The sequence below is a fragment of the Streptomyces sp. NRRL B-3229 genome, assembly GCF_000719505.1.
Classification (GTDB): Bacteria; Actinomycetota; Actinomycetes; order Streptomycetales; family Streptomycetaceae; genus Streptomyces; species Streptomyces griseorubiginosus.
The window spans coordinates 1-55,793 of the sequence record NZ_JOGP01000028.1; the positions used below are offsets into that span (position 1 = coordinate 1).

Annotated in this window: 52 protein-coding genes (1 of these 52 running past the window's edge); 33 read left to right on the plus strand and 19 right to left on the minus strand. The window is 72.3% G+C overall.

Annotated features, from left to right (window positions below; all coding sequences use genetic code 11):
* Window positions 1-16: 16 nt before the first annotated feature.
* From IF54_RS0133440 to IF54_RS0133455, 4 genes are all read right to left on the minus strand, one after another.
* The gene (locus tag IF54_RS0133440) at window positions 17-766 is read right to left on the minus strand and encodes a hypothetical protein (RefSeq protein ID WP_030325695.1); all 750 of its coding nucleotides are present in this window, start codon (window positions 764-766) and stop codon (window positions 17-19) included.
* Window positions 767-795: 29 nt separating this feature from the next.
* Window positions 796-5,082, minus strand: coding sequence for an aminotransferase class I/II-fold pyridoxal phosphate-dependent enzyme (locus tag IF54_RS0133445; RefSeq protein WP_030325698.1), 4,287 nt, complete (start codon window positions 5,080-5,082; stop codon window positions 796-798).
* A 133-nt stretch (window positions 5,083-5,215) separates the two neighbouring features.
* Window positions 5,216-5,695, minus strand: coding sequence for a nucleoside deaminase (locus IF54_RS0133450; RefSeq protein WP_030325700.1), 480 nt, complete (start codon window positions 5,693-5,695; stop codon window positions 5,216-5,218).
* A 10-nt stretch (window positions 5,696-5,705) separates the two neighbouring features.
* Window positions 5,706-6,911, minus strand: coding sequence for an MFS transporter (locus tag IF54_RS0133455; protein WP_030325702.1), 1,206 nt, complete (start codon window positions 6,909-6,911; stop codon window positions 5,706-5,708).
* 49 nt (window positions 6,912-6,960) lie between these two features.
* On the opposite strand from IF54_RS0133455, the gene IF54_RS0133460 reads away from it, so the two are divergent.
* The gene (locus IF54_RS0133460; RefSeq protein WP_030325705.1) at window positions 6,961-7,338 is read left to right on the plus strand and encodes a MerR family transcriptional regulator; all 378 of its coding nucleotides are present in this window, start codon (window positions 6,961-6,963) and stop codon (window positions 7,336-7,338) included.
* A gap of 41 nt (window positions 7,339-7,379) precedes the next feature.
* Entirely contained in the window at window positions 7,380-8,162 is a 783-nt protein-coding gene (locus IF54_RS0133465; protein WP_030325707.1) for a GNAT family N-acetyltransferase, read from the plus strand.
* Window positions 8,163-8,220: 58 nt separating this feature from the next.
* Here the strand turns inward: IF54_RS0133465 and IF54_RS0133470 are convergent, their stop codons facing one another.
* Window positions 8,221-9,102, minus strand: coding sequence for a GNAT family N-acetyltransferase (locus tag IF54_RS0133470; protein ID WP_030325710.1), 882 nt, complete (start codon window positions 9,100-9,102; stop codon window positions 8,221-8,223).
* A gap of 279 nt (window positions 9,103-9,381) precedes the next feature.
* On the opposite strand from IF54_RS0133470, the gene IF54_RS0133475 reads away from it, so the two are divergent.
* Both IF54_RS0133475 and IF54_RS0133480 read left to right on the plus strand, forming a co-directional pair.
* A complete protein-coding gene (locus IF54_RS0133475) occupies window positions 9,382-10,830 on the plus strand; it encodes a hypothetical protein (RefSeq protein WP_030325712.1) in 1,449 nt (482 codons plus the stop codon).
* A 142-nt stretch (window positions 10,831-10,972) separates the two neighbouring features.
* On the plus strand, window positions 10,973-11,698 hold the full coding sequence (locus tag IF54_RS0133480) for a phosphotransferase (RefSeq protein ID WP_030325714.1): 726 nt from the start codon (window positions 10,973-10,975) through the stop codon (window positions 11,696-11,698).
* Window positions 11,699-11,822: 124 nt separating this feature from the next.
* Here IF54_RS0133480 and IF54_RS0133485 read toward each other — a convergent pair whose 3' ends face one another.
* Window positions 11,823-12,488 (minus strand): sigma-70 family RNA polymerase sigma factor, encoded by a 666-nt coding sequence (locus IF54_RS0133485; RefSeq protein ID WP_030325716.1) that lies wholly within the window; start codon window positions 12,486-12,488, stop codon window positions 11,823-11,825.
* Window positions 12,489-12,649: 161 nt separating this feature from the next.
* On the opposite strand from IF54_RS0133485, the gene IF54_RS0133490 reads away from it, so the two are divergent.
* Window positions 12,650-13,768, plus strand: coding sequence for a MerR family transcriptional regulator (locus IF54_RS0133490; RefSeq protein ID WP_030325719.1), 1,119 nt, complete (start codon window positions 12,650-12,652; stop codon window positions 13,766-13,768).
* Here IF54_RS0133490 and IF54_RS0133495 read toward each other — a convergent pair.
* Together IF54_RS0133495 and IF54_RS0133500 are read right to left on the minus strand one after the other, a co-directional pair.
* Window positions 13,743-15,116 (minus strand): cryptochrome/photolyase family protein, encoded by a 1,374-nt coding sequence (locus IF54_RS0133495; RefSeq protein ID WP_030325721.1) that lies wholly within the window; start codon window positions 15,114-15,116, stop codon window positions 13,743-13,745. The genes IF54_RS0133490 and IF54_RS0133495 overlap by 26 nt on opposite strands.
* Before the next feature lie 156 nt (window positions 15,117-15,272).
* On the minus strand, window positions 15,273-16,799 hold the full coding sequence (locus tag IF54_RS0133500) for an SDR family oxidoreductase (protein ID WP_030325723.1): 1,527 nt from the start codon (window positions 16,797-16,799) through the stop codon (window positions 15,273-15,275).
* A 107-nt stretch (window positions 16,800-16,906) separates the two neighbouring features.
* Here IF54_RS0133500 and IF54_RS0133505 point away from each other — a divergent pair, with 107 nt between their 5' ends.
* From IF54_RS0133505 to IF54_RS0133515, 3 genes are all read left to right on the plus strand, one after another.
* On the plus strand, window positions 16,907-17,410 hold the full coding sequence (locus tag IF54_RS0133505; protein WP_030325725.1) for a MarR family winged helix-turn-helix transcriptional regulator: 504 nt from the start codon (window positions 16,907-16,909) through the stop codon (window positions 17,408-17,410).
* A 135-nt stretch (window positions 17,411-17,545) separates the two neighbouring features.
* A complete protein-coding gene (locus IF54_RS0133510) occupies window positions 17,546-19,612 on the plus strand; it encodes an MMPL family transporter (protein WP_030325727.1) in 2,067 nt (688 codons plus the stop codon).
* A 54-nt stretch (window positions 19,613-19,666) separates the two neighbouring features.
* The gene (locus IF54_RS0133515) at window positions 19,667-19,855 is read left to right on the plus strand and encodes a hypothetical protein (RefSeq protein WP_030325729.1); all 189 of its coding nucleotides are present in this window, start codon (window positions 19,667-19,669) and stop codon (window positions 19,853-19,855) included.
* A 107-nt stretch (window positions 19,856-19,962) separates the two neighbouring features.
* On the opposite strand, the gene IF54_RS0133520 is transcribed toward IF54_RS0133515, so the two are convergent.
* The gene (locus IF54_RS0133520) at window positions 19,963-20,883 is read right to left on the minus strand and encodes a LysR family transcriptional regulator (RefSeq protein WP_030325731.1); all 921 of its coding nucleotides are present in this window, start codon (window positions 20,881-20,883) and stop codon (window positions 19,963-19,965) included.
* A gap of 144 nt (window positions 20,884-21,027) precedes the next feature.
* Here IF54_RS0133520 and IF54_RS44245 point away from each other — a divergent pair, with 144 nt between their 5' ends.
* The 7 genes from IF54_RS44245 (at window position 21,028) to IF54_RS0133550 (ending at window position 27,501) form a co-directional block, all read left to right on the plus strand.
* The gene (locus IF54_RS44245; protein WP_350786652.1) at window positions 21,028-21,105 is read left to right on the plus strand and encodes a putative leader peptide; all 78 of its coding nucleotides are present in this window, start codon (window positions 21,028-21,030) and stop codon (window positions 21,103-21,105) included.
* A gap of 119 nt (window positions 21,106-21,224) precedes the next feature.
* Window positions 21,225-22,340 (plus strand): dimethylsulfone monooxygenase SfnG, encoded by a 1,116-nt coding sequence (gene sfnG, locus IF54_RS0133525; RefSeq protein WP_030325732.1) that lies wholly within the window; start codon window positions 21,225-21,227, stop codon window positions 22,338-22,340.
* Between the two features lie 13 nt (window positions 22,341-22,353).
* Window positions 22,354-23,571 (plus strand): acyl-CoA dehydrogenase family protein, encoded by a 1,218-nt coding sequence (locus IF54_RS0133530; RefSeq protein ID WP_030325733.1) that lies wholly within the window; start codon window positions 22,354-22,356, stop codon window positions 23,569-23,571.
* 68 nt (window positions 23,572-23,639) lie between these two features.
* Entirely contained in the window at window positions 23,640-24,194 is a 555-nt protein-coding gene (ssuE, locus tag IF54_RS0133535) for an NADPH-dependent FMN reductase (protein WP_030325734.1), read from the plus strand.
* Window positions 24,195-24,199: 5 nt separating this feature from the next.
* The gene (locus tag IF54_RS0133540; protein ID WP_030325735.1) at window positions 24,200-25,384 is read left to right on the plus strand and encodes an SfnB family sulfur acquisition oxidoreductase; all 1,185 of its coding nucleotides are present in this window, start codon (window positions 24,200-24,202) and stop codon (window positions 25,382-25,384) included.
* Window positions 25,385-25,414: 30 nt separating this feature from the next.
* Window positions 25,415-26,557 (plus strand): LLM class flavin-dependent oxidoreductase, encoded by a 1,143-nt coding sequence (locus IF54_RS0133545; RefSeq protein ID WP_030325737.1) that lies wholly within the window; start codon window positions 25,415-25,417, stop codon window positions 26,555-26,557.
* Window positions 26,558-26,646: 89 nt separating this feature from the next.
* Window positions 26,647-27,501 (plus strand): alpha/beta fold hydrolase, encoded by an 855-nt coding sequence (locus IF54_RS0133550; RefSeq protein WP_051735638.1) that lies wholly within the window; start codon window positions 26,647-26,649, stop codon window positions 27,499-27,501.
* 188 nt (window positions 27,502-27,689) lie between these two features.
* Here the strand turns inward: IF54_RS0133550 and IF54_RS0133560 are convergent, their stop codons facing one another.
* Window positions 27,690-28,736: an acyl-CoA dehydrogenase family protein gene (locus IF54_RS0133560; protein ID WP_030325741.1), complete on the minus strand. Its 1,047-nt coding sequence runs from the start codon at window positions 28,734-28,736 to the stop codon at window positions 27,690-27,692.
* Window positions 28,737-28,830: 94 nt separating this feature from the next.
* Between IF54_RS0133560 and IF54_RS0133565 the strand changes: the two genes are divergently transcribed.
* From IF54_RS0133565 to IF54_RS0133575, 3 genes are all read left to right on the plus strand, one after another.
* Entirely contained in the window at window positions 28,831-29,187 is a 357-nt protein-coding gene (locus tag IF54_RS0133565; protein ID WP_030325743.1) for a YciI family protein, read from the plus strand.
* Window positions 29,187-30,374 carry an RNA polymerase sigma factor gene (locus IF54_RS0133570; protein ID WP_030325745.1) on the plus strand — a complete coding sequence of 396 codons (1,188 nt, stop codon included), beginning with the start codon at window positions 29,187-29,189 and terminating at the stop codon, window positions 30,372-30,374. The genes IF54_RS0133565 and IF54_RS0133570 overlap by 1 nt, the downstream gene beginning before the upstream one ends.
* A 101-nt stretch (window positions 30,375-30,475) precedes the next feature.
* On the plus strand, window positions 30,476-31,798 hold the full coding sequence (locus tag IF54_RS0133575; RefSeq protein WP_030325747.1) for an aldehyde dehydrogenase family protein: 1,323 nt from the start codon (window positions 30,476-30,478) through the stop codon (window positions 31,796-31,798).
* Window positions 31,799-31,899: 101 nt separating this feature from the next.
* Here the strand turns inward: IF54_RS0133575 and IF54_RS0133580 are convergent, their stop codons facing one another.
* Complete coding sequence (locus IF54_RS0133580; RefSeq protein WP_030325748.1) at window positions 31,900-32,802, minus strand: amidohydrolase family protein; 903 nt, start codon at window positions 32,800-32,802, stop codon at window positions 31,900-31,902.
* A gap of 183 nt (window positions 32,803-32,985) precedes the next feature.
* Between IF54_RS0133580 and IF54_RS0133585 the strand changes: the two genes are divergently transcribed.
* Together IF54_RS0133585 and IF54_RS0133590 are read left to right on the plus strand one after the other, a co-directional pair.
* Window positions 32,986-33,729 (plus strand): tRNA-dependent cyclodipeptide synthase, encoded by a 744-nt coding sequence (locus IF54_RS0133585; RefSeq protein WP_030325749.1) that lies wholly within the window; start codon window positions 32,986-32,988, stop codon window positions 33,727-33,729.
* A 94-nt stretch (window positions 33,730-33,823) separates the two neighbouring features.
* Window positions 33,824-34,708: an NAD(P)-dependent oxidoreductase gene (locus tag IF54_RS0133590; RefSeq protein WP_030325751.1), complete on the plus strand. Its 885-nt coding sequence runs from the start codon at window positions 33,824-33,826 to the stop codon at window positions 34,706-34,708.
* Between the two features lie 126 nt (window positions 34,709-34,834).
* On the opposite strand, the gene IF54_RS0133595 is transcribed toward IF54_RS0133590, so the two are convergent.
* Window positions 34,835-35,629, minus strand: a complete 795-nt coding sequence (locus IF54_RS0133595) for an IclR family transcriptional regulator (protein ID WP_030325754.1) — start codon at window positions 35,627-35,629, stop codon at window positions 34,835-34,837.
* A 216-nt stretch (window positions 35,630-35,845) separates the two neighbouring features.
* Here IF54_RS0133595 and IF54_RS0133600 point away from each other — a divergent pair, with 216 nt between their 5' ends.
* Window positions 35,846-37,630, plus strand: a complete 1,785-nt coding sequence (locus tag IF54_RS0133600; RefSeq protein ID WP_030325755.1) for a sugar phosphate isomerase/epimerase and 4-hydroxyphenylpyruvate domain-containing protein — start codon at window positions 35,846-35,848, stop codon at window positions 37,628-37,630.
* Between the two features lie 102 nt (window positions 37,631-37,732).
* The gene (locus IF54_RS0133605; protein WP_030325756.1) at window positions 37,733-38,638 is read left to right on the plus strand and encodes an oxidoreductase; all 906 of its coding nucleotides are present in this window, start codon (window positions 37,733-37,735) and stop codon (window positions 38,636-38,638) included.
* 4 nt (window positions 38,639-38,642) lie between these two features.
* Here IF54_RS0133605 and IF54_RS0133610 read toward each other — a convergent pair whose 3' ends face one another.
* Window positions 38,643-39,098, minus strand: coding sequence for a pyridoxamine 5'-phosphate oxidase family protein (locus IF54_RS0133610; RefSeq protein WP_030325757.1), 456 nt, complete (start codon window positions 39,096-39,098; stop codon window positions 38,643-38,645).
* 295 nt (window positions 39,099-39,393) lie between these two features.
* On the opposite strand from IF54_RS0133610, the gene IF54_RS0133615 reads away from it, so the two are divergent.
* Both IF54_RS0133615 and infA read left to right on the plus strand, forming a co-directional pair.
* Complete coding sequence (locus tag IF54_RS0133615; protein ID WP_030325758.1) at window positions 39,394-40,185, plus strand: GNAT family N-acetyltransferase; 792 nt, start codon at window positions 39,394-39,396, stop codon at window positions 40,183-40,185.
* Window positions 40,182-40,406 carry a translation initiation factor IF-1 gene (gene infA / locus IF54_RS0133620; protein ID WP_030325761.1) on the plus strand — a complete coding sequence of 75 codons (225 nt, stop codon included), beginning with the start codon at window positions 40,182-40,184 and terminating at the stop codon, window positions 40,404-40,406. Before IF54_RS0133615 ends, infA begins: the two co-directional genes overlap by 4 nt.
* A gap of 76 nt (window positions 40,407-40,482) precedes the next feature.
* Here the strand turns inward: infA and IF54_RS0133625 are convergent, their stop codons facing one another.
* Window positions 40,483-41,190 carry a dienelactone hydrolase family protein gene (locus tag IF54_RS0133625; protein ID WP_030325763.1) on the minus strand — a complete coding sequence of 236 codons (708 nt, stop codon included), beginning with the start codon at window positions 41,188-41,190 and terminating at the stop codon, window positions 40,483-40,485.
* Window positions 41,191-41,394: 204 nt separating this feature from the next.
* Here IF54_RS0133625 and IF54_RS0133630 point away from each other — a divergent pair, with 204 nt between their 5' ends.
* Together IF54_RS0133630 and IF54_RS0133635 are read left to right on the plus strand one after the other, a co-directional pair.
* The gene (locus IF54_RS0133630; RefSeq protein WP_030325766.1) at window positions 41,395-41,787 is read left to right on the plus strand and encodes a VOC family protein; all 393 of its coding nucleotides are present in this window, start codon (window positions 41,395-41,397) and stop codon (window positions 41,785-41,787) included.
* A gap of 34 nt (window positions 41,788-41,821) precedes the next feature.
* The gene (locus tag IF54_RS0133635; protein ID WP_030325767.1) at window positions 41,822-42,901 is read left to right on the plus strand and encodes an adenosine deaminase; all 1,080 of its coding nucleotides are present in this window, start codon (window positions 41,822-41,824) and stop codon (window positions 42,899-42,901) included.
* On the opposite strand, the gene IF54_RS0133640 is transcribed toward IF54_RS0133635, so the two are convergent.
* The 3 genes from IF54_RS0133640 to IF54_RS0133650 all read right to left on the minus strand — a co-directional run bounded on the left by IF54_RS0133640 (window position 42,883) and on the right by IF54_RS0133650 (window position 46,075).
* A complete protein-coding gene (locus tag IF54_RS0133640; protein WP_030325768.1) occupies window positions 42,883-43,398 on the minus strand; it encodes a mycothiol transferase in 516 nt (171 codons plus the stop codon). The genes IF54_RS0133635 and IF54_RS0133640 overlap by 19 nt on opposite strands.
* 167 nt (window positions 43,399-43,565) lie before the next feature.
* A complete protein-coding gene (locus IF54_RS0133645; RefSeq protein ID WP_234439123.1) occupies window positions 43,566-45,071 on the minus strand; it encodes a carotenoid oxygenase family protein in 1,506 nt (501 codons plus the stop codon).
* Window positions 45,072-45,196: 125 nt separating this feature from the next.
* Window positions 45,197-46,075 carry a LysR family transcriptional regulator gene (locus IF54_RS0133650; RefSeq protein ID WP_020138589.1) on the minus strand — a complete coding sequence of 293 codons (879 nt, stop codon included), beginning with the start codon at window positions 46,073-46,075 and terminating at the stop codon, window positions 45,197-45,199.
* 130 nt (window positions 46,076-46,205) lie between these two features.
* Here IF54_RS0133650 and mgrA point away from each other — a divergent pair, with 130 nt between their 5' ends.
* Window positions 46,206-47,201: an L-glyceraldehyde 3-phosphate reductase gene (gene mgrA, locus IF54_RS0133655; protein ID WP_030325771.1), complete on the plus strand. Its 996-nt coding sequence runs from the start codon at window positions 46,206-46,208 to the stop codon at window positions 47,199-47,201.
* A gap of 84 nt (window positions 47,202-47,285) precedes the next feature.
* Here mgrA and IF54_RS0133660 read toward each other — a convergent pair whose 3' ends face one another.
* Window positions 47,286-47,669 carry a nuclear transport factor 2 family protein gene (locus IF54_RS0133660; protein WP_030325774.1) on the minus strand — a complete coding sequence of 128 codons (384 nt, stop codon included), beginning with the start codon at window positions 47,667-47,669 and terminating at the stop codon, window positions 47,286-47,288.
* Between the two features lie 331 nt (window positions 47,670-48,000).
* Here IF54_RS0133660 and IF54_RS0133665 point away from each other — a divergent pair, with 331 nt between their 5' ends.
* The 4 genes from IF54_RS0133665 to IF54_RS0133680 all read left to right on the plus strand — a co-directional run bounded on the left by IF54_RS0133665 (window position 48,001) and on the right by IF54_RS0133680 (window position 52,708).
* On the plus strand, window positions 48,001-48,411 hold the full coding sequence (locus tag IF54_RS0133665; RefSeq protein WP_030325775.1) for a hypothetical protein: 411 nt from the start codon (window positions 48,001-48,003) through the stop codon (window positions 48,409-48,411).
* 389 nt (window positions 48,412-48,800) lie between these two features.
* A complete protein-coding gene (locus IF54_RS0133670) occupies window positions 48,801-51,134 on the plus strand; it encodes an FHA domain-containing protein (protein ID WP_030325776.1) in 2,334 nt (777 codons plus the stop codon).
* 7 nt (window positions 51,135-51,141) lie between these two features.
* The gene (locus IF54_RS0133675) at window positions 51,142-51,741 is read left to right on the plus strand and encodes a hypothetical protein (RefSeq protein WP_030325778.1); all 600 of its coding nucleotides are present in this window, start codon (window positions 51,142-51,144) and stop codon (window positions 51,739-51,741) included.
* Window positions 51,731-52,708, plus strand: a complete 978-nt coding sequence (locus IF54_RS0133680; RefSeq protein WP_030325781.1) for a serine/threonine-protein kinase — start codon at window positions 51,731-51,733, stop codon at window positions 52,706-52,708. The genes IF54_RS0133675 and IF54_RS0133680 overlap by 11 nt, the downstream gene beginning before the upstream one ends.
* Before the next feature lie 32 nt (window positions 52,709-52,740).
* Here IF54_RS0133680 and IF54_RS0133685 read toward each other — a convergent pair whose 3' ends face one another.
* Window positions 52,741-54,018 carry a streptophobe family protein gene (locus IF54_RS0133685; protein WP_030325783.1) on the minus strand — a complete coding sequence of 426 codons (1,278 nt, stop codon included), beginning with the start codon at window positions 54,016-54,018 and terminating at the stop codon, window positions 52,741-52,743.
* A 170-nt stretch (window positions 54,019-54,188) separates the two neighbouring features.
* Between IF54_RS0133685 and IF54_RS0133690 the strand changes: the two genes are divergently transcribed.
* Together IF54_RS0133690 and IF54_RS0133695 are read left to right on the plus strand one after the other, a co-directional pair.
* Window positions 54,189-55,439 carry a DUF6777 domain-containing protein gene (locus IF54_RS0133690; RefSeq protein WP_030325785.1) on the plus strand — a complete coding sequence of 417 codons (1,251 nt, stop codon included), beginning with the start codon at window positions 54,189-54,191 and terminating at the stop codon, window positions 55,437-55,439.
* Between the two features lie 87 nt (window positions 55,440-55,526).
* On the plus strand, window positions 55,527-55,793 hold the 5' portion of the coding sequence (locus IF54_RS0133695) for an ATP-binding protein (RefSeq protein ID WP_030325787.1). It continues 192 nt past the right edge of the window; only the first 267 of its 459 coding nucleotides appear in the window; its start codon is at window positions 55,527-55,529; its stop codon lies off the right edge, out of view.

The following is a 55,793-nucleotide window of genomic DNA, read 5'->3' on the forward strand; positions in this document are numbered from 1 at the left end:
CCTCACGCCCACCCCCTCACGCCCCCGTCACCCCACCCGCTCTCGCCACCCCCGTCAGCAGCACCATCCCCGAGTCCCCGTAGTCCGGGAGGGTCGGGTCCGGGGGGATGTGGGTGAGTGTGAGGGACTGGGTGAGGGGGGTGAAGACCTCCTCGACGGTCTCCGGGTTCACCGGGCAGCCCGGCCAGGTCGAGGTCGGGCCGATCCGGTAGGTCGGCATGTTCTCCATGAACGCGGCGACCAGGAGACCGCCCGGCTCCGCACAGCGCACGAAGGCCCGGCAGAAGTCGGTGAACTCGGCGAAGTCCTCCGTGGCGCCCTCGGCGACGAAGTGCATCGACGCCAGTCCATAGCCCCCCGGCTCCAGATCCCGTACGTCGGCGTGGACGACCCGCACCTGCGCCAGCGACCCGGCGAGGGTTCTCGGCAGGGCGGGATTGAGCCGACGGCACAGTGCGTGGAAGGGCAGCCAGCTGGCGTCGGGCCCGCAGACGATCTGCCGTTCCAGATAGGCCACGTTGCCCGCACCCGCCTCCACGGCGTCCACCTGGCGGCTCACCGCGGACGCGAGGATCAGCGGATAGAGGTTCGGCCCGGCACCGAACTCCACCGAACGCGCCACACCGCCCGGCGGCAGGCCCCGGTAGAACGCCGAGTGGTGGGCGATGACCTCCGCGTCCGAGGGGTGCACGTCCCGGTAGTTCTCGGCGAGGTAGTCGGCGACCGGCCAGCGGTCCCAGTCCACGTCGTCGTTGTGCGTCAGCATCTCGGTGTCCCCATCCGCGGGTCGCCCCCTCAGTGCCTCGACCGCAGCCGGATCCGCTTCGCCAGCGCGGTCAGCGTGCCGTTCAGATGGTCTATGTCGTCGTCGGAGTTGAGAGCCGTGAGCTGCACCCGGAAGCCGACCCGGTCGCGCGGGACGAGCGGATGCGCGGCGAGCGTCACATAGACGCCCTCCTCCCACAGGAAGGCGCCGACCGCGTCGAGGTCGGCCGGATCCGCCAGCGGGATCTCCACAATGGGCAACCGGTCCGTGTTGAGGGTGTGCACGTCGAGGTCGGCAAGGTGGTCGAGCACCCGCACGGTCTTGCGGTACAGGTCGGCCCGCAGCGCGTCGCCCCGGCGTTCGTTGACATCGAGGCCGGCCAGCGCGGTGGCCAGCGACGCCGTGGGGGAGGGGCCCGAGTACAGATACGGGGCCGCGCTCGTCTTGAGATGGTTCTTCAGTTCGGTGGGCAGCGCGAGGAACGCCAGCAGCGAGGAGTACGCCTTGGAGAAACCGCCCGCCATCACGATCCCGTCGTAGGTCTCCCCGGTGTGCCGCACCACGCCGTTGCCGCGCCGGCCGTACGGACACGGCTCGTCCGGCGCGCGCTCCCCGATCACTCCGAAGCCGTGCGCGTCGTCGACGTACAGCGTGGCTCCGCGGTCCCGGCACAGCGCGGCCAGCACGGGCAGGTCGGGGAGGTTGCCGGTCATGCTGTTCACGCCGTCCAGGCAGACCAGGCGGGTCGTGCGCGCGGGCACCGAGGAGAGCAACGCGTCCAGTTCCTCGGGGCGTTCGGCGTGGAAGCGGTGCAGGGTGGCGCCCTGGCCGCGGGCGACCACGCAGCCGTCGTACACCGTCCGGTGCGCGCTCGCCTCGACGAAGACGTGGCCGCCGTCGGCCAGGACCGGGATCACGGAGGCGTGGATCAGGGTCAGCGTCGGCAGCAGCAGGGTGTCCGGGGCGTCCAGCAACGCGGCGAGCCGTTCCTCCAGCACCGGGTACAGCCGTGGGTTGCCCAGCAGCCGCGACCAGCTGGGATGGGTGCCCCACCGGCGTACCTCGGGGCCGATACGGGCCGCGATCTCCGGGTCCCAGTCGAAGCCGAGGTAGTTGCAGGACGCGAAGTCGGTCAGCCAGTGGCCGCCGCTGCGGATCCGGCGCCCGCGCACCTCGTCGATCACCGCGTCGCTCATCGGACTGGTCCGCCGCAGGTGTTCGAGGCCCGCCGTGCGCCGCTCGGCGGCGGCCGACGGCGGGTCACGGCGGGCGTGCCGCCCGTTCGTGCCGCCGGAACCCGGTGTGAGCAGCCCGCCGCCCTGCCGCAACGTCCGCTCGCTCTCCGCCACCGTCATCGGCCGGGCGAACAGGAAACCCTGCCCGAACCGGCATCCCAGCCGGGCGAGCATGTCCCGCTGCGCCGGTTCCTCGATGCCCTCCGCGATCACCTGGAGGCCCAGGGTGTCGGCGATGCGGACGATGCCCTCCACGAGCGCGACCTGCCGGGCGTCGCGCGTGATGTCGTCGATGAACGTCTTGTCGATCTTCAGTACGTCGATGGGGAAGTCCCGCAGATAGCGCAGCGAGGAGAACCCGGTACCGAAGTCGTCGACCGCGATGTGCACCCCCAGGTCCTTCAGGGACCCGAGCACCGCCTGGATCTGGGCGTCCCGGCGCAGCAGCACCGTCTCGGTGAGCTCCAGCTGAAGCGAACCGGGAGCCAGCCCCGGTGTCCGCAGGGCCCGGCCGACCTGGTCCAGGAACCCGGCGTCACGGAACTGCCGGGCCGACACGTTCACACTGACGTACGGCGGTGCCGCCGTCCCCGACAGCTGCTGAAGGCCGGCGATGTCACCGACGGCGTTCTCCAGCACCCACGAGCCCAGTGGCGCGATGTGCCCCGTCTCCTCGGCGAGCGTGATGAACTGCTGCGGCGACACGGGCCGGTCCGGGGGCCGCGGCCAGCGCACCAGTGCCTCGAACCCGACGACCTGGCCCCCGTCGATGTCCACCACCGGCTGGTAGCGCAGGGCGAACTCCTGCGCGGCGACCGCCCTGGCGAGCCGGCTCTGCAAATCGTGCCGCTCGACCATGCGGGCACGCAGCATCGGCAGGAAGCGCCGCCACTGCCGTTTGCCCGCCGCCTTGGCCGCGTACAGCGCGAGGTCGGCGTGGCCGAGGAGCTCCTCCGCGTCGCTGCTGTCGCGGGCCGTGGCCACGCCCACGCTCGCCGACACACTGACCGACTCGTCGCCCAGCACGAACGGCCTGGTCAGCGTCTCCACCACCTGCGCCGCCAGCAGCTCGGCGTCCAGCGGCTCGCGCGCGTCCTCCATCAGTACGGCGAACTCGTCGCCGCCGAGCCGGGCCGCCGTGTCGGTGCGCCGCAGGGTCCGGGTCAGCCGGTTGCCCACGGCGACGAGCAGCCGGTCGCCGGCCGAGTGCCCCATCGTGTCGTTGACCAGCTTGAAGTCGTCGAGGTCGATGAAGAGCAGACAGGTCAGGGAGGACTCGCGACGGCCCCGCAGCAGCGCGCGCTCGATCCGCTCCAGGAGCAGGGTGCGGTTGGGCAGGCCGGTGAGCGCGTCGTGGAAGGCCCGCTGGGTCAGCTCGTGCTCCAGCCTGCGCTGCTCGGTCACATCGCGCAGGGTCACCACGAGCCCCGCCACGGTCCGTTCGTCCCGGAAGTCGCTGCACCGCACCTCCACCTCGACCCGTCCGGCCCGCTGCCGGACCCACCAGTGGTCGTGGGAGCCCTTCGGCCCGTGATCGCGTACGGCGGTCAGCTCACGGACCGCCCGGGCCCGGTCCCGGGGATCCACCAGGTCCGGCAGGCTGGTGCCGACGAGGTCCGTGGTGCCGAACACGGCTGCCGCGGACGGACTGGAGTACCGGATGGTGTCGTCGTCCTCGAGGATCAGGATGACGTCGGAGGTGTGGCGCACCAGGGTGCGGAAGTAGGCCTCGCTCTCCTGCCGGATCACCTCCTGGCGCAGCAGGACCCGTTCCATGGCGAGCCCGGCGTGGGAGGCGAGGATCTCCAGGGAGCCGTGCGTCTCGGTGAGCGCGGCCGGGGGGCCGGCGACCAGCAGGACTCCGGGGTCCTGGCCGGCCGGGCGGTCCGGTGAGGTCATGGGGCACACCTGGACGGCCGGGAGCCCGTCCAGGTGTGCGGCGATGTCGGCGCCGAGCTCGGCGGGGGCCACCCGACGGGCCTGGTGGGGGAGCAGGGGCGCGGCCTGCCGGGCGGAGAGCACCAGGGTCCGGTGGTCCACCTCCGGTCCCAGGAGCATGTCGACGGCCGTCTCGCAGGACCGTACGACGTCCCGCTGCCGTACCGCCGCAACCAGGGATCCGGCCGCCTGGCGCAGGGCCAGCTCGCGGGCGACGGCTCCCCGGTGCACCACGACCATGCCCGCCAGCCGCAGGATGACCAGCAGGAACAGGGCGGCCGAGAAGGCCGCGATCACCGCCGTGTGGTGGGGGCTGCGGGTGACCGCCTCGTACAGGAGGATCGCGGGCGCGATGAGGGTGGCGGCTCCCAGCATCACCATCCGGTGGGGAGGGGGCAGGGGAGCCTGCTGCTGCGGGACGGCGGCCGTGAGCGATGCCATCGAGGGGTGCAGCGCGGCCAGGCCCCAGGCCGTGTAGAAGACGATCCACCCGGCGTCCAGCACGGTGCCCGCCTGCCACATCGAGTTGAGCTGGAGGATGCCGTAGGCGATGTCGAAGACGAGCAGCGTCGCGGTGCCGACCACCAGCAACTGCACCGACCTGTTGGGTCCGTCGACCGGGCTCGGGGCCAGCAGCCGGGCCAGCAGGGCCAGGACCAGCACGTCACCGAGCGGGTAGGCGATGCTGATGGCCCGCTGCTGCCAGGTCAGACCGTCGACCTCGGTCAGGGGCTGCACCAGGTAGACCCACACGGGCAGCGCGAGGCCCGCCGTCACGATCAGCGCGTCGAGCAGGCTGGGCAGGTCGTGGCCGGCCCAGCGGTAGCGGATGAGGCCCGACAGGCCGATGGCGAAGAGCGGGTAGGTGGTGAGGTAGAGGGCGTCGGAGGGGGAGGGGAAGGGGTTGGAGACGTGGAAGTACTGCTCCATGACGTTGTAGTACGTGTCGCCCGCGATGAAGGTGAGCAGCCCCGCCGCCAGCGTCCACCAGGGCCAGCGGTGGGCGGGCCGGTGCAGCCGGACGCCCACGAGCACGGCGCCGACGCCGGCGAGCCCGATCACCGCCCAGAGAGGGGAGAGCGCAGCGGGGACCGTCATGTAGACGAGCGTGGCGACGGCGACGACGGCGACATGGGCGGCCATCGGCCGATGGGCCGACTGCAAGGGCGAGCGCCTCCCCCCATGGGCCACTGGAGGAGACCGGGTCTTCCACCTGGTCCGGATCTTTTCCGATCCTAGGCACGCGGGTGACGGCCTGCATCCGGGGAGATCGGTGTCAGCCCCGGTGGAACCGGTGGTGCAACTGCCGTACACGCTCCGTGAACTCGGGCACCGGACCCTCCACCGCCACACCGGGGGCGATCTCGTCCACCGGCAGGGTCCGCACCGGTGGCGCCGGCACGCCCAACTCACCCAGCCAATGGGCGAGTTGGCGCGAGGAGGCGACGTACACGATGCGGCCCAGGCCCACCCAGGCGTGCGCGGCCGCGCACATTGGGCAGTGCTCGCCGGAGGTGTAGACGGTCGCCGCCGCCCGCTCCTGGGGCGACAGGTGGGCCGCCGACCAGCGGGCCAGCTCGAACTCGGGGTGCCGGGTGCGGTCACCGGAGGCCACCCGGTTGCGGTCCTCGGCGAGGATCTCGCCGTCGGCGCCCACCAGGACCGAGCCGAACGGCTCGTCCCCGGAGTCCAGCGCCGCCTCGGCCAGCTCGACACAGCGGCGCAGATACGGCAGTTCGGTGTCCTTCACGACCATGACACCGAGCCTAGGAGCCGTGCCGCCCGGACGGAAACGCGTTCCGGCGGTTCAGGGCCACCACCGTGAGGGCCGCCGCGATCAGGGGCAGCGCCGTCCACGGCAGGGCCCCGGCGCCCGGGCCCGACAGCACCACCCCGCCGGTCAGCGAACCCACGGCGATCCCCGCGTTGTACACCGTGGTCTGGAGCGAGGTGGCCACGTCCGCCCGCTCGGGGCCCGAGACGTCGACCAGCGCCGTCTGGATCAGCGTCGGGGCTCCCCCGAAGGCGAGACCCCACAGGGCCACCGAGACCGGCAGCACGCCGGGCACCCCGGCGGCCAGGCCCAGCGTCGGCATCACGGCCGCGCACAAGCCAAGAGCGCCGAGCAGTGCCGCCCGCGGACGCCGGTCCACCAGCACCCCGGTGATCCAGATCCCCACCACCGTGGCCGCACCGAACACCAGCAGCACCAGGCCCGTACGGCCGAACCCGGCATGTGCCGCGAACGGGGCGACGTACGTGTACATCACCTGGTGCCCCACCAGCAGAAACAGCGTCACGGACAGCACGGCGGGGACGCCGGGCAGCACGGCCACCCGGGCGAGGGGCACGCGCCCGTGCGGCGCCTCACCCGGAAACCGCGGCACGCGCGCGTGCGTCCACCCCACCAGCAGTACGGCGACCACGGCCAGCATCCCGAAGGCCGAACGCCAGCCCACCGCCCCGGCCAGCGCCGTCCCGGCCGGGACGCCCAGCGAGAGGGCGAGGGTGATGCCGGCGAGGACCACCGCGATCGCCCGGCCGCGCCGCTCGGGCGGCACCATCCGGGCCGCACAGCCGGCGAGCATCGCCCAGAGCGTCCCGCCCGCGCACCCGGCCACCAGCCGCGCCGCGAACGCGAGGGCGTACGACGAGGACAGCGCGACCACCGCGTTGCTCAGCGCGAACCCGAGCAGGGTGCCGACGAGCACCGGCCGGCGCGGCAGCCCGCGCAGCAGCGCCGTGAGCGGGATCGCGGCGGCGAAGGACGCGACCGCGTACCCGGTGACCAGGAAGCCGATCCGGGCCTCGGAGACACCCAGGGCCGGGGCCATGCGCGGCAGCAGCCCCGCGGGCAGCAGCTCGGTCAGCACGGCGGTGAAGGCGGCCGTCGACAGGGCGAGCAGCCCGGACCACGGCAGGGGCGCGGACGCGGGCAGGGCTGCGCCCTTGACCAGGGAAGTGGTGGACATGCGACCATGCTCGGACCTTCACATCAGTGTGAAGGCAAGGGAGCACATCATGAGGATCGGTGAACTGTCCCGCCGCACCGGAGTCCCCACCAGACTGCTGCGCTACTACGAGGAACAGCACCTGCTCGCCCCCGAGCGCGCCGGCAACGGCTACCGGGACTACGGCGAGGGCACGGTCCGGGACGTCCAGCAGATCCGCGGCCTCCTCGACTCGGGCCTGACCACCGAGATGATCCGCGCGATACTGCCCTACCTGTCGGGGCCCGAGGAGATCCTGCTGCCGCCCGAGCACCTCACCCCGGAGACGGCCGCCCTCCTCCAGGCGCACGTCGACCGCATCCAGGCCCGGATCGACTGCCTGGCCCGCAACCGCGACCGGCTCAGCGCCTACCTGGCGGCGGTGCGCACGGCGGCCGAGCGGCCGTAAACGCCATTGCCGCGCAGGCGTCCGGATGATGGAGTGAGCACATGGATCATGTAGCGGTACTCGCCCTCTTCGACCGGGACATGCGCGAAGGCGCACAGCCGGACGGCCCCGGCGCCCGTGTGGACCGCGACGGCCGGGTGGTCCGCCAGGTCGCCGCCGACCAGGGCTGGAACGGCGTCGTCTGGTCCGACCTGGACGAGTCGAACGCCGACAGGGCGATCGCCGACCAGATCGCGTACTACACCGGCCTGGGCCGCGGGTTCGAGTGGAAGCTGTACGGCCACGACCTGCCCGTCGACCTCGGACGGCGGCTCAGATCGGCCGGGTTCGTCGCCGAGCCCGAGGAGACGCTGATGATCGCCGAGGTCGCCGACCTCTCCCTGGACGTGGCGCCGCCCGAGGGGATCCGGTTCCTCCCGGTCACCGACGAGGCGGGTGTCCACCTCGTGGCGGACGTCCACGAGAAGGCCTTCGGCACCGACAGCTCCCGGCTGCGGCACCAGTTGCTCGCCCGGCTCCGCGACGACCCGGAGACGGTGGTGGCGGTCGTCGCGCTCGCCGGTGACGTGCCGGTCAGCGCGGCCCGCATGGAGCTGGTGCCCGGCACCCGCTTCGCCGGTCTGTGGGGCGGCGGCACCGTCGAGGGCTGGCGTGGCCGCGGCATCTACCGGGCTCTGGTCGCGCACCGGGCCCGCGCCGCCGTGGACCGTGGGTACCGCTACCTCCAGGTCGACGCGCTGCCCACGAGTCGCCCCATCCTGGAACGGCTGGGCTTCGAGCCGCTGACGACGACCCAGCCGTACGTGTACGAGCCCCGGAGCTGACACTCCGCTCGGCCGCCGCGACGGCCCGGCCGCACTGTGGTCAGCGACCACCCGGTGATCACAGGTCGAGCTGGTACTCCAGCGCCTGGTGCGTCGGTACGTACCCGAGGGCGTCGTTGACGGCGAGCATCGGCGCGTTGCTCTGCGCGGTGTCGGTGCGCAACCCGGCGAGCCGTGGATGCCGTGCACGGGCGTGACGGATGGACGCGGCCTTCATCCAGCGGGCGAGTCCGCGGCCCCGGTGCTCGGGCAGCACGGCGGTGCCGTAGTGCTGTCCGTCGCCCGCACCGTCGCCGCCGACGACCAGTTCGGAGAAGCCGACCACACTGCCGTCGGCCTCGTCCACCGCGGCCACGGTGTGCAGCAGCTCTCCGCGCCGCGCGACGGCCTCCGCGGCCGCGACGACCCGCTCCACGTCCCAGACGACCGTCCCGAAGTCCGTGCCCTCCATCGGCATGTCGTCCATCGCGCGCCGCGCCTCGGCGAACGACCGCGCCAGCTCCTGCGGCACCGTGCCCTCCCACGCGGTCAACCGGTAGCCGGGATGCGGGAGTTGAACGAGGGCGTCCAAAGCGTCGTGGTCCACGTCGGCCAGTGCGAGGCGCGCATAGGTGAGCGCCAGGACCTGCCGGAAACCGCGCGCGGCCAGGAACAGATCGGCGGGGGAGCCCTGTACGGCCTGTGCGATGACCGACCGCCGTCGCTCCGCCTTCGCCGCACCCACGGCGGCCTCAAGAAGCCGGGTGCCGACTCCCCGCCGCCGCTCGGCCCCGTGCACCGCCAGGTTCAGTTCGGCCAGGTGCTCCTGTCCCTCCCTGGTGAACAGCCGCAGGAAGGCGGACCCGAGGGGAACGCCGTCCTCGTCCGAGGCCAGCCAGGCCAAGCGGCGGCTGGAGGCGCCGGGTTCGGGATCGGCGAGCGGGGTGAGGCGGAAGGACAAGCGGGTCTCCGTCACGAAAAGGGGCGGGGCGGTGAGCGCTTGAAGCTAGTCGCCGTGGCTTGAGCCCCGCAACGGGATTTGAGGGGACCGTGCGGCGGCCACCGCAGCCCAGGTCCGTCCCAACCGGCGGTCAACACCCGGTCAATCCTCGTCGAGGAGACCGGAACGAACCTTTCCGGACGTCTGTATGACATGTACCGTTCAAATTACCCGGGTATCTATGCGCGTAGTTACTCCCCTCGCCCCCACCCTCCCCAACTCCCCACGGAGGTATGCGGAATGCTCGGACTCACCGGACCCCGTCACAGAGCCGGCGCGCTCCTCGCCGGACTCACCCTGGTCACCGCAGGTGTCGCCGTACAGGCCACCGCCACCCCCGCCGTCGCCGCCACCCCGCACCGGATCCTCTTCGACGACGGTCACGCGGAGGAGGCGGGCAACGCGGACTGGATCATCTCCACCAGCAAGCCCGACCCGCTCGTCCAGGACTCCTCGCCGTCGGCGGAGACGGACTGGACGGGTGCGCTCTCCTCGTGGGGCGTCGCTCTCCAGGAGACCGGGAACTACAGCCTCAAGACCGCGACGAGCGCCCTCACCTACGGCGGCACCTCGGCCACCGACCTGTCGAAGTTCGACACCCTGGTCCTGCCCGAGCCCAACACGCTCTTCACCACCGCCGAGAAGACGGCGATCATGACCTTCGTGAAGAACGGCGGCGGCCTCTTCATGATTTCCGACCACACCGGCTCCGACCGCAACAACGACGGTGAGGACGCGGTCGAGATCCTCAACGACCTGATGACCAACAACAGCGTCGACTCGACGGACCCGTTCGGCTTCTCCATCGACTCGCTGAACATCGGCTCCGACTACCCCTCCGCCATCAGCGACAGCAGCAACCCGGTCCTGCACGGCTCCTTCGGCACCGTCACCAAGAGCCTGATCGCCAACGGCACCACCGTCACCCTCAAGCCCGCCGACAACTCCGCCGTCAAGGGCCTGGTCTACCGCACCGGTTACTCCGGCAACACCGGTGCCTTCTTCGCGACCAGCACCTTCGGCAGCGGACGTATCGCCTTCTGGGGCGACAGCTCACCCGTCGACGACGGCACCGGCCAGTCCGGCAACACGCTCTACGACGGCTGGAACGACTCCGGCGCCACCAACGCGGCCCTCGCCCTCAACGCCACCGAGTGGCTCTCCGGCGCGAGCGGCAGCAGCGGCGGGGGCGGCACCGGCGGCGGCTCCGGCACCTGCACCGCCGCCCAGTTGCTCGGCAACAACGGCTTCGAGTCCGGCAGCACCGCCTGGACCGGCACCAGCGGTGTCATCACCAACTCCAGCAGCGAGTCCGCCCGTACGGGTTCCTACTACGCCTGGCTCGACGGCTACGGCAAGGCCACCACCGACACCCTCGCGCAGACGGTGACCGTCCCGTCCGGCTGCACCACCGCCGCGCTCAGCTTCTACCTGCACGTGGACACCGCGGAGACCAGCACCAGCACGGCCTACGACACGCTCAAGGTCCAGGTGCTCAACAGCTCCGGCACGGTCCTCGGCACCCTGGCGACCTACTCCAACCTCGACGCCGCCTCCGGCTACACCCAGCGCAGCTTCAGCCTGGCGAGCTACGCGGGCCAGACCGTCACCCTGAAATTCACCGGCACGGAGGGCTCCACCCTCCAGACGTCCTTCGTCCTCGACGACACGGCACTGAACGTCAGCTGACCGCCGCGACCCTTGTCGGTCCCGGTCCGCCCGTCGGTCATCACTCGCAGGGTGCCGACGGGCGGACCCGCGTTTGTCCAGGCGCCCAGCGGGAGGCCGTAGCCTGCGAGCCGGTGGGGTGAGGGTGAGGAGGGGCGGTCAGGTGGAGGAGGCGGCACTCGGCGGCGGCGCCGTCAACGAGGTCGTGCGGATCGGTGACACGGTTCGGCGCACGCCCTCGCAACAGTCCGGTTTCGTGCGGGAGTTGCTCAAGCTGTTCGAGCGGGCCGACTGGCCGGGGGCGCCGCGGTTCCTCGGCGTCGACGAGCAGGGCCGGGAGATGTTCGGCTACATCGAGGGCCGGGCCGCCCTGACCCCGCGCGAGCGCACCGCCGCCCGTACGGACGAGGCGCTGGTGGCGGTCGCCCGACTGGTCCGCGCCTTCCACGACCTGACCCACGGCACCGCGCTCGCCGGCGACCAGGACGTGGTCTGCCACAACGACCTCGCACCCAAGAACACCGTCTACACCGCCTGGCGCCCCGTGGCCTTCATCGACTGGGACCTGGCCGCGCCGGGCGAGCGCGTCCACGACCTCGCCCATGTCTGCTGGCAGTACCTGGACCTGGGGCCGGGCGTCACCGACGTACGGGACGCCGCTCGCCGGATCCGGCTGATCTGCGACGCCTACGGTCTGGACGAGCGCGGCGGGCTGCTGGACACCGTGCGGTGGTGGCAGGACCGGTGCCGGCGGGGGATCGAGGCCGGAGCGCAGCGGGGCGAGCCCGCCATGGTCCGGCTGCGGGCGGGCGGGGCCGTGCACGAGGTGCGGGCCGCGGAGGAGTGGGTGGCCCGTCACCGGCACGAACTGGGCGCTTTCCTGGACTGACCAGCCGGATCGCAGGACCCACCCCCGGAGAGCGCCGACTCCCTCCGAGGGTGGGCCGGGAGCACGGGCTCCCGCGCGGCGCGAGGGGTGGCGCCGCGGTCCTTGGTTCTTTCGACGTCGGCGACTAACGCACCGTTTCCGCATCGAAAGCGAATTCGAGGCCCCGTCGCAGCCGATGCATTCCGCGCCGCGCGTGACTCTTCACCGTGCCCAGCGGCCACCCCGTGCGCTCGGCGATCTGGATCTGGCTCAGGTCCTCGTAGAACGTCAGCCGCAGCACCCGCTGCTGGGCCGAGGGGAGTTTGGCGAGCTCGGCGCGCACGACCAGCCCGTCCACGGTCGCCTCCGTCCGGTCCTCGGTGTGCAAGGGAAGGACGACCCGGTCGTCCGCCGAGACGGCGAGGCCGAAGCGGCGGCTGCGGGCCCGGAGGGCGTCGGCGACCTTGCGGCGGGTGATCCCGACGATCCAGCCGGCGAGCGTCCCCCGTTCGGGCCGGTACCCCCGCCGTCCGTGCCACACGCCGATGAAGACCTGCTGGGTGACGTCCTCGGCCTCGTTCGGGTCGCCCAGGGAGCGCCGGGCCAGTGTGTGCACGAGGGGTGACCAGCGGTGGTACGCGACTGTCAGGCACGCCTCGTCGCCCGCCGCCAGTCCGCGCGCCAACTCCTCCTCGCAGGGCGCCGCTTCGGGGAGCTCCCCGGCGGACGGCGATGCGGCCAAGGCCCACCGAGGCTCCCCGGCCGCCGTGCCGGACGGCACCACGGGGAGAGTGCTCGACTGCGCGTCCATGGCGGCGGCTCCTCGCGGTGTACGGCTCCTGCGGACGGGCGGCCCACGAGGCACGGGGATGCCGGGCCCCGCTCGGTCGGAGCGTGTGACGTCGCGGCCATCCTCCGAGCCCCGGGTCGGCGCCCGCAACTTGCATCGGTTCTGCGTCGTATAGTCGGGCCATGCGTGACATTCCGGAGGGCGGGGAACCGTCGGTCCGGCCGGAGCCGGCCTCCCGCGACACCGCGACGAGTCTCACCACCGGCGCCCTGGCCCGCCGGCTGGGCGTCTCGCCGACCACACTGCGCTCCTGGGACCGGCGCTACGGCATCGGCCCCGCCGTCCGCGCCGACGGCCGGCACCGCCGGTGGACCGCGCCGGACGTCGCCGTGCTGGAGACGATGTGCCGGCTCACCTCGGCGGGCGTACCGCCGGCCGAGGCGGCGCGCGCGGCCAAGCGGTCGGCGTCCCCGGAACCGGCGGGCATCCCGCTCGCGGCGGGGCCCGCGGATCCGGCGGACGCCCCCGACCTGGATGCGCCGCCGGAACCGACGCCCCGGTCCCGGGCGGCCGGCACGCTCCCCCTGGGCGATGTGCGGCAGGAGTGCCGGGGCCTGGCCCGGGCCGCCGTCCGCCTCGACGCGCCCGCCGTGCAGGAGCAGCTGGCGGCGGCGGTGGAGACCCACGGTCTCGCGGTGGCCTGGCAGGAGGTGATGGTGCCGACGCTGCACGCGGTGGGCCGCAAGTGGGCCTCGTCCGGGGACCGTTACGTCGAGGTCGAGCACCTGCTGTCCTGGCACATGTCCACCGTGCTGCGCCGCAGCACCCGCCCGCCGGCCCGGCACGCGGACACACCCGGTCCCGGCCCGGTGGTGCTGGCCTGCGTCCCCGGCGAGCAGCACACGCTCGCGCTGGAGGCGCTCAACGCCGCGCTGACCGAACTGCGCCTGCCCGCAAGGATGTTCGGCGCCGCCGTACCCGCGGAGGCGCTGATCGGAGCCGTGGAGCGGCTCGGCCCGGCGGCCGTCGTCCTGTGGTCGCAGGTCCGCTCCACCGCGAGTTTCCCGCTGGCCCGGCACCTGGCCGGCACCGGGTGGGGGGTGAAGGGCGCGCGCAGAAGGCCTCTGGTGGTCCTGGGCGGACCGGGCTGGGCCGGCCGTTCCGGCCAGGGCATGCTGCGGCCCACGTCCTTCCAGGACGCCCTGGACACCCTCGCCGGACTGTACGGGGCCGGATCGCCGCGGCCCGCCGGGTCGCACCGCCCGGAGAGCGGCCTCAGTCGCGGCCCCGGGCGCGCTTGAACCGGGCGAGCCCCTCGTACAGCTCCACGATCGGGTCCGGGTAGTCGAACGCGGCCCGGTCCAGCCCCCGCAGTTTCCACGGCTCGTGCACCGAGGGCCCTTCCAGAGCGGCCAGTTCCGGCACCCAGCGGCGGACATAGGCGCCGTCCGGGTCGTACCGCTTGGCCTGGATGACCGGGTTGAGGACCCGGTTGGGCCGGGTGTCGGTGCCGGTGCCCGCCATCCACTGCCAGTTGAGCTGGTTGTTGGCCACGTCCCCGTCCACCAGCAGGTCCAGGAAGTGCCGGGCGCCGACCCGCCAGTCCACGTACAGCGTCTTGGCGAGGAAGCTCGCGGTCAGGAGACGGCCGCGGTTGTGCATCCACCCCTCGTGCCGCAGCTGGCGCATCGCCGCGTCCACGACCGGGTAGCCGGTCCGGCCCTCCTTCCACGCCTCGACGTCCGCCCGGGCCTCCTTCTCGGGGCGCCAACGGTCGTGCTGGGTGCGGTAGTCGGCACCGGCCGCGGCGGGACGCGCCGCCAGCACCTGACGGTGGAAGTCGCGCCAGGCGAGCTGTCGCACGAAGGCCTCCGCGCCCGGACCGCCCGCCCGGCGCGCCCGGTGGACGAGCTCGACGGGGGACAGGGTGCCGAAGTGGAGGTGCGGGGAGAGCCGGGAGGTCGCGTCGCCGGCCAGGTCGTCGTGCCGGTCCTCGTACGCGGCCACGCCGGAGCGCAGCCAGGTGGCGAGGCTCTTGCGCCCCGCGCTCTCGCCTCCCGTAGCGAGACTCTCCGAGAGCCCGGACAGGTCGGCGCGTGCGGGCAGAGACTCGGACCCCACCCCCTCCGGGACCCGCACCGCCTTCGGCGCCCCGTGCGGCTCCCGCAGCCGCTGCTCCGACCAGCGCCGGAAGTAGGGCGTGAACACGGCGAAGTGGTCCGAGCCCGCCGGGGCCACCGCGCCGGGTGCGACGGCCGTGGACACCGTGTCGTGCACGTGAAGCCGTACGCCCTCACCCTCCAGGGCGCGCCGCAGCCGCCGTTCCCGCCGGTGGGCGTGCGCACTGGCGTCGGCGGCCATGTGCACCTCGTCGGCGTCCGCCTCGGCGGCGACCTTGCACACCTCCTCGACCAGGTCGCCGGAGCGCACCACCAGCCGGCCGCCCCGCTCGCGCAGACCGGCGTCCAGATCGTTCAGGGAGTCGGCGAGGAACGCCAGCCGGTTCGGTACGGCGAACCCGGAGGCGTCCACGCTCCGGTCCCGCACGAACAGGGGCACGACCTCCTCGGTGCCGTCGAGGGCCGCTCGGAGCGGCGGGTGGTCGTGCAGCCGCAGGTCACAGGTGAACAGGACGACCGAGATGCTCATGGGGCGTGCTCCGGGTGGAGAGAGGGCCGGGCGGCTCGTGGCGGGTGAGTGGGGACGTGCTCCGGGAGGCGGAGCGGGAGGTCGGGGACGGCCAAGAAGAGGCGGAAGGGGAGGTACAGGAGGCGGGTAGAGGTCGGAGGGTCGGGGGGCGAAGGATCAGTGGGCGGAGGCGTGCTCCGGTTCATGGGCCGCCGAACTCGCCGCCGTCCGGGCGATGTTGCGGGCCATACCGCCGAACACGACCGCGTGGAAGGGCGAGACGCCCCACCAGTACGCGTGACCGAGCAGGCCGTGCGGATGGAACAGCGCGCGCTGCCGGTACCGGGTGCGGCCGTTCTCGTCGCTGTCCACCGCCATCTCCAGCCAGGCCAGCCCCGGCAGCCGCATCTCGGCGCGCAGCCGCAGCAGCCGGCCCGGCTCGATCTCCTCGACCCGCCAGAAGTCCAGCGAGTCCCCGACCCGCAGCCGGGCCGCGTCCCGGCGCCCCCGGCGCAGTCCGACCCCGCCGACCAGCCGGTCCAGCCGGCCCCGCACCGCCCACGCGAGGGGGAAGGAGTACCAGCCGTTCTCGCCGCCGATGCCCTCCACGACCCGCCACAGCGCCTCGGGGGAGGCGTCGACCTCCAGCTCCCGGTGGTCGCTGTAGAGGCTGCCGCCGGCCCAGTCCGGGTCGGTGGGCAGCGGATCGCTCGGGGCACCGGGCACGGACGCCGACGACCACCGGGTCGTCACCCGCGCCTCCCGCACCCGCTGGAGGGCCAGTCGTACGGCGTCGTCGAAGCCGATCGGAGCGGCGGGCGGCCCGGCGAGGTAACGGGCGATGTCGTTCTCGTGGCAGACCACCTCGTGCCGCAGCGACTCGGTGAGCGGCCGGGCGAGGGAGGCGGGCACCGGCGTGACCAGGCCCACCCAGTGGCTGGAGAGCCGGGGGGTGAGGATCGGTACCGGCAGGATGATCCGGCGCGGCAGGCCGGCGATCGCCGCGTACCGGTTCATCATCTGCCGGTACGTCAGGATGTCGGGGCCGCCGAGGTCGAAGGCCCGGCTGACGTCGGACGGCATGCTCGCGCTGCCGACCAGGGCGCGGAGCACGTCGCGGACCGCCACCGGCTGGATGCGGGTGTGCACCCAGCTCGGGGTGACCATCACGGGCAGCCGCTCGGTGAGGTATCGCAGCATCTCGAAGGAGGCCGAGCCGGAGCCGAGGACGACGGCCGCCCGCAGGATCGCGGTCGGGACGCCGGAATCGAGCAGGATGTGGGCCACCTCGGCGCGGGAGCGCAGATGCGGGGAGAGCTCGCTCTCGGGCACCCCGGCGGGCGTGAGCCCGCTCAGGTGGACGATCCGTCGTACGCCCGCGGTCCGGGCCTGCTCGGCGAAGATCCGTGCGGCCCTGCGGTCCGTCTCCTCGAAGTCCTTGCCGGACCCCATCCCGTGCACCAGGTAGTACGCCACGTCCACGCCGTCGAGGGCGCGCGCCACGGACTCGGGATCGGTCACGTCACCGCCCACCACCTCGGCGCGGTCGATCCAGGGATGGTCGCGCAGCCGGCCGGGGGAGCGGGCCAGGCACCGCACCCGGTAGCCCGCGTCGAGCAGTTCGGGAACCAGGCGACCGCCGATGTAGCCGGTCGCGCCGGTCACCAGACAGCGCGGTCGCGCGCCCGTGTCGTCGTGGTCCATCGCGTCCCTGTCCTTCCTTCCGTCGCCTCGTGATCACTTCCACCGCTCGGGCCGGTTCGGATGCGGCCCCGGCCCGGGAGCGGCCGGCGCTTCTATACGCTGATCACGTGGCCACACCGAACCAGCGGGATCAGGACGCGCGACCGGAGTCCGGCGCGGGCGGGGCGCCGACCGACCTGTACGCCTTCGCCGTACGACTGCGCCGGATGAACGGCGAGATCAACCGGCTCGTCCAGGGTTTCGCAGGTGACCACGGTCTGCACGCCACCGACATCCAGGCACTCGCCGCGATCATGGACGCGGACGGGCCGATGACACCAAGCGGCCTGCGCCGGCACCTCGGGCTGACCTCGGGCGCGGTGACCGCGTGCGTGGACCGGCTGGAGCGGGCGGGGCACATCCGCCGGGTGCGGGAGAGTGCGGACCGCAGGGTCGTCCATCTGCGGTACGAGCCGGACGCCAGGGCGGCCGCACGGTCGTACTTCCGCCCGCTCGCCGAGGCGACCGAGGCCGCCCGCGCCCGGTTCGGCGAGCAGGAGCTGTCCGTGGTGGTGCGCTTCCTGGAGGCGCTGAACGAGGAACTCGCCGAGGCGCGGCCGGGCGGCCGCTGAATCCACTGCCGGTGAGCGCATCCGTCGACCGGCCGATCGCGGAAGCAGGGGCGTCGTCTACGATCACCTAACCGATGTAACTCAATGATTGAGATAGTTTTTCATTGAGGTACATGCCCTCGACCCTGGAGACCGATGTCCCCCGCCGCTCGCCGCACCCGTGTGCTCGTCCCCGTTCTCCTGCTGGCGCTCTGGCTCGTCGCCGGCGGTGCCCTCGGTCCCTTCGCTGGCCGGCTCGGTGAGGTCGCCACCAACGACCAGGCGGCGTTCCTGCCCCGCAGCGCTGAGTCCACCGCGGTCATCGCGGAGCAGAGGGCCTTCAGGCAGCAGGAGACCCTGCCGGTGATCGTCGTCTGGACCGGCACCGCGGTCGCCGACCGGAAGGCGGACGCCGACCGGGTGCTCGGCTCCCTCAACGGCGTCCCCGGAGTCGCCGGCCAGGTGTCGCCCGCGATCCCCTCCGAGGACCGGGAGGCCCTCGAAGGCGTGGTGCCGCTGCGCCCCGATCTCGGGGACGCCCTCCCCGGCACCCTCGACCGGATACGGTCCGCCGCCGAGCGCGTCCCCGGGGCGACCGTGCAACTCGCCGGACCGGCCGCCACCCAGGCCGACCTGTCCGACGCCTTCGCCGGCATCGACGGACTGCTCCTCGCCGTCGCGCTGGCCGTCGTCCTGCTCATCCTGCTGCTCGTCTACCGCAGCGTGCTCCTGCCGCTGGTCATCATCCTCGGGGCGGTCTTCGCCCTGGGCACGGCCTGCGCGGTGGTGTACGCCCTCGCCGACCACGACGTCGTCCGCGTCGACGGACAGGTCCAGGGCATCCTCTCCATCCTCGTGATCGGCGCCGCCACCGACTACGCCCTGCTCCTCACCGCCCGTTGCCGCGAGGAACTCGCCCGCGGCGCCGACCGGTTCACCGCCGCAAGGGCGGCGCTGCGGCGGTCCTGGGCCGCGATCGTCGCCAGCGCGGCGACCGTGGCGCTCGGCCTGCTCGCCCTGCTGCTGAGCGACCTCACCAACAACCGCGCCCTCGGCCCGGTCGGTGCCATCGGCATCGCCTGCGCCGTCCTGACCTCCCTGACCTTCCTGCCCGCCGCCCTCGCCCTGCTGGGCCGCGCCGCCTACTGGCCCGCCCGCCCCCGCCCCGCCGACGAGCGGCGCGAGGGCGTCTGGCACCGGATCGCCGCTCTCGTCGACCGGGCGCCCCGGAAGGTCTGGACGCTCACCCTCGTCGTCCTGCTGGCGGGCGCCGCCTTCGCGCCCGCCCTCACCTCCAGGGGCGTCCCCCTCGACGAGACCTTCGTCGACGACGCCCCCTCGGTCGCCGCCCAGCAGGCCCTGAGCCGGCACTTCCCGGCCGGCTCGGGCAACCCCGCCGTGATCGTCGCGGACGCCGACCGGCTCACCGAGGTCGTCCGGGCCGCCCGGGACACCGAGGGCGTCGCCTCCGCCGCAGCGGTGAGCGCCTCCGGCCGCCCCGGCGGAGCCCCGCTGGTCGTCGACGGCCGGGTGCGTGTCGACGTCACCCTCACCGCCGCCCCCGACAGCGACACCGCCAAGGAGACCGTCGCCCGGCTGCGCACCTCCCTGCACGAGGTGCCGGACGCGGACGCCCTCGTCGGTGGCTACACCGCCCAGCAGTACGACACCCTGCGCACCGCGGAGCACGACCGCACCCTCATCGTCCCGGTGGTCCTCGCGATCATCCTGTTCATCCTGGTCGTGCTGCTCCGCTCGCTGCTGCTGCCCGTGCTGCTGGTCGCCACCGTGGCCCTGAACTTCCTGACCACGCTGGGCGTTTCGGCCCTGGTCTTCCGCCATGTGTTCGGTTTCACCGGCGCCGATCCCTCGGTGCCGCTGTACGGGTTCGTGTTCCTCGTCGCCCTCGGCGTCGACTACAACATCTTCCTGATGTCCCGGGTCCGCGAGGAGTCCCTGCGGCACGGACCACGGCAGGGGATGACACGCGGACTGGTCACCACGGGCGGGGTCATCACCTCCGCGGGCGTGGTGCTGGCCGCCACCTTCGCCGCCCTCGGGGTGATCCCGCTGGCGTTCCTCGCCCAGATCGCCTTCATCGTCGCCTTCGGCGTCCTGCTGGACACGCTGGTGGTCAGGTCCCTGCTCGTGCCTGCGCTGGTGCGCGACATCGGGGCCCGTGTCTGGTGGCCGACGTCCGTCGGCGGAACCGACAAGACGTGAACATGTCCGCCCGGATCCGGGGCAACCGGAACGGTACAAGACGGTTCGTCAGCGATGTTGGAGGTGTCTGCCGCTATGAGCGCGAAGGTGTTGGAGCGGTTTCCAGCGGGAGCTCCGCGCGGATCGTGGCCGGCAGAGGAGTACGCGGCACAGAGGCGGGCGCAGGGTGAGCCCGCGACCGTGGTGATGGACATCCAGTCCGACGCGTTCCTCGTGGTGGTCCCGGGGCGCGACGAGGACTGAACAGGCGGTGCACCCGGGCGGGACGAGAACCTGCCGAGAGGTTCGACCGGGCGGGACGAGGATCGGCCAGGAGGTTCACCGGGCGGGGCGGCACCCGAACGGGCGGTTCACCTGGGCGGGGTGAGCGTCCCGCCCAGCTGTCGGGCCCGGCGCACGAACACCTCGTGCAGGTCGTGCGCGGCGCGCGGCACGGACTCCGCCCTGCGGCGCTGAAGCATCAGCAGCACCCGGGTGGCGTCCCCCTCGATCGGCCGGTGGGTGATCGTGCCCTGCCGCTCCAGCGGATCCCCGACCACGCTGAAGTCGGGGAGCACGGTCACCCCCAGCCCCTCGGCCACCATCAGCTTGCCCATCTCGGCGCCGTCGGTGGAGTACGCGAAGGAAGCGTCACGGCCGTCGAGCAGCCGGTGCACGAAGCGGTGCATGACATACCCCGTACGCATCGCGATCAACGGCTGGGTCAGCAGATCGTCCACCGTCACCCACATGCGCGCGGCCAGCGGGCTGTCCGGGCGAAGACACACCACCGGCCGCCCGCGCAGCAGTTGCGCCGACTCGAAACCGGCCGGTGTGTCGTCGCCGTCGAGGTGGTTGACCAGCCCCAGGTCGAACCCGCCTTCCGACAGCGCCCGGTGGATCTCGGTCTGCTGCGCACCGACCACCTCGACCTGGGTGACCGGGTGCGCGGCCCGGAAGTCCTCGACGGCCGGAATGAGCAGCGGCACGGTCGCCGCGTTCACCGTTCCCACGCGGACCATACGGCTGATGCGGTGCTGCTCGCCCGCTGCCGCCCGCAACCGGTCCACGGCCTCCAGCACGCCGACGATGTGCGGCAGCAGCTCCCGGCCCTCCGCGCTCATCGTCGCTCCGGACCGCTTGCGCTCCAGCAGGTCGACCCCGAGCTCCCGTTCCAGATTTCGCACGGTCTCGCTCAACGCGGGCTGCGAAAGACGCAGTTCCTCCGCGGCCCGGCGCAATGAGCCGAGCCGGGTCACCGCGGCGATGTATTCCAGTTGTTCCGTCCGCATGCCCCGCAGAATGCGGTCCGTTTCCCGGCCGGTTCAAGGGTTTCCCTGTCACACGTTCGTGAAATTCAATGGTCCGCGATACGAGACCGGTCGGGTTTTCCTTGACGCCTCTCCCGGGCGGCTGTCACGATCGACGACATGAAGATGCGACTGGACCTCACGCGGCGACGCCATGTCGACCTCGCGCGCGTCTCCAGCGCCTCCTGTTGCGCCGCGGCCTGATCAACCCTCTCCGATCCGCCGCGCTTTCCTCTTTTTCCCACCCGAATTCAGCCAGCCCTCGTCCGGGCCCCTGCTGTGAATTCGGCGTGCCCGGAAACATTCCGCAACAGGAGTCACGCATGCCTGCCGCGCCCGTGAAATTCGCCTACTGGGTCCCCAACGTCAGCGGGGGACTCGTCACCAGCAAGATCGAGCAGCGCACCGACTGGGGCTACGACTACAACCGCGAACTCGCCGTCCTCGCCGAGAACAACGGCTTCGAGTACGCCCTCAGCCAGGTCCGCTACATGGCCAGCTACGGCGCCGAGTACCAGCACGAGTCGACCAGCTTCAGCCTCGCGCTGCTGCTCGCCACCGAGCGCCTGAAGGTCATCGCCGCCGTCCACCCCGGCCTGTGGCACCCCGGCGTCCTCGCCAAGCTCGGCGCCACCGCCGACCACCTCTCCAAGGGCCGCTTCGCGGTCAACGTCGTGTCCGGCTGGTTCAAGGGCGAGTTCACCGCCCTGGGAGAGCCCTGGCTGGAGCACGACGAACGCTACCGACGCTCCGAGGAGTTCATCACCGCCCTGCGGAGGATCTGGACCGAGGACCACGCCGAACTCGCCGGTGACTTCTACCGGTTGCGCGACTTCTCGCTCAAGCCGAAGCCCCTCAACACCGAGGAGCGCCCGCACCCCGAGATCTTCCAGGGCGGCAACTCCACCGCCGCCCGGCAGATGGCCGGCCGGGTCTCCGACTGGTACTTCTCCAACGGCAAGGACTTCGACGGGGTCACCGAGCAGATCACCGACGTCCGCAAGGCCGCTGCCGAAGTCGGGCGCACCGCACCGAAGTTCGGCCTCAACGGCTTCCTCATAGCCCGCGACACCGAGGCCGAGGCCCGCGACACGCTCAGGGAGATCGTCGCCCAGGCCGACCACGAGGCCGTGGAAGGCTTCGGCGCGGCCGTCAAGCAGGCCGGACAGTCCACCGGCGACAAGAAGGGCATGTGGCAGGACTCCTCCTTCGAGGACCTCGTCCAGTACAACGACGGCTTCCGCACCGGCCTCATCGGCACCCCGGAGCAGGTCGCCGAGCGGATCGTCGCCTACAAGAAGCTCGGCGTCGACCTGCTCCTGCTCGGCTTCCTGCACTACCACGAGGAGGTCGAGTACTTCGGCAGCCGAGTGCTCCCGCTGGTCCGCGAACTCGAAGCCCAGCTGCCCGACCACGAGCCCGTCCCCGCCCAGGTCTGAGGAGGTCACCGAGATGAGCACCGTCACCCGCACCGACTGGCAGAACCGTCCCGCCCCCGAGACCGCCGAGGACTGGATCGCCCGCGCCGCCGAGGTCGCTGCCGTCCTCGCCACCGACGCCGCCGCCCGCGACCGCGCGGGGAACACCCCGTATGCCGAGGTCCAGCTCCTCAAGGACGCCGGGCTCGTCACCCTCCTCGGTCCCGCCGAACACGGGGGCGGAGGCCAGGACTGGCCCACCGCGTACCGGGTTGTCCGCGAGGTCGCCAAGGCCGACGGCTCCATCGGCCAGCTTCTCGGCTACCACTACCTGTGGTTCTGGGCCGCCCGCCTGGTCGGCACCCGTGAGCAGTGGGAGCACGTGGAGGCCGAGGCCTCCCGGAACCGCTGGTTCTTCGGCGGCGCGGTCAACCCGCGCGACCAGGACGTCGTCGTGACCGAGGACGGTGACGACCTCGTCTACACCGGCCGCAAGTCCTTCTCCACCGGCAGCAAGGTCTCCGACGTCACCGTCCTCGAAGGCGTCCTGGAAGGCACCGACCAGCACATCTTCGCCATCGTGCCCTCCGACTCCGAGGGCCTGGCCTTCCACGACGACTGGGACAACATCGGCCAGCGCCTCACCGAGAGCGGCGGCGTCACCCTCGACGGCGTCCGCACCCCCTGGTCGTCGGCCGCCGGATACGTCGACAAGGTGTTCCGGCCGCGCGTCTACAACACCCTCAACGTCCCCACCATCCAGCTGGTCTTCGTCAACTTCTACCTCGGGATCGCGGGTGGCGCGCTGGAGACGGCCGCCACCTACACCCGCGAGAAGTCCCGCTCCTGGCTGCACGGCGGCTTCGAGCGCGCGGTCGACGAGCCGTACGTCATCGACACCTACGGCGACCTCACCGCCAAGCTCTGGGCGGCCGAGGCCCTCGCCGACGCCGTCGCCGCCGAGGGACAGAAGCTGCACGACGACCCCGACGCGGTCACCGAGAAGACCCGCGGCGACTTCGAGGTCCGGGTGGCCGCTGTCAAGGCCCGAGCCACCGACGTGGCCCTGGAGATCGCAGGCCGCATCTTCGAGGTGACGGGCGCCCGCTCCACGGCCACCTCGGAGGGCCTGGACCGGTTCTGGCGCAACGTCCGCACCCACACCCTGCACGACCCCGTCGCCTACAAGCGGCGCGAGGTCGGCCGCTGGGTCCTGGAAGGCGAACTGCCCGAACCCACCTGGTACTCCTGACCGCTTCCCGCAGGGGCGTCCCCTCCTGAACGGGGGGCGCCCCGCCCTCCTCCCCGAAAGAGGACCGCATGGCCACCGTCCTGTCCGTCTCCGGCAGCCCCTCCGCCTCCTCCCGCACCAACCGGCTGCTGCGCCACCTCGACCGGCGCCTCGCCGCCCAGGGCCACGAGGTGATCCCGCTCGACGTGCGCACGATCCCCGCCGAGGCCCTGCTCGGCGCCGACTTCACGCACCCGGCGATCGTCGAGGCCACCGAGCTGTTCGCCCGCGCCGACGGGGTCGTGGTCGGCACCCCCGTCTACAAGGCGTCGTACTCCGGAGTGCTCAAGGCGCTCCTCGACCTGCTCCCGCAGTACGCCCTGGCCGGCAAGACCGTGCTGCCCCTGGCCACCGGCGGTTCCACCGCCCACGTCCTCGCCATCGACTACGCCCTGCGCCCCGTCCTCAGCTCCATGGGCGCGGCCCACATCGTGCAGGGCTGGTTCACCCTCGACAGGGACATCACCGTGCACGACGACGGTTCGCTGACCGTGGCCCCTGTGGCAACCGAGGCCCTCGCCCAGGTCGTCGACCAGTTCTCGACCGCACTGGGCCACCGGCCGGTCCTGGCGGCGGCGAGCTGACGAGCATGTCCGCCCATGTGATCGCCGACGACGCGGAGGCCCTCGCGGCCGCCGCGTCGCTCGCCGCGGAGTTCCGCACCGGCGCCGCCGCCCGGGACGCCGAACGCAGGCTCCCGCGCGCGGAGTTGGACCGTCTCTCCGCCTCGGGGCTGCTCGCCGTCACCGTCCCCGCCGAGCACGGCGGAGCGGACGTGGCCGCGCTGACCCTGGCCGAGATCTTCCGGCTGCTCGCCTCCGCGGACGCGAGCCTGGCCCAGATCCCGCAGAGCCACTTCGCCTACGTCAACGTGATCCGCCGTCAGGGCACCGACGAACAGCGGAAGTTCTTCTTCGCCGAGCTGCTCGCCGGACGCCGGTTCGGCAACGCCCAGTCGGAGGCGGGCACCCAGCACGTCCAGGACATCCGCACCCGCCTGCACCCGCTGCCCGACGGCTCCTACCGCCTCGAAGGCGTCAAGCACTACTCCACCGGCGCCCTGTTCGCCGACTGGATCCCGGTGCTGGCCCGGGCCGGCGACGACAAGCTGCACGTCGCCTACGTGCCCAGGGACGCCCCCGGCGTCACCGTCGTCGACGACTGGGACGGCCTCGGCCAGCGCACGACGGCCAGCGGCACCGTCCGTCTCGACTCCGTGGCGGTCCCGGCCGACCGTGTGCTGCCCCACCACCTCACCTTCAAGGGGCCCCAACTCCACGGTGCCGTGGCGCAGTTGCTGCACGCCGCCATCGACACCGGGATCGCCGGGGGAGCGCTCGCCGAGGCGGCCGAGTTCGTCCGCACCAAGAGCCGCCCGTGGTTCGAGAGCGGTGTCGAGACGGCCGCCGAGGACCCCCTGCTGATCCAGCGCTTCGGTGAACTGGCCCTCCAGGTGCGGTCGTCGGAGGCGCTGCTGCGGGAAGCCGCCCGCGCGGTCGACCGGGCGCAGGCCGACCTGACCGACGACTCGGCGGCCGAGGCGTCCCTCGCGGTCGCCGCGGCCAAGGTGTCCGCGGCCCAGGCCGCGGTGGAGGTGGCGAGCGCCCTCTTCGAGGTCGCCGGCACCCGCTCGGCCCTGAACTCCCTCAATCTGCACCGCCATTGGCGCGACGCCCGCACCCACACCCTGCACGACCCGACCCGCTGGAAGATCCAGCACCTCGGCCGTCACGTGCTCAACGGCACCCGGCCACCCCGCCACGGCCTCCTCTGACGGCACCTTCCAGAGATCGGAGACCCCCACATGTCCCTCACCTTCCACTGGTTCCTGCCCACCAACGGCGACAGCCGCCATGTCGTGGGCGGCGGTCACGGCACACCGGCCACGGTCTCCGGACAGGACCGGCCGCCGACGGTCGCCTATCTGAGCCAGATCGGCCGCGCGGCCGAGGACCTGGGCTTCGTGGGCGCCCTCACCCCCACGGGCGCCTGGTGCGAGGACGCGTGGCTGACGACCGCGATGGTCAGCCAGAACACCGAGCGGCTGAAGTTCCTGGTCGCCTTCCGGCCCGGCTTCGTCTCGCCGACGCTCGCCGCCCAGATGGCGTCCACCTTCCAGCGCCAGTCCGGCGGACGGCTCCTGCTCAACGTGGTCACCGGCGGGGAGAGCCACGAGCAGCGCGCCTACGGGGACTTCCTCGACAAGGACGCGCGCTACCGCCGTACCGGAGAATTCCTGGAGGTGGTCCGGGGGTTGTGGGAAGGCAAGACCGTCGACCTCGACGGCGAGCACCTCCGGGTCGAGGACGCCAAGCTGGCCCGGGTGCCCGACCCGGTGCCCGAGGTCTACTTCGGCGGGTCCTCGCCGATCGCGGGTGAGGTCGCCGCGAAGTACGTCGACGTGTACCTCACCTGGGGAGAGCCGCCCGCGCAGGTCGCCGAGAAGATCGCCTGGATCCGGGGACTCGCGGCGAAGCAGGGCCGCACCCTGCGCTTCGGGATCCGCCTGCACGTCATCACCCGCGACACCTCCGAACAGGCCTGGGCCGAGGCGAACCGGCTCCTCGCGGGCTTCGACGCCGAGACCGTCAGGTCGGTGCAGGCCGGTCTCTCCCGCAGCGAGTCCGAGGGACAGCAGCGGATGCTCGCCCTGCACGGCGGCGACCGCGACCGTCTGGAGATCCACCCCAACCTGTGGGCCGGCATCGGCCTGGTGCGCGGTGGAGCGGGCACCGCGCTGGTCGGCAGCCACGACGAGGTCGCCGAGCGGATCAAGGAGTACCACGCCCTCGGCATCGACGAGTTCGTGCTCTCCGGCTACCCGCACCTGGAGGAGGCGTACTGGTTCGGCGAGGGCGTCCTTCCGCGCCTGGCCGCACAGGGCCTGTGGCAGCACCCGTCCGGCAGGACGGCCGCCCCCGCGGCGCAGGTGCCCTTCGCGAGCTGAAGAGGCCGTACCGTCCGGCAAGGATGTCGCTCGCGATGGGATGAGGCCACCCGTACGCTCACAGGCGGCACCGACGAGAGGAACAGCACGTGAGCGACTGGCAGTTGACCAGGACCTTCCGGAGCAGCTCCGGTGAGGTCCGCTGGGACACCCTCGGGGGCACAGGCCGAGACCCGGTCGTCCTCCTGCACGGCACGCCCTTCTCGTCCTATGTCTGGCGTGACATCGCCCGCGCCCTGTCCCGCCGCCACCACGTCTTCGTCTGGGACATGCCCGGCTACGGCACCTCGGAGATGTCCGACGGCCAGGACGTCTCCCTCGCGGCCCAGGGTCGGGTGTTCACCGAACTGCTCACGCACTGGGGCCTGGCCGAACCCCGTGTCGTGGCCCATGACTTCGGCGGCGCGGTGTCCCTCCGGGCCCATCTCCTGCACGGGGCCCGCTACCGCACGCTCACCCTGGTCGACCCGGTCGCGCTGGCCCCTTGGGGGTCACCGTTCTTCAGGCTCGTCGGCGAGCACTCCGAGGTCTTCGACCGGCTTCCGGCCGCCCTGCACCGGGCGCTGGTCCGTGAGTACGTCAGCTCTGCCAGCAGCCCAGGCCTGCATCCCACGGTTCTCGACAGGCTCGTCGAACCCTGGCTCGGCGAGGTGGGTCAGGCCGCGTTCTACCGCCAGATCGCCCAGGCCGACCAGCGTCACACCGACGAAGTGCAGGACCGCTACGGCGAGATCACGGTTCCGACCCTGGTGTGCTGGGGCGAGGACGACACCTGGATCCCCGCGGAAAAGGGCCGGGACCTCGTGTCCCGCATCCCGGGAGCACACCTCGAACCGATCCCCGGCGCAGGCCATTTGGTCCAGGAGGACGCCCCCGCCGCACTCTTGGCGGCCCTCCTCGACCAGTGCGCGGCGAGGACGATCGCTGGGCCGCGGGGTGGGTGAGGGAGGACGGGACCGCCTGGGACTGAACCGCCCGTACGGAATCGATTTCCTCGTGGGCGAGAGCGGCGGCTGCCTGCACGACGACGGACAGATACGGCCCTGGCTCGCCGAACTGAGGAAACGCCGGTCGATGTGACGCGGCTGCTCGCGCGAGGTGGTCGACACGGCGAACGTCGGCTGACGGGGCACTAGCTCTTCGCCAGTGCTTCCAGATGCGCCCGCCGCACCTCCGCCGTCTGCCCCTGCACCAGCAGGAACATCCCCTCGCGGAAGAGCCGTTGGGCCATGGCGTCGAGGGCCGTGGCGCGGCCGCCGCCGGCCACGACCGCCGCGGTCGTGGCCGCGCGCATCAGGTCGTACGAGCGCGTCTTGAGGGCCAGCCGTTCGGCGATGCGCTCGTGCGGGACGGGATGACCGGCCAGCGCGTACGCCTGCGCGCGCACCTCGTCGAGGCGACCGCGCAGCGCTTTGGCGGTCTCCGGCTCGCCCGCGTCCTCCAGGACCCGGAGCGCCGCGTACGCGACGCCGAAGACGGCGGGGGAGGCGTTGGTGTTGCGGGGCTGGTCGACCAGCGCGAACTTCTTCTGCGGGCTGTGCAGCACCACCGAATCGTCGGGCAGCCACAGACCGTCCAGGGCCAGGGAGACCGTCCGGGACGCCGTGAGCGCCGCGAGCCGCATCGGCTCCGACGCCCGCAGGCCCGCCTGCTCGCGGGCCTCGGTGAAGGCGAACACCACCTCGTCGGCCTCGGTCACCCCGGCCAGCAGCATCACGTCGTTCAGGCCCCAGCCGGTGTACCAGGGCACCGCCCCGTCGAACCGCCAGCCGCCCCGCTCGGCCGTCGCCCGCACCGGCACCCGCGGAAAGGCACGGACGTGCGCGAACGCGATACCGGCCAGCAGTTCCCCCGTCGCCAGCGGCCGCAGCAGCCGCTCCCGCACCGGCAGCCGGGTCTGCGCCAGCATCCGCACCGGCGTGTGGTGCTGGGTCTGCACGAACCAGGTCGAGCAGCAGGCCCCGGCGAGGATCTCCTGGACCTCCCGCGCCACCGCGTCGGGGGCGCCCGCACCGCCGTACTCGACCGGTGCGCTCACCCCGAGCAGCCCCGACCGCCTGATCGCCTCGATGTGGCTCACCGGCACCCCCTCCTGGTCGACCCGTGCCGCCTGCGGGGCGAGGAGACCGTCGGCGAGCGTGCGGGCGGTGGCGAGCAGCGGGTGCGGTGCGGAGGTCATGAGGAAGATTCTCCCGATCCCGTCGCGCGCGGTGTCGATCCGGGGGTGTGGCGTTCGTGTAGGAGGTGAGACAAGCTCACAGAAGGAGAACGCCATGGGGTACTACCTGCTCAACGTCATGCAGCCCGGCTGGGACGAGCTGCCCCCGCCCGAGGTGATGGCCGAGATCGGCAAACGGCTCGACGTCTTCCACCAGGAGCTGCGCGAGGCCGGCGCGTGGGTCTTCGCCGGAGGTCTGCACGGACCCGACGCCTCGACCGTGCTGCGCCCCCGCGACGGCGACGTGCTGATCACCGACGGGCCGTACGCCGAGGGCAAGGAACAGCTCGGCGGCCTGTGCATCGTGAAGGCGCCGGACCTCGACGCGGCCCTGGAGTGGGGGCGCAAGGCGGCTCTGGCGACCACCCTGCCCATCGAGGTGCGGCCCTTCCAGCACCAGTCCGAGGACTGATGACCCTCGACATCGAGGCGGTCTTCCGCGCGGAGTACGGCCGTGCGGTCGCCGTTCTGGTCCGCTTCCTCGGTGACATCGACCTCGCCGAGGAAGCGGTCCAGGACGCCTTCGCCACAGCGGTCCGGCGCTGGCCGGAGACCGGTGTGCCGCCCAGCCCGGCCGGCTGGATCATCACCACCGCCCGCAACCGGGCCGTCGACCGGCTGCGCCGCGAGTCCACCCGGGAGGCCCGGCACACCGAGGCCGCTCTGCTGCACACCCCTGACCCACCGCCCGAGGAGGGCCCCGTGCACGACGAACGGCTCCGCCTCCTCTTCACCTGCTGCCATCCCGCGCTCGCGCCCCAGGCCCGGGTCGCCCTGACCCTGCGGCTGCTCGGCGGTCTCACCACCGCGCAGATCGCCCGCGCCTTCCTGGTCCCCGAACCGACCATGGCCCAGCGCCTGGTCCGCGCCAAGGCCAAGATCCGCGACGCCCGCATCCCGTACCGCGTGCCCCGCGACGCCGACCTGCCGGACCGGCTCGGCGGGGTCCTCGCCGTGGTCTACCTGATCTTCAACGAGGGCTACGGCGGCACGCCCGAGCTGTGCGAGGAGGCCGTACGCCTGGGCCGGCTGCTGACCGAGCTGATGCCGGACGAACCCGAGGCCACCGGCCTGCTCGCGCTGATGCTGCTCATCGAGTCACGCCGAGCCGCCCGCACCGACGGCACCGGCGCCCTCGTCCCCCTGTCCGAGCAGGACCCCACCCGCTGGGACCGGGACCTGATCGCGGAGGGTCAGTCGCTCGAACGGCGGTGTCTGCGCCGGAACCGGCCCGGGCCGTACCAGATCCAGGCGGCCATCCAGGCCGTGCACAGCGAGCCACCGACCGACTGGGACCAGGTCCGCCGGCTGTACGACCAGCTCATGGCCGTGGCTCCCGGTCCGGTGGTGGCCCTCAACCGCGCGGTCGCCGTGGCGGAGACGGACGGGCCGGCCGAGGCGCTCGCCCTCGTCGACGCCCTCGACCTCGACGGCTACCACGTCCTGTACGCCGTCCGGGCCGACCTGCTGCGCCGCCTGGACCGCGGGGCGGAGGCCGCGGACGCCTACGCGAGGGCCGCCGAACTCACCGAGAACCCGGCGGAACGCACGTACCTGGCGGCGCGACGGCAGTCGCTCACGAGCCGTGACGGAAAGTAGTGCCGATCCTCCGGGAATTTCCTTGGCCCCAAAAAGGTTGCAATATACATCTGACCGTCTTGACCCAGGCCGCAAGGCCCGCGCACCCCAGCGAGGCACCCGTGAACCATCCCGCCCCCGAGCAGCCCGCCGACGTCGTCGCCCGACTGCGCGCCACCTTCCGCAGCGGTCGCACCAAGCCCGTCGAATGGCGCACGACCCAGCTGCGCCGCCTGCGCGAGCTGCTCACGGAAAACGGCACCGAGCTGGCCGCCGCGCTCCACGCCGACCTGGGCAAGAGCTCCACCGAGGCCTTCCGTACCGAGATCGACTTCACGATCCGCGAGATCGACCACACCCTGGAGCACCTCACCGACTGGCTGCGCCCCGAGTCCGCGCCGGTCCCGGCGCACCTGGGCGCCGACGCCACCGCGTGGACGCAGTACGACCCGCTCGGAGTGGTCCTCGTCATCGCCCCCTGGAACTACCCGGCCCAGCTGCTGCTCGCCCCGGTGGTCGGTGCCCTCGCCGCGGGCAACGCCGTGGTCGCCAAGCCGAGCGAGCTGGCCCCGGCCACCTCGGCGGCCATCGCCCGGCTGGTCCCCGCCTACCTGGACACCGACGCGGTGGCCGTCGTCGAGGGCGGTGTCCCCGAGACCACAGCCCTGCTCGCCGAGCGCTTCGACCACATCTTCTACACCGGCAACGGCACGGTCGGCCGGATCGTCCTGCGCGCCGCCGCCGAGCACCTCACCCCGGTCACCCTCGAGCTGGGCGGCAAGTCCCCGGCGTTCGTCGACCGCGACGCCGACCTCGCCGTGGTCGCCGACCGGCTGGTCCGCGGCAAGTTCCTCAACGCCGGACAGACCTGTGTCGCCCCCGACTACGTCCTGACCGACCCGGAGACCGCGGCGGCCCTGGAGCCCCTGTTCGTGAAGGCCGTCGAGACGCTCTACGGCGCCGACCCGGCCGCCTCCGGCGAGTACGGCCGCATCATCAACGAACGGCACTTCGACCGCCTCACCGGTCTGCTGGACTCCGGCCGCACGGTCGTGGGCGGCGAGAGCGACCGTACGGCCAAGTACATCGCGCCCACCGTCCTCGCCGACGTCGACCCCGAGGCTCCGGTCATGCGGGAGGAGATCTTCGGCCCGATCCTGCCGATCGTCACCGTCGACGGCCTCGACGCCGCCATCGACTTCATCAACGACCGCGACAAGCCGCTCGCGCTGTACGTCTTCACCGACTCCGACACCACTCGCGGCCGTATCGCCGACGAGACCTCCTCCGGCGGCCTCGGGTACGGTCTGCCGCTCGCCCATCTCACCGTCTCCGACCTGCCGTTCGGCGGGGTGGGCGAGAGCGGCATGGGCAACTACCACGGCCGCTACTCCATCGAGACCTTCAGCCACCGCAAGGCGATCCTGGAGAAGCCGCTCGTCTGACCGCCGGGCGCGCGAGTGGTGTCACGGGCCAAGTCGTCTGAACGCCGGGCGCGGGTGGTGTCTCAGGGGCCGAACCGTCCGACCGGCGAGGGCGGGCGGTGTCACAGGCCGAACAGGGCCGCCGCGTTGTCGTGGCACACCGCCCGCAGCCACGCGTCGCCCAGCCCGAGGCGCTCCAGCGACCGCAGCTGGTGCAGGTAGGCGTAGGGGATGTTGGGGAAGTCGGAGCCCAGCAGAATCCGGTCGCCGAGCGCGGTGAGCCGGGGCAGCTCCGCGGCGGGGAACGGCATGAACGCCTCGGTGAAGTCGGTGAACGCCATCGTCGTGTCCAGCCGCACCTCCTCGTACCGCTCGGCGAGGTCCAGGAACTCCGTGTACTCCGGCATCCCCATGTGCGCGACGATCAGCCGCAGCCTCGGGTGCCTCGCCAGCACCCGCGCGATGTTCTCGGGGCCGGTGTGCTTGCCGGGCGCCGGCCCGGATCCGCAGTGGATCACCACCGGGACACCGGCCTCGGCCAGCACGCCCCACGCCCGCTGGAGAAGTGCGTCGGCCGGGTCGTAGCCGCCCACCTGCACATGGGCCTTGAACACCCGCGCGCCGGCCTCCACGGCCTCCTGGACGTAGGCCTCGACGTCCGGCTCGGGGTAGAGCGTGCAGGTGTGCAGACAGTCCGGGGTGCGGGCGGCGAAGTCGGCGGCCCAGCCGTTCAGCCACCTGGCCATGCCGGGCTTGTGGGGGTACAGCATCGCGGTGAAGGCCCGGACGCCGAACCCCCGCAGGACGGCCGTGCGCTCCGCCTCCGCGGTGCGGTAGGTGATCGGCCACTCCATGCCACCGGTGAGCGGTCCGACGGAGTCGAAGTAGTCCCAGACCTTGTGCAGGACACGCTCGGGCATGAAGTGGGTGTGGACGTCGACCAGCCCCGGCAGGCCGAGGCGCTCCCAGAAGCGCCGGACCTCACCGGCCTCCTCGCTGACGGGCGCCACGCGGTGATCGTTCATGCCGCCCACCCTCCGCCCTGAGCGGCCGACGAGGCGAGACCTTCCGCGGGCGGCGCGGTGAGGCGTCCGTCACATACCGTTCGCCCATCCGCGGGAGTTCCCCGGCGGCGGAGCCGACGCGCCGACCGGCTCTCCTACCCTCGAAGACGACGAGCGCAGCACTGCGGGACACGGGGGGCGACGATGCACGAGTGGGCGATGCCGACGACCTGGACACCCCCGGTCGAGAGCCACCGAGGCGACGGTTTCGTCGCCACCCCGTTCTCCGAGCGCTGCGCGGGCCTCGTCGAGGCCGGGCACCACGTGTTCCTCGGGATCAGCCCCGGCAACGGCTACTTCTCCGAGGACCGGCTCGTCGCGCTGCTGCGCTGGGCCGCAGCCCGCTTCGCCCGGATCGAGATCGCCCACCCCGGCACCGACACCGTCGCCTGCACCTATCTCGGCCGCGGCTACGAACCCCGGCACGCCCGCGCCCGCGCCCACCGCGACGTACGCCAGACGGCCAACCGCGTCGCCCGGGCCGTGGACACCGCGCGACTGGACCCCGACCGCCTCCGCGTCGCGCAGTTCCACGCCTTCCACGACACCCCCGCGTACCGCGCCGCCCGCGAGCGCATCGCCCGCGCCCACCGGGAACAGGCCGCCTTCCACGCCACCTGCACCCGCATGGTCTCCGGCGTCCTGCGCACCACGATGCCGGCCGGCTGGACCCCGACCACCGGCCAACTGACAGCGGGCTCCGAGTACTTGGACAGCGAGCTGCCCTTCCTCCTGGACACCCCGGGCATCCTTGGCGTCCCGGCCTCCGTCTTCGCCTACCGGGCCACCCCGGCCCTCGCGGGCTTCCTCTACGGCCCGGACGCCCTGCTCCCGGCCGCGGACACCCAGGGCTTCGTCACGGTCGAACCGCTCCCGGCGGCGCGCTGACGCCGTACCGGGACCCGGGGTGTGCCGTCCCGCGCCGCTTCCGGCAAGCTCGACACCGGACAGCACCACCGCACCCCCGCAGAGAGTTGACGTCATGACCGACAAACTCACCGTGAGCGTCCTGGGCACCGGCATCATGGGCGCCGCCATGGCCCGCAACCTGGCCCGCGCCGGACACGCCGTCCGCGCCTGGAACCGCAGCCCCGACAAGGCGCGGCCGCTGGCCGAGGACGGCGTCGCGATCGCCGGCAGTCCCACCGAGGCGGTACGGGGCGCCGATGTCGTCCTGACCATGCTGTACGACGGCCCCGCGGCCCTGGACGTGATGCGCCAGGCGGCCGAGGGCCTGCGCCCGGGCATCGCCTGGGTGCAGTCGACCACCGCGGGCGTCGAGGCGATCTCCGACCTGGCCGCCTTCGCCCGCGAGCATCAGCTGGTCTTCTTCGACGCCCCCGTGCTGGGCACCCGCCAGCCCGCCGAGGCCGGTCAGCTGCTCGTCCTCGCGGCCGGACCGGTCGCCGCCCGTGACACGGTCACGCCGGTGTTCGACGCCGTCGGCGCGCGCACGGTGTGGACCGGGGAGGACGGGGCCGAGGGCAGCGCGACCAAGCTGAAACTGGTGGCCAACAGCTGGGTGCTGTCGGTGACCAACGCGGCGGGGGAGGCGCTCGCCCTGGCCAAGGCCCTCGGCGTCGACCCGCAGGGCTTCTTCGACGCCATCGACGGCGGACCGCTCGACATGGGCTACCTGCGCGCGAAGTCGGGGCTGATCCTGGAGGGCCGCTTGTCCCCGGCCCAGTTCGCGGTCTCCACCGCCGCCAAGGACGCCCGTCTCATCGTCGAGGCGGGTGCGGGCGGCGGCGTACGCCTGGACGTGGCCGCCGCGAGCGCGGAACGCTTCGAGCGGGCCGCCGCGCAGGGACATGGCGACGAGGACATGGCGGCCGCGTACTTCGCCAGCTTCGACGAGAAGGCGTGAGCGTGGCGGAGCCTGCATGGAGAGCGGCGGGGCAGGCGTGAGCGTGGCGGGGCAGGCGTGAGCGTGGCGGGGCAGTACGTGAGCGTGGCGGAGCAGGCGTGAACCGGGTGATGAACGCCCCGCGCGTCAGGTCTCGCTGCTCAGCGGGTGACTGAAGCCCTGGTCGGAGATGAGCCGGGCGCCCTGCGCGAGCTCGCCGGCGAACCGCTCCACCGCCTCGTACGGGAAGCGGTGGCTGGGCCCGCTCACGGAGAGGGAGGCCACGACCCTGCCCGTGCGCCCGGTGACGGGGACCGCCACGGCGGTGAGCCCCTCGTCGAACTCGCTGCTGCTGACGGCGTACCCGCGCTCGGCTGCCTCCGCGGCCCAGGTCCGCAGCCGCCCGGCCTGCTCCTCGCCCTGCGGTGAGGTGGCCGCGACCCGGCGCAGAAACGTCTCCGAGGCGTCCCGCAGCAGGATCTTCGAGGAGGCGCCGGCCCACAGGGGCTGCTCGTCACCCACGTCCACGACATGGCGCAGCGGATGCGGGCTCTCCTCGTGGGCCACGCAGATCCGGTGGACGCCCCGGGCCACGAAGAGGTTGACGGTCTCGCCAAGCCGGTCCGCGAGGTCCCGCATCACCTTGCGGGTCTCCTGCGGCACCTCCCACTGGCCGCGCGCCAGATAGGCCCAGCGCCACAGGGCCGGCCCCGCTGTGTAGCCGGACGGGTGCGCGCCCAGCAGCCCCGACTCCTCCAGGGTCTGCACCAGCCGCAGCGCGGTCGTCTTGGCGAGCCCGGTCGCCTCGGTGATCTCCCGCAGGGTGATCACGGGCCGGTCCTCGGTCAGCAGGGTGAGGATGTCGAAGGCCCGCCGCACACTGCGCACCCCGCCCGACTGCTGGTCGGGCTCGCCCTCCGCCCGCGTCCGTCCCTCGCTCACCCGACTGCCTCCCCGTCGCGTCCGCTGATGGTCCGACCGTAGTCCGCTCTGCGGACCCAGGAAACCACGCGATACCGGAAATCTTCGTCGGACTCCTCCCGATGGAGGGGATCCGGCCCCTTGTTCGGACGCCACGCGCGTCCTAGGCTGACCGCAGAGTGGATCGAGTGATCCGTCTAGTGGTCCAACGGGGAGTCTCAGTGACAGGGAGCGACCATGCGTAAGTCCATCGCCACCGTCTGCCTCAGCGGCACCCTCACCGAGAAACTCACCGCCGCCGCCCGCGCCGGATTCGACGGGGTCGAGATCTTCGAGAACGACCTCCTGGCCAGCCCCCTCACCCCGGAGGAGATCGCCGCCCGCACCGCCGACCTGGGCCTCAGCATCGACCTGTACCAGCCGATGCGGGACATCGAGGCCGTCTCCGAGGAGGACTTCACCCGCAACCTCAGGCGCGCCCGGCACAAGTTCGAGCTGATGCGCAGGCTCGGCGCCGACACCGTCCTCGTCTGCTCCAGCGTGTCCCCGCGGGCGGTGGACGACGACTCCCTCGCCGCCGAGCAGCTCAGCCGACTCGCCGACCTGGCCCGGGAGTCCGGCGTCCGGGTGGCCTACGAGGCGCTCGCGTGGGGGCGGCACGTCAGCACCTACGACCACGCCTGGCGCATCGTCGAGGCCGCGGGGCACCCGGCGCTCGGCACCTGCCTGGACAGCTTCCACATCCTCTCCCGCGGCTCCGACCCGAAGGGCATCGAGGACATCCCGGGCGAGAAGATCTTCTTCCTCCAGCTCGCCGACGCGCCCCGCATGGCCATGGACGTCCTCCAGTGGAGCCGCCACCACCGCTGCTTCCCCGGCCAGGGCGGCCTCGACGTCGCCGGACTCCTGCGGCACGTCCTGAACGCCGGGTACGAAGGCCCCCTGTCCCTGGAGGTCTTCAACGACGTGTTCCGCCAGGCGGACGCGGGCCGCACCGCCCTGGACGGCCTGCGCTCCCTGCTCGCCCTGGAGGAGACCGCCGGGGTCCTGCCGCTCCCGGCCCCGGTGGTCCCCTCAGGGGTCGCCTTCGCGGAACTCGCCACCAGCGACCCCGAACCCGTCGGCGCACTCCTCACGGCCCTCGGCTTCACCCGCACCGCCCGCCACCACGGCAAGCCGGTCGACCTCTGGGCGCGGGACGAGGCCAGGGTCCTGGTCAACGCGGGCGCCGCAGGCCGCCGTACGGACACCACGCTGGCCGCCGTGGGCCTGGAGACGGCGGATCCGGAAGCCTCCGCCCGCCGCGCCGAAGCCCTGCTCGCGCCCGCCCTGCCGAAACGCCGGAGCGCACAGGACGTCCCCCTGGAGTCCATCGCTGCCCCGGACGGCACCGAAGTCCTCTTCTGCGCCACTGGCCGCCCCGAACTCCCCAGCTGGACCGACGACTTCGCCCGCACGGCGGACAGCGCCCCCGCCGGCCGCACGGCGATCGACCACCTCGCCTTCACCCAGCCCTGGCACCACTTCGACGAGGCCGTGCTGTTCCATCGCACGGTCCTCGGCCTGAGCCCCCACGACACCGTGGAACTCGCCGACCCCTACGGCCTGTTCCGCAGCCGGGCCCTGTCCGCTTCCTCCGCCGCGGACGGGCCCCGACTCGTCCTCAACCTCGCGCCCTCCCCGGAGGAGGACGGCGGAACGCGCGCCCGGCACGTGGCGTTCGCCGTCGACGACCTCGTCGCGGCGGTGCGCGGCTTCCGTGCGGCCGGGGCGCGGCTGCTGCAAATCCCCGCCAACTACTACGACGACCTGGAGGCCCGGTTCGACTTCCCGGAAGGGGAGTTGGAGACCTTCCGCGAACTCGGCATCCTCTACGACCGCGACGAGCAGGGCGGGGAGTTCCGCCACTGCTACACCGAGACGGTCGGGCAGGTGTTCTTCGAGTTCGTGCAACGCTCCGGCGGCTACCGCGGCTTCGGCGCGGCCAACGCGCCCGTCCGGCTGGCCGCACAGCGCAGGTAGGAGTTCGGGAATTCGCGCCGGTCGCGGGTCCGGGGTGTCCCGTCATCCGCTGGTCCCGGGTGTGTCGTCATCCGCCGGTGCCGGGTGTGCCATCATCCGCCGATGACCTCCGAAACGATCACCGCGGACGCGGCAGGCACCTGGACACTCGGCGATCTCACCGTGAACCGCATCGGCTTCGGCGCGATGCGGCTGACCGGCAGCGCGGCCTTCCACCTCGGCACCCCGAGCGACCGCGCGCGCTCCGTGGCGGTGCTGCGCAGAGCGGTCGAGCTCGGTGTCGACCACATCGACACGGCCGCCTTCTACTTCTCCTCGCTGCGTTCCGCCAACGAGATCATCAACAGCGCGCTCTCCCCGTACCCCGACGACCTCGTCATCGTCGCCAAGGTCGGGCCGTACCGGGACTACTCCGGGGAGTGGGGGACCTCGGCCCGGCCGGAGGACCTGCGCGGCCATGTCGAGGAGAACCTCCGGCAGCTCGGCCGCGACCACCTCGACGTGGTCAACCTGCGCCGGATGGGGCAGGACTCGATCGCCGAGCACTTCGGGGCACTGGCCGAACTGCGGGACAAGGGACTGATCCGGCACCTCGGCATCTCGAACGTCTCACCCCGCCACCTCGCCGAGGCGCAGGCCGTCGCACCCGTGGTCTGCGTCCAGAACCGGTTCGGGCTGGGCTCCGGCAACCCGGGCACCGACGAGATGCTGCGGATCTGCGGCGAACAGGGCATCGCCTTCGTGCCGTTCTACGCCATCGCCGGCGAGGGCGGCGAGCAGGGAGCCACCACCGGCCACGACGAGGCGGTCCTGGCGATCGCCGAGGCGCACGGCGCCACCCCCGCCCAGATCCGGCTCGCCTGGACCCTCGCCCAGGGCCCGCACGTCCTCGCGATCCCCGGCACCGGCAACCCGGACCACCTCGCCGAGAACGTCGCGGCGGGCGCGCTCCGGCTCACCGACGACGAACTCGACACGCTGAACTCACTGCATCGCAAGGCGGGTTGAGCGGTCATACCACCCAGGTGCCGTCCTTCATGATGTGCCGCCCGCGCATCTCGTGGATGCCGTGCAGGGCCTGCACCGCGCGCGGGCGCACCTCGAAGAAGGCGTAGGACGGGCTGTCCTCGCGCGGATCCCAGCCGTGCTTGGCCAGGAACGCGTCGAGCGCCCCGGCCGGTACGTCCTGGCCGCCGTAGGTCCGCACGTCACCGTCGATGAGCACGACGTCCTGGGTGTCCCCGAAGGCCAGCCGGGTGCGGCCGCCGTCGTGCAGATTGCGGCCCGTGGGGTTGGTGATCCGGGTGGACAGCCACACGCACCCTTCGTGCCAGACGAACCACAGCGCGACCAGACAGGGCAGCCCCTCGGCGTCGGCGGAGGCCACCCAGATGTCCGTCTCCCGCTCCAGGCGGGCCAGTACGTCGCGCTTGCGCTGCTCGGGGGCGCGGCTCTCGGTGATCGTCATGGGCGGGAGGCTACCCCTGACCCGGTCACCGGCGCCTCGGTCCCGGGCCCTAAGACCCTCGACCGAGCCCACCCGAAGAGGCCTTCGCCCACGGGAAGGGGCCGACGGCAAAAAGCCTTTGAGCGCGGCGGCGCGACGCTGCTAGGTTCCCGGTGGATCGTGAATCGTCGTAGGGAGGTGAGCCCCGTGAACGCAGTTACCCGTGGGTGCTCCCTCACTCCGTCACGGTCCGGCGGCTGACGTTCGGTGTCGCCGGGAGCGCCTGAGATCGAGGCACTCCTGGAGGGAGACTCCGATGAACACACAGCCTTTCCCCACCCGTCCGAGTGGGCACGCGGTGACGGTCACCCGGGTCGCGGACAGACAATGGCACGCCCTGGACGACGACTTGGTGGTCGGCCGCGGGCATGCCCTGCACCGGCCGGACGGACGCCTGTTCGTCAGCATCGACGCCTGGCACGAGGCCCCCTTCGACCGGCTCGCCGAGGCGATGCAGGCGGCCCTTCCGGCGCCCCTGTACACGGTCGTCGACGAAGCCGACACAGAACTGACGGCCCGTTGGCTACGAGCCGGGTTCACCGTCCGGCGTCGTGAAGGGGAGTACGCCGTGCCGACCGACCCGCGTCTCACCGGGCTCGGAGAAGTCCTTCCGCCGCCCGGCGTGACGATCGTGCCGGCCGGTGAGGCGGACGAACGTCTGCTGCGCGCGGTGGACGGGGCGATCCGCGAGGAGGTCGAGGCGGGCGCCGGCTGGCAGTCGATGCCCGCGGAGGTGATCCCCTTCCCCGAGGGCGACACCGTCGTCGACCCGTCGAAGTACGCGGTGGCCGCTGCACCTGACGGCTACCTGGGCCTGATCCGGGTGGTGACGGTGATCCGGCCGCGCATCGGGCTGCTCGCGGTCCGGTCCGGCGCACAGCGGCGCGGTATCGCCAGGGCCCTGCTGGCCCACGCCCTGGGAACACTGCACCGCGCCGGGTTCACCGAGGCCTGGGCCGAGGTCCAGGAGACCAACCGGGCGGCCTCGGCACTGTTCGCGGGCGTCGGCGCCCGCCCGACGAGCAGCAACCTGGAGCTGGTGCGATGACGAAGGACAAGAACGTCATCGAGGTCGAGGGCCGGGTCGTCGAGTGCCTGCGCAGCGCCATGTTCACCGTGGAGCTGGAGAACGGCCACCAGGTGCTCGCGCACATCAGCGGGAAGATCCGCAAGCACTACATCAAGATCATGCTGGAGGACCGGGTCCTGGTGGAGCTCCCGCCGTACGACCTCAGTCGCGGCCGGATAGTCTTCCGGTACCGGAACTGACGCCGGTCGGCATCCCCGGCAGCAGCTGAACCGGGGCTCCGGTCAGGGCGTCCGCCCGACCGGAGCCCCGCCGGGCTCAGCCCAGCCGCTCGTGCAGGAAGGGCACCGTGCGCTGCCAGGCCAGGGCGGCGGACTCGGGGTCGTGGACCGGGCGGCCGTCGTTGAAGAAGGCGTGGCCGGCCGGGTACATGCGCAGGTCGGGCGTGATCCCGGACTGCTCCCTGACCGTCTCGCGCAGGGCGTCCAGGTGCTCCGCCGGGATGCTCTCGTCGAGCTCGCCGTAGTGGCCCAGGATCTCCGCCCGCAGCCCGGAGAAGTCGGGCAGCTCGCCCTGGATCACCCCGTAGAACGGCACGGCCGCGCTCACCCGTGGATCGGCCGCGGCCAGGTACAGCACGAATCCGCCGCCCATGCAGAAACCGACCGCGCCCACGGTCTCCGAGGTGACCTCGGGCAGCGACAGCAGGTGGTCGACCGCCCCGGAGAGCAGCTCCACGCCCCGCCCGACCGGGAGCTCCTGCATCATCCGCAGGGCCTCCGCGTCCTCGTGGGCGACGTTGCCGCCGTACAGGTCGGGTGCGAGGGCGACGAAGCCCTCCGCCGCGAGCCGGTCGGCGACGTCGGCGATGTGGTCGGTCAGACCCCACCACTCCTGGATGACGATGACGCCCGGGCCGCTCCCGGCCGGCGGCAGCGCCAGATAGCCGTGCGCGGTGGTACCACCGCTCGGGAAGGTGACGTTCTGGTGGGCGGGTTCTCCGGTCGACTTCGGCAGTTCGGTCACGGTGCTCGACTCCTGTGCGGCAGACCTGTGGTGGGGGGGCGCCGGGGCGGGACCCCGGCGGTGATCGCCAGCCTGTCACACGCCCTCCGGCCAGCCTGTCGCGCGCCCCTCGGCCCGCCTGTGGCGGCCCTGGAGGAAGAGACTGGCGTCTCTGACGTTTTACGTATAACCTCTCCCGTCAACCACCCCTCCCGGAAGGCTCCGATGAGACGCGTCGCCCTGGTCACCCTCGTCGTCGACGACTACGACGAGGCGATCCGCTTCTACACCGAGGCCCTCGGCTTCCGGCTCGTCGAGGACACCCCCCGCCCCGACGGCTCGCGCTGGGTCGTCGTGCGCCCGGACGCCCGTGAGGGCGGCACCGACCTGCTGCTGGCCCGCGCCAAGGACGAGGACCAGCGCGCCCGGGTCGGGGACCAGACCGGCGGTCGCGTCGGGTTCTTCCTGCACACCGACGACTTCGCCAGCGACCACGCCCGGATGCTCGCCGCGGGCGTGACCTTCCTGGAGGAGCCGCGCCACGAGCCGTACGGCTCGGTCGCCGTCTTCCAGGACCTGTACGGAAACCGCTGGGACCTGCTCCAGCCCGCCGCCTGACCCTCCCGCCACCCTGTTCGAGGAAAGACCCGCCATGACCGCTACGCGCGTAGACGCCGCTTCCGTACGTCGCCTCCCCAAGGCCGTCCTGCACGACCACCTCGACGGCGGCCTGCGTCCCGCCACCCTCGTGGAACTGGCGGCCGAGGTCGGCCACACCCTGCCCACCACCGACCCCGACGAGCTCGCCGCCTGGTACGTCGAGGCCGCCAACTCCGGCGACCTGGTGCGCTACATAGCCACCTTCGAGCACACCCTCGCCGTCCTCCAGACCCGCGCGGGCCTGCTGCGCGCGGCCGAGGAGTACGTCCTCGACCTGGCCGCCGACGGTGTCGTCTACGGCGAGGTGCGCTACGCCCCCGAGCTGAACACCACCGGCGGACTCGCCATGGCCGAGGTCGTCGAGACCGTCCAGGAGGGCCTCGCGGCCGGTATGGCGAAGGCCGCGGCGGCGGGCACCCCCGTCCGGGTCGGCACCCTGCTGTGCGGGATGCGGATGTTCGACCGGGTCCGCGAGGCCGCCGACCTGGCCGTGGCCTTCCGGGACGCCGGTGTCGTCGGCTTCGACATCGCGGGCGCCGAGGACGGCTTCCCGCCCGCCGACCACCTCGCCGCCTTCGAGCACCTGCGTCGCGAGAACGTGCCCTTCACCATCCACGCGGGCGAGGCCCACGGCCTGCCCAGCATCCACCAGGCCGTGCAGGTCTGCGGGGCCCAGCGCATCGGCCACGGTGTGCGCATCACCGAGGACATCCCCGACCTCGCGAGCGGCAAGCTCGGCCGGCTCGCGGGCTGGGTCCGCGACCGCCGGATCGCCCTGGAGATGTGCCCCACCTCCAACCTTCAGACCGGTGCGGCCGTCTCGATCGCCGAGCACCCGATCACGGCTCTGAAGGACCTCGGTTTCCGGGTCACCCTCAACACCGACAACCGGCTGGTGTCGGGGACGACGATGACCCGTGAGATGACTCTCCTGGTCGAGGAGGCGGGCTGGACCGTCGAGGACCTGCGCACGGTCACGGTCAACGCCCTCAAGAGCGCGTTCATCCCGTTCGACGAGCGCAAGGCCCTCATCGAGGACGTCGTCCTGCCGGGCTACGAAGCCGCGCTCTGAAGCAGCCCCCGCAGATAGGCGGCCTGTCCGACGTGCTGGAGATCGTCGGACAGGACGCTCACCAGCCGGACGCCCAGCGTGACCGGCGGATCCCACCTCTCGTCCACGACCCGCTCCAGATCCTCGGCGGTCAGCCCGCGCAGGGCTTCGAGACTCTGGGCGTGGACGGCGTCGTAGTACCCGGTCAGCAGGTCCGCGGAGTCGACCCGCACCTTCGCGACCTGCGCGGAGCTGTGGCCGTAGCCGATGTCACGCGGCTTCAGACCGAGGCCGAACTGCTTCTCCCAGTCCTGCGTCAGCCAGACCTGGTCGAGTCCGAAGGCGCCGGCCACGTGGTCGTCCTGGACCCGGGTGAGATGCCAGACGAGCCAGGCGATCGAGTTGGCGTCCGGGCCGGGGCGGTGGTGGAGGTCGTCCAGGGGCAGGCCCTCGACGACGGCGTGGACTTCTTCCTGGATACGGGTGAACCCGTCGATGAGGATGTCCTTTGCATGCATGACGTCCACCCTCGCGCATCGCACCGCGTTCCGCCTCGCAAAAACCGAACCCGCGTCCCGCTGCGCAGAACCCGACGCCGAGTCCCGCTGCGCAGAACCCGGCTCTGTGAATCGCTGCGGAGAAACGGAACCCGTGGCCGCCCGCCGCGCAGGACCCGAACCCCGTCTCACGCGTCCGGGATCCAGCTCCCGTGGAAGCCCAGCGGCACCCGGCCCGGCAGATGGATGCGGGCCACCGGCTCGGCCGTGAAGTCCTGGGCCGAGAGGATCAGCAGGTCCGAGGCCCCGCGATCGGGGTTGTGGACGTACGCGATGGCATAGCCGTCGTCCTCGGCGGCCCGTCCGTCGCAGGCGTCTGACGGTACGAACACCGCCTCGCTCGCCGCCGCGCCCCGGGGCAGCCGGTGCACCTGCGTGGTCCCGCGCAGCAGGTCGTGCTTGATGAGTGCGTTGCTGAACGCCCGGTCGGGCGGCGGGTTGCCGTCGACCGCCTGATAGGCCGCCGCCATCTCCGCGGAGGCGGCCGCGTAGCCGTAGCGGTGCCGACGGGACACCAGCGCCTCGTTGACCCGCGGGAACTCCTGCGGCCGGTCGTCGAGGGTCCGTACCCGCACCCGGCCCTGCCGCAGGTCGACCGTCCAGCGGTCCAGCCGCGGAGTCCCCGGCCCGTACGGCCCGCCCGAGCCGTTGCCCGCCACCAGGAAGGGCCCGTCGAAGTTGGTCGTGTCGATGACCAGGTTCGGACCCTCCTCGTAGGCGTTCAGGGTGTGCGAGTAGTACACCGGGTCCACCTCGAACCAGCGCACCGCACCGCCCTTGCGCGGCAGCACGCCGATCCGCGCCGGATGCCGGTCGTTCCAAACGTACGGCACGATGTCGCCGCGCTCGGCGCCCGCGGGGTCGAAGGTCACCGGCATGTCGAGGATCACCACGTAGTGCTCGGTGAGCGCGAAGTCGTGGATCATCGGCGCGTCCGCCACCGGGACCTTCGTACTGCGCGCGACCCGGCCGGCCGGGTCGACGACCAGGTGCCGGACGTGGTCCCAGGTCGGGTAGTAAGCGATGGCGTGCAGCTCACCGGCGTGCGCGTCGAACTTGGTGTGGGCGGTGAACGCGCCCTCCAAGGTGCCGCGGAAGTCGTAGGTGCCCACGGTGTTCAGCTCGTCGTCGAGCTCGTACGGCAGCGGTCCGCTCTCCTGGAGCGCGAGGATTCGCCCTCGGTACGGGATCACGTGGGTGTTGCACGGGAAGTCGTCGGGCGGGACCGGGCCCGGGTAGGGCTCGCCGAGCTTCTTCGCCACCTGAGACGAACGCACCCAGCGGTTGCGGTACCACTCGGCCCGCCCCTCGCGCAGGCGCACGCCGTGCACCATGCCCTCGCCCAGCATCCAGTGGTGGGCGCGCGGGTCCTCCAGGCCCAGGGCGTTCGGGCCGTTGCGCAGATAGCGGCCGTTCAGCTCGCGTGGGATGCGGCCGGTGACCGGCAGGTCGAAGGCCGTCAGCTCCTCGGTGACGGGCTTGAACGCCCCCTCCAGAAAGGGGAAGCGGCGCGCTGCCCGGGGTGCCGCCGCGGCGGGCGAAGCAGCCGCTCCGGTGCCGACGAGCGCCCCGGCCGCCGTGATCGCTGCCGCGCCGCGCAGGACATTGCGTCGGGTGGGATCCGTCATCGTCATCTGCCCTACTCCTGACCGTGGTTGTGCTCGGGAACGGTCACGAGTCTGGTGCGCGGAACGGATCAGGTCAGGAGGGGTGGGGCCCGTCCTGGGGTGTACCCAGACCCCCTGTTTCCAGCAGAGCGTCAGGTTTCGAGCAGGGACATCAGCGCCCGGGCCGCCGGACTGGTCGCCTGCGGAGGCGGCAGCAGGGCGACCGTCTCGTACACGGCCTCGCCGGTGCCCTTGACGGGCAGCGCCGTCAGCGCCGGCCGCTTGTGCCGGAAGTGCTGCGGAACGACGGCCACGCCGAGGTTCTCGTCGACCAGGTCGAGAAGGCTGTGCACGTCGTTGACCTCCAGCGTGACGTTCCGGCGCAGGCCCGCCTCGGCGAAGGCCGCGTCGGTGGTGCGCCGCGGGCCCCAGTCGGGATGGAAGTCGACGAACACCTCTCCTGCCAGGTCCTCCGGCGTCACGGCCGCGCCGGCGGCCGCCAGCCGGTGACTGCGGTGGCACAGCACGGTCATGGGCTCGCTCGACAGGGGTACGACCCGCAACTGGTCGGTGTCCTCCTGGGCCGCCCGGACGGCGAACGCCAGATCCAGCCGACCGGCCGCGACCTCCTCCGCGAGCGCGGCCGAGCCCGCCTGGCGCAGACAGATCTCCACGTCCGGGTGCTGCCGCCGGAACGCGGCGAGCAGCCCCGCCACATGCAGCCCGGCGACACACTGCTCGGAGCCGATGGCGAGCGTCCCGCGCAGGACTCCCTGCACCGCGGCCACCGCCTCGTGGGCCGACCGCACCTGGGCGAGGATCCGCTCGGCCTCGCCCAGCAGCGCCCGCCCTGCCGGGGTGAGCGTCACCCGCCGGGTCGTCCGCACGAACAGCGGGGTCTGGAGCTCCCGCTCCAGCGCGCGGATGGACGCGGACAGCCCCGACTGGGACACGAGCAGCCGCTCGGCGGCCCGGGTGAAATGCTGGTCCTCGGCGACCGCGACGAAATGCTGGAGATGACGCAGTTCCATGATTGAGAAGCTTATCCGCTGAATTCCATCACATTCTTCTGTTGGACCAATGGCCCGAGGTCGCGAAAGAGTGGGTGGAGGATCTGAGGACGGATCCGAGGACCTCCGTGTCAACCCCTCTGGAGTCGCGTTGTACACCGCACACCCCGACCGCTACGCGGACATGCCCTACCGGCGCACCGGCCGCAGCGGCCTGAAGCTCCCCGCGATCTCGCTCGGCCTGTGGCACAACTTCGGTCCGGCGGACCGTACCGTCGAGACCCAGCGGGCCATCCTGCGCCGGGCCTTCGACCTCGGGGTCACGCACTTCGACCTCGCCAACAACTACGGTCCGCCGCCCGGCGCCGCCGAGTCCGCGTTCGGCGAGGCCCTGAAGGACGACTTCGCGTCCTACCGCGACGAGCTGGTCATCTCCACCAAGGCCGGCTACCTGATGTGGCCGGGACCGTACGGCGAGTGGGGCTCCCGCAAGTACCTGCTGTCCTCGCTGGACCAGAGCCTCACCCGGATGGGCCTCGACTACGTCGACATCTTCTACTCGCACCGCCCCGACCCGGAGACTCCGCTGGAGGAGACGATGGGCGCGCTGCACACCGCGGTCCAGCAGGGCAAGGCGCTGTACGTCGGCATCTCCAACTACAACGCCGAGCAGACCCGGGAGGCCGCCCGCATCCTCGGCGAGCTGGGCACCCCGCTCCTCATCCACCAGCCCCGCTACTCGATGCTGGACCGGCGACCCGAGGACGAGGGCGTCCTGGACGCGCTGGACGAGGTGCAGGCCGGTTCGATCGTCTTCTCGCCGCTGGAGCAGGGTCTGCTCACCGGCCGCTACCTGGACGGCATTCCCGAGGACTCCCGCGCGGCGAGCGACAGCCCCTTCCTGAACTCGGACGCGGTCACCGAGGACCTGGTGGCCAGGCTGCGCGCTCTGAACGACCTCGCCAAGGACCGCGGCCAGACCCTGGCGCAGCTCGCCCTGGCCTGGGTGCTGCGCGGCGGCCGGGTCACCTCGGCCCTGGTCGGCGCGAGCAGCCCGAAGCAGATCGAGGACAGCGTGGGCACGATCGCCAACCTGGACTTCGAGGCGGAGGAACTGGCCAGGATCGACGCGATCGTCAAGGGCTGACCGCCCTCGGAAGCGGGCGCGTGAGCGAACGGGCACCGGCTTGCGGCCGGTGCCCGTTGGTCGTGCCGTTCTCCGGTTCGGCCCTCAGGCGCCCGCGGGCAGCCGGTCCAGGAAGCCTAGCACGGTGCCGATCCGGCCGTCGTCGGCCAGCGTGATCACATCGGAGCCGGCGACGGGTGCCGACCCGTCGGTCTCGTTCACCAGCTCCCAGCAGAAGCGCGCGGTGTCGTGATGGCCCTCCACGACCCCGGTGAGGCGGAAGGCGAAGCCGGGGAACTGCTCGTGGGCCGCCGCGATGACCGCGGCGATGCCGTCGTGGCCGACCACGTCGGCGAGCGGATCGGTGTAAGTGCCGCCTGCCGTCCAGGCGGCCGCGACGGCCTTCGTGCGGGCCTCCGGCTCGCGTGCGTTCCAGGCTTCGAAGTAGCGGGCGACGGCGTTCTCGTAACGGTCCGTGTTCGCGGGCATGGGGAATCAGCCTCCATCGAGGTCGTCTGTGCTGGTGGGACCCGGTGTCACCACCCTGCCCGCGTCGCCGGGAGCCGTCGATTACTTCTCGGGTCATGACGTTTGAACGAGTACCCGTCAGATTTCGGCCACTGATGCCGGTGAATATGCCAAGAGACTGGCCAAAAAGATGTGGTGACAGTGTTTCAGTAGTGAACATACTCGACTGACAGGACCTTCACATCGAGCGAAGTGCCCGTTACTTACAGCAGCAAGAGCCGCGTAAAGCATATGAGCCGCACGGAAGCGAGGCCCTGCCGACAGCCGAACGGAGCAAGCGGGGGAGTGGATCGTGCACGACGAATTCCTGTGCCATGTCACGGGGTACGGCATGTGTGACGGGCGGCGTATCGGTGTACCCCTCGGAACCTATCGCGCGCCCACGCTGGCGCTCGCGCTGTGGTGGCTGCGTGACCGGGCCTCCTGGATCGCGGACCGATTAGACCCGCAGCCCGAGGCCGGGTTCTTCCCCGCGGGCGCCCTCGCCCCGGTTGCCGACACTGTGCTCGACGTGCCCGCCGTCATGCGGACCTGGTGCGCCGACCCGGCCCAACAGGATCTGGTCGCCGACGAGTTGGCGGCCGGACGGCTCATCCGGATCGCCGCGAGCGACGACACCACGGAGTACGAGCTCCTCGCGGAGTCCGTGGACGCGGTGAGAATGCACCGCACGGCGTCCACCCTGTTCACACCGGTGGCCTGAGCCAACTCCCTTGGGCGGACGGGCCGTACGGTTGCTGCGGCTCGCCGGATCGCGTGGCCCGCGGGCGCTCCGTACCGGTACGTTCCTGCTGCTCGTCACGTGGTCCCGTGCGCCGCCGACCGCGATCTGCCGCGCTCTCGCCGCACGTCACTTGCCCCCGCGAAGGCCGACCACCCACCCCGTGCGCCCCTGTTTCCCCCACTCGACTCGACGCCGTCCACCTCACCCACCCAGGGGCGCGGGGAACTGCGCGACCAGCCCCCCGGCCCGCAGCCGCCCGACAACCGAACTTGGCACCCCCCTGGACGCCCGACGCCTCTCGGCGCCACCAAGCCGCCCCCACCCCCTCCCGCCAGGCGGCCAATGGGGTGAATCGGTAGAATTCTGGCATGGCGGAGCGGCCGGTCGCGTCAGTGGCGCCCGAGCTCGTCCTGGAGACCGACACCGGCTCCACGGTGATGAGCCCGGGCCACGATTACCACGTGGGACGCGACCCGTTGAGCGACATCGTCATCGACGATGCCCGGGTCTCGTGGCACCACGCGGTGCTGCGACCCGAGGCCGGCCATTGGACCCTCGAGGACGAGAACAGCACCAACGGCACCTACGCCGACGGCCGCCGCGTCCACGAACGGGACGTCGGCCCCGGCAGCGTCATCCGCTTCGGCAGCCCCTCCGACGGCCCCTGCGCGGTCCTGCTGGGCCTGCCCACCCCCGAGCGTCCCTCGGCCGTGTCGATGCCCGGCCTGACCGGCACCTTCCGGCAGCCCACCGCCGTACGCCCGCTGCCCACCCGCACCGTCCGCATCGGCCGCGCCGACGACAACGCCCTGGTCGTCGACGACCTCGTCGTCTCCCGCCACCACGCGGAGCTTCGCGCCCTGCCCCACGGCGGCTACGAGATCGTCGACCTCGGCAGCCACAACGGCACCTACCTCAACGGCCGCCCCGTCACGAGCGCCCCCCTCGGCCCCGGAGACATCGTCGGCATCGGCCACTCGGCGTTCTGCCTCGTCGGCGACACCCTCCAGGAGTACGTCGACACCGGCGAGGTCTCCCTCGACGTCCAGGACCTCACCGTCGCCGTCGACCACGGCCGCAAGACCCTCCTCGACCACGTGTCCTTCCCGGTCGGCGAGAAATGCCTGCTCGCCGTCGTGGGCCCGAGCGGCGCCGGAAAGTCCACCCTCCTGAACGCCCTCACCGGCCAGCGCCCCGCCGACCACGGCACCGTCCTCTACGACGGCCGCGACCTGTACCGCGACTACGCCGAACTGCGCCAGCGCATCGGCCTGGTCCCGCAGGACGACATCCTGCACGCCCAGCTGACCGTCCGCAGCGCCCTCTCCTACGCCGCCGAACTGCGCTTCCCGCAGGACACCGCGAAGGCCGAACGCCGCGCACGGGTCGACGAGGTGATCCGGGAACTCGGCCTGGAGCAGCGCGCCGGACAGCCCGTGCACAGCCTCTCCGGAGGCCAGCGCAAGCGGGTGAGCGTGGCCCTGGAGCTGCTCACGAAACCCTCCCTGCTCTTCCTGGACGAACCGACCTCCGGTCTCGACCCCGGCATGGACCGCTCGGTGATGCACATGCTGCGCGGCCTGGCCGACGACGGCCGCACGGTCATCGTGGTCACCCACAGCGTCCTGAGCCTCGACGTCTGCGACCGCCTCCTGGTCCTCGCCCCCGGCGGGCGGATCGCCTACTACGGCCCGCCCGAGGACGCCCTGTCCTACTTCGGCTTCACCCAGTGGCCCGAGGCCTTCGAGGCCTTCGAGCGCGACCAGGACCGCGACTGGGCGGGTGACTTCCGGCTGTCGGCCTTCCAGCACCAGTACGTCGCCGAGGCCACCGCCCAGCCCCGGACCCCACGCTCGGAACCGGTCATCATCGCGCCGCCGCCGCGGCCCCGAAGCCGAGGCGCCCAGCTCGGCACCCTGATCCGCCGCTACGCCGCGGCCCTGAGCGCCGACCGCACCTTCCTCGCCATCATGATCGCCCTGCCGTTCGTCATGGGTGCCATGGCCCGGGCCCTCGCGGGCAGCCGGCTCACCCAGGACACCGCGATGAACGCGCTGCTCATCCTCTGCGTCGGAGGCGTCCTCACCGGCGCCGCGAACGCGGTGCGCGAGCTGGTGAAGGAGCGGGTCATCTACCAGCGCGAACGAGCCGTCGGCCTGTCCAGATCGGCGTACCTGATGTCGAAGGTCGTGGTGCTGGGCACGATCACCGTCGTCCAGGCGGTCGTGCTGACCCTGGTCGCCCTGCTCGGCGTCGACCTCAACGCTCCCGGCGGCGAAGGCGTGTTGATGCCGCCCCTTGTCGAAATCACGATCGCCGTCGCCCTGTTGGCGTTCACCGCGATGATGCTCGGCCTGCTCGTCTCCGCGCTGGTGCGCAAGGAGGAGGTGACGATGCCCCTGCTCGTCCTGCTCGCCATCGTCCAAGTGGTCTTCTGCGGCGCCCTGCTGAAGCTCCACGGCGTGCCGGGCCTGGAGCAGCTGTCCTGGCTGGTGCCCTCGCGCTGGGCGCTCGGCGCGATGGCGGGCACCATCGGCCTCGCCCGGATCGTGCCCGGCGACCTCACCGGCGACCCGCTCTTCAAGCACTCGGCGGGCATATGGCTCCTGAACATCGGCATGCTGGTGGTGCTCTCCGTGCTCTTCGGCTATCTCGTCTCGCGGCTGCTGCGTCGCCACGAACCCGCGGTCATGCGGAAGTAGGCCGCCGATGACGAGCACCGCGTTCCGGCCCACCCATGTCGTCCCCGGCCCCGGCATGCCCGCCTGGGAGGCCCCCGACCCGGCCCGCCCCACCGTGCCCCTGGACCCGCTGCTGCCCGTGCAGCTGCTGGAGCGGCGCGGCGACTGGGCGTACGTCCTGTGCGCCAACGGCTGGGCGGCCTGGGTCGACGGCCGCCTGCTGATAGCCGTACCGCAGGACCCGCCCGCCCCCGAGAGCCCGCTCACCCGTGCCGCCGACCCCCGCCCCCTGCTGTCCCGCGCCTCCGACGCTCTCGCCCGCTACCGGGCCGCCGTCGAGGAGCTGGCCGGCGGCGGGCTGGACGGGGAGGCGTTCCGCGGGCGCACCCGGGGGCTGCGGATCGGGGTGATCGTCGACGGGGAGGACGTGTGGCTGTACGACGCCGCGCACGGGCGCTGGGTGTACGCGGAGGGGACCCGGCTCAGCACCTACGCCGCCGACGAGGGTCCGCAGGTCGGCGGCCACGCCCCTACGGAGGTGGCGGGGACGGGCGGTCACGCCCCGACCGAGGTGGCGCAGGCGGCCGGACACCCCCCGACGCAGGTCGTGACGCGCGATGGCCCGTGAGACCAGCCTCTTCGCCGGCCGTCCCTCCGAGCTGGTGGGCCGGCAGGTCGCGAGCTACCGGATCGAGCAGGAGATCGGCCGGGGCGGTATGGCCGTCGTCTACCGGGCCAGGGACCTGCGCCTGGACCGCACGGTGGCGCTGAAACTGCTGGCCCCCGAGCTCGCCCGCAACGACACCTTCCGCAACCGCTTCAGTCACGAGTCCCGGGTGGCCGCCGCGATCGACCACCCGCACATCGTGCCCGTCTTCGAGGCGGGCGAGACGGATGGCGTGCTGTACATCGCCATGCGGTACGTGGCCGGCAGCGACCTGCGCCATCTCCTGGACCGGCAGGGCCCGTTGGCGCTGCCCACCGCGCTGCGGATCGCCGCCCAGGTCGCCTCCGCGCTCGACGCGGCCCATGAGCACGGGCTCGTCCACCGCGATGTGAAGCCCGGCAACATCCTGGTAGCACGCGGCACCGACAGCGACCATCCCGAGCACACCTACCTCACCGACTTCGGCCTCACGAAGAAGTCCCTGTCGCTGACCGGGTTCACGACGGTCGGCCAGTTCGTCGGCACGCTCGACTACGTGGCCCCCGAGCAGATCTCCGGCCGCCCGGTCGACGGCCGCTGCGACGTCTACGGGTTCGCCTGCGTGGTCCACGAGACCCTCACCGGCCACCCGCCCTTCCGCCGCGACGACGACATGGCCCTGCTGTGGGCCCACCAGTACGACGAGCCCCCGGCGATCTCCCGGTCCCGCCCCGGCCTCCCCGCCGGCCTCGACGACGTCTTCGCCAAAGCCCTGGCCAAGACCCCCGACGACCGCCACGACTCCTGCCTCTCCTTCGTCGCGGCCCTCCGCTCGGCGGCAACGGGCGACCCCGTGCCTCCGGCACCCGCCGTACGGGTGCCGGAGGCAGACGAGACCCGACCGAAACCCCCACCTCACTGGGGCCGCCCAGTCGTCCGGGAGCGATAGCCGGCCCGGACGTGGTCGTCCCCCGGCTCACCTCACCCGGCGCCTGAGGCGATCTCCCCTTTGCGGTGGACCGGTCGGGCCGGCAGTGCGCCCAGGAAGCCGGTGACCAGGCCCCACAGGGCCCCCAGGCCGACCGCGGTCCAGAGCTCCGGCTTCAGGAACAACTGTCCGCCCAGTCCGCCGCCGAGGTCGCCGATGCCGAGGACCGACAGGCCGAACTGCGCGGAGATCCGGCACAGCAGGCAGATCATCAGGACGGTGAGGGCCAGGGCGAGCGCCAGACGCACGGCGTGACGCCAGGCGGGGACGCGGGCGGGGGAGCGGGCCGCCATCAGGAAGGCGAGCGCGAGCAGCAGGACCGCGTCGAGCACCAGGAGCCACCAGACCCGGCCGTCGTGTGCGGCGAGGGTGCGCAGATTGAGCGCCTGGGTGTCCTTGGACCGCAGCACCTCGTCCAGGACGTGCGGCATGGGCAGTCCGAAGGGCCCCTGCACCTTGCCGTTCCAGGTGGCGCCGAGACCGATCGTCAGGGCGAGCCAGACCAGGTTCGGCATCCCGAGCAGGATCACCGCGAAGGTCTCCGGCACATGTCCCCGGGTCGCGGCCACGACCAGGGCGACGAGGGTGCCGAGGACGACGTACGCGAGGAGCAGGATCACCATGGCGTGCGCCGCCGGCCGCACCGACTCCTGGAACGGCAGCAGTCGGCCGGGCAGGGGAGCCCGGCGCGACACCAGCAGCGCCAGGACCAGCACCCCGGCAAGCCACAGCAGGCCGAAGAAGAGGGTCGGCAGCACGTCCGTCGTGAAGCCGACCTCGGGCGAGACCCCGAACAGATCGCCCAGGTCACCCAGCGTGTCGTCGCCGAGGGAGAGCTTGAAATTCTGCCGGGCCGTGAACGCCGGTACGACGAGTGCCACCAGCCACAGCACGGCGATCCTGGCGGCCCATCCGGTCAGTTCCCGGCCGCCGACGACCGCTCGGTGCCGCAGCGGCCGCAGGAAACCCGCGCCGAGCACCAGCGCGCCGGTGAGGGTGACGGAGAGCGGGATCACGGTCAGTCCGGCCTTGCTGTCCGCGAGCCCTCCCGCGCTGCCGGACAGCTTCACGGTCCCGCCGACGGCCGTGACCACGGTGGCCATGACAACCCGCGGGAACGCCCCGTCCGGGAGATCCGCCGCACCCGCCCCCCACAGCCCCAGCGCGGCCACCAGCACCATCGCGGCCAGCGCGCCCAGCACCGCGGCGACGGCCTGCACCCAGCCGTGCCGAGCGACGACTGCCTGGTCGGAGGGGAAGAGGGGGCTCACCCCGCCACGCTAAGCAGCCCTGCGACCGACCGCCTGCCGGGAGGTCCGTCCGCGTCCGCTTGCGGGCGGCGACGGACCGGTGCAGACAATAGGTATGTCGCGGAGAAATGCGGCCGAATCGGGGCATTGGATCACGTGCCGCAGGAGTCCCGCGCCGGGAAGAAGAGCTCGTGAGCGTCGAACCGCCGTCGTCGGGCCGCCCCACCGGGCCGCCCTCGGGCCCGCTGTCGGGTCCCTCGCAGCCGCCTTCGGGCCCGCCGTCACAGCCGCCCTCGGGCCCGCCCTCGCAGCCCCCGGGCGGCGGCGGAGGCACCTCCGCACCCGAACCCCGCCGCCCCTGGTGGGGATCGGCACCCAGGGTCGCGCTGATCGCGGCCGCGGTGGTCGCCGCCGTGGTCCTCGCGGTGGTCTTCACCCGGTCCGGCGGGGGTTCCGGCACGGCCGGGGGCAAGGGCGAGATCTTCCTCCAGGCCGCCGGGAAGACAGGTCCCGAGCCGTTCACCGAGTCGACCGCGAAGGACAGCTCGATCCCGCCCGTCAGCGCCTCCCCGGCCGGCTCGTCCGAGCAGGCGAACGCCGTCCGCGGCGTGGACGGCTCCGCTCCGGGTCTCTACGGCGGCACCCGCAACGTCTCCAGCTGCGACGTCGAGAAGCAGGTCAGGGCCCTCCAGGCGGACCCAGCCAAGAACGGCGCCTTCGCCGCGGTCGCCGGTGTACGGCCGTCCGAGGTCCCGGCGTTCCTGCGCGGGCTCACACCCGTCCAGCTGCGCATGGACACCCGCGTCACCAACCACGGCTACCGCGACGGCGCCGCCACCAGCTACCAGGCCGTCCTCCAGGCCGGCACTGCGGTCCTCGTCGACGACCGCGGAGTGCCCCGCACCCGCTGCGCCTGCGGCAACCCGCTGACCCCGCCGATCGCCCAGCAGACCGCGCCGAAGCCCACCGGCGACACCTGGTCCTCGTACCGCCCCTCGAACGTGGTCGTCGTCGCGCCCTCGACGACGGTCATCAACGTCTTCGTGATCTACGACGCCGACCACCACGACTGGATCGGCAGGCACCGCGGCGACACCGGCCACAAGGACCACAAGGTGGAGCCGCCCGTACGGCCCTCGCCCTCGGTGACCGTGACGACGCCGACCCCGCCGACGAGCCCCGGCACCTCGACCTCGCCGGCCTCCCCGCTGCCCTGCGTCTCCCTGCCGCCCGGCGTCGGCGGAACCCCGTCCGCGCCCCCCTCAGGATCCGCGAGCCCGTGCCCGCCGAGCTCCAGCGCCCCGTCCTCGCCACCACCGTCCTCGTCACCCCCGTCCTCGTCACCCCCGAGCCCGCCGTCCTTGCAGCCGCCCAGCAGTGCCTCCTCGGGTGAGCAGCCGCTCGCGCCCGACTCCTCGGCACCGGAGTCCCCGGTCGTGTGACGCGTCTCCAAGACTGCGCCGCGTGGCTCGGGGTACGAGCACTGGTGCAGCAGCGTCCGGCCAGTCCGGCATCCGAGAGAGAAACGCATGATCGATCACCTGGACGGGGCAGTGATACCGACTGGTTTCGACGTGCCCGTCGAGCCGCTTCGGCAGGCGGCGCACTACACGGGCGAGCCAGGATGCATCGCCGAGGCCCGCGCCTTCGCCGCGCACTTCCTCGGCCGGCTCAGGACCGAGTGGTGCGCGGCCATCGACGACCGTGTGCAGGAGGAGGTGCTCCTAGTGGTGAGCGAACTCGTCACCAATGCCGACCGGCACAGCAACGGGCCGTACATCCTCGAACTGGAGGGC

Bases quoted from the DNA above. Each gene is read 5' to 3' on its own strand.
- IF54_RS0133515 (WP_030325729.1), top strand. From the start codon at position 19,667: ATGTTGGAGGTGTCTGCCGCTATGAGCGCGAAGGTGTTGGAGCGGTTT.
- IF54_RS0133540 (WP_030325735.1), top strand. From the start codon at position 24,200: ATGTCCGCCCATGTGATCGCCGACGACGCGGAGGCCCTCGCGGCCGCC.
- ssuE (WP_030325734.1), top strand. From the start codon at position 23,640: ATGGCCACCGTCCTGTCCGTCTCCGGCAGCCCCTCCGCCTCCTCCCGC.
- IF54_RS0133460 (WP_030325705.1), top strand. From the start codon at position 6,961: ATGAGGATCGGTGAACTGTCCCGCCGCACCGGAGTCCCCACCAGACTG.
- IF54_RS0133455 (WP_030325702.1), bottom strand. From the start codon at position 6,911: ATGTCCACCACTTCCCTGGTCAAGGGCGCAGCCCTGCCCGCGTCCGCG.
- IF54_RS0133580 (WP_030325748.1), bottom strand. From the start codon at position 32,802: ATGAACGATCACCGCGTGGCGCCCGTCAGCGAGGAGGCCGGTGAGGTC.
- infA (WP_030325761.1), top strand. From the start codon at position 40,182: ATGACGAAGGACAAGAACGTCATCGAGGTCGAGGGCCGGGTCGTCGAG.
- IF54_RS0133610 (WP_030325757.1), bottom strand. From the start codon at position 39,098: ATGACGATCACCGAGAGCCGCGCCCCCGAGCAGCGCAAGCGCGACGTA.
- IF54_RS0133615 (WP_030325758.1), top strand. From the start codon at position 39,394: ATGAACACACAGCCTTTCCCCACCCGTCCGAGTGGGCACGCGGTGACG.
- IF54_RS0133630 (WP_030325766.1), top strand. From the start codon at position 41,395: ATGAGACGCGTCGCCCTGGTCACCCTCGTCGTCGACGACTACGACGAG.
- IF54_RS0133675 (WP_030325778.1), top strand. From the start codon at position 51,142: ATGACGAGCACCGCGTTCCGGCCCACCCATGTCGTCCCCGGCCCCGGC.
- IF54_RS44245 (WP_350786652.1), top strand. From the start codon at position 21,028: ATGCGACTGGACCTCACGCGGCGACGCCATGTCGACCTCGCGCGCGTC.
- sfnG (WP_030325732.1), top strand. From the start codon at position 21,225: ATGCCTGCCGCGCCCGTGAAATTCGCCTACTGGGTCCCCAACGTCAGC.
- IF54_RS0133560 (WP_030325741.1), bottom strand. From the start codon at position 28,736: ATGACCTCCGCACCGCACCCGCTGCTCGCCACCGCCCGCACGCTCGCC.
- IF54_RS0133565 (WP_030325743.1), top strand. From the start codon at position 28,831: ATGGGGTACTACCTGCTCAACGTCATGCAGCCCGGCTGGGACGAGCTG.
- IF54_RS0133475 (WP_030325712.1), top strand. From the start codon at position 9,382: ATGCTCGGACTCACCGGACCCCGTCACAGAGCCGGCGCGCTCCTCGCC.
- IF54_RS0133500 (WP_030325723.1), bottom strand. From the start codon at position 16,799: ATGGACCACGACGACACGGGCGCGCGACCGCGCTGTCTGGTGACCGGC.
- IF54_RS0133495 (WP_030325721.1), bottom strand. From the start codon at position 15,116: ATGAGCATCTCGGTCGTCCTGTTCACCTGTGACCTGCGGCTGCACGAC.
- IF54_RS0133570 (WP_030325745.1), top strand. From the start codon at position 29,187: ATGACCCTCGACATCGAGGCGGTCTTCCGCGCGGAGTACGGCCGTGCG.
- IF54_RS0133605 (WP_030325756.1), top strand. From the start codon at position 37,733: ATGACCTCCGAAACGATCACCGCGGACGCGGCAGGCACCTGGACACTC.
- IF54_RS0133445 (WP_030325698.1), bottom strand. From the start codon at position 5,082: ATGGCCGCCCATGTCGCCGTCGTCGCCGTCGCCACGCTCGTCTACATG.
- IF54_RS0133520 (WP_030325731.1), bottom strand. From the start codon at position 20,883: ATGCGGACGGAACAACTGGAATACATCGCCGCGGTGACCCGGCTCGGC.
- IF54_RS0133510 (WP_030325727.1), top strand. From the start codon at position 17,546: ATGTCCCCCGCCGCTCGCCGCACCCGTGTGCTCGTCCCCGTTCTCCTG.
- IF54_RS0133485 (WP_030325716.1), bottom strand. From the start codon at position 12,488: ATGGACGCGCAGTCGAGCACTCTCCCCGTGGTGCCGTCCGGCACGGCG.
- IF54_RS0133650 (WP_020138589.1), bottom strand. From the start codon at position 46,075: ATGGAACTGCGTCATCTCCAGCATTTCGTCGCGGTCGCCGAGGACCAG.
- IF54_RS0133645 (WP_234439123.1), bottom strand. From the start codon at position 45,071: ATGACGATGACGGATCCCACCCGACGCAATGTCCTGCGCGGCGCGGCA.
- IF54_RS0133600 (WP_030325755.1), top strand. From the start codon at position 35,846: ATGCGTAAGTCCATCGCCACCGTCTGCCTCAGCGGCACCCTCACCGAG.
- IF54_RS0133440 (WP_030325695.1), bottom strand. From the start codon at position 766: ATGCTGACGCACAACGACGACGTGGACTGGGACCGCTGGCCGGTCGCC.
- IF54_RS0133640 (WP_030325768.1), bottom strand. From the start codon at position 43,398: ATGCATGCAAAGGACATCCTCATCGACGGGTTCACCCGTATCCAGGAA.
- IF54_RS0133490 (WP_030325719.1), top strand. From the start codon at position 12,650: ATGCGTGACATTCCGGAGGGCGGGGAACCGTCGGTCCGGCCGGAGCCG.
- IF54_RS0133530 (WP_030325733.1), top strand. From the start codon at position 22,354: ATGAGCACCGTCACCCGCACCGACTGGCAGAACCGTCCCGCCCCCGAG.
- IF54_RS0133670 (WP_030325776.1), top strand. From the start codon at position 48,801: ATGGCGGAGCGGCCGGTCGCGTCAGTGGCGCCCGAGCTCGTCCTGGAG.
- IF54_RS0133680 (WP_030325781.1), top strand. From the start codon at position 51,731: ATGGCCCGTGAGACCAGCCTCTTCGCCGGCCGTCCCTCCGAGCTGGTG.
- IF54_RS0133545 (WP_030325737.1), top strand. From the start codon at position 25,415: ATGTCCCTCACCTTCCACTGGTTCCTGCCCACCAACGGCGACAGCCGC.
- IF54_RS0133585 (WP_030325749.1), top strand. From the start codon at position 32,986: ATGCACGAGTGGGCGATGCCGACGACCTGGACACCCCCGGTCGAGAGC.
- IF54_RS0133635 (WP_030325767.1), top strand. From the start codon at position 41,822: ATGACCGCTACGCGCGTAGACGCCGCTTCCGTACGTCGCCTCCCCAAG.
- IF54_RS0133465 (WP_030325707.1), top strand. From the start codon at position 7,380: ATGGATCATGTAGCGGTACTCGCCCTCTTCGACCGGGACATGCGCGAA.
- IF54_RS0133590 (WP_030325751.1), top strand. From the start codon at position 33,824: ATGACCGACAAACTCACCGTGAGCGTCCTGGGCACCGGCATCATGGGC.
- IF54_RS0133450 (WP_030325700.1), bottom strand. From the start codon at position 5,695: ATGGTCGTGAAGGACACCGAACTGCCGTATCTGCGCCGCTGTGTCGAG.
- IF54_RS0133660 (WP_030325774.1), bottom strand. From the start codon at position 47,669: ATGCCCGCGAACACGGACCGTTACGAGAACGCCGTCGCCCGCTACTTC.